Source organism: Variovorax sp. GW823-FHT04F07 (assembly GCF_058795995.1).
Window position 1 is genome coordinate 499750 of sequence record NZ_JBXAIG010000002.1, and the last position, 56080, is coordinate 555829.

Here is a 56080-nt window from a genome sequence, read left to right on the forward strand (position 1 = left end):
CGCACACGCGGGCGGCGCTTGGAGGGCTCGGCCTTGCCTTCGGCGCTGGGCAGCATCTGGGCGAGCAGCTTGTTGGCCAGCTCGGGGTCGCGGAACCACGCGTCGAAGAGTTCGCGGAACACCAGCCGGTCTTGCTCGCGACTGACCATCACGGCTTCCATGGCGGCGCCCAGATCGAGCTTGTCTTCCACGCCGACCAGCGTGGCCGCCTCGGTGGCGAGCGCGATGCGCATGGCGTCGGTGCGCACGCCGGCGCGGCGCAGTGCGCGGCCGAAGGCGGCGATGTTGCCCGCCAGCTTGCCGCTGCGGACGTCGCCGAGTTGCTGGATGCCGGCCATGTAGGTGCCTCGGCCTCGCTCAGCTCGCGAGCGGTTCCTCGGGCCTCAGCAGGTCGGAGGCCAGCTCGTGCGTCAGCGCCGCCACGTCGTCGCGCTGCTTGAACAGGATGCCGGCGGTGTCGACGACCACTTCGGGGTCGAGTTCGACGGTGTCGAGCGCAATGAGCGCCCGCGCCCACTCCACGCTTTCGGCGATGCCGGGCGCGCGTTGGAAGGCGTTGACGAACGGCGCCGAGCGCAGCCGCGCGACAAACGCCGCCACCTGCGCCGACAGCGCCTCGCCGGCCTGCGGCACCTGCGCGCGCACGATGGCGAGCTCGCGCTCGCGCTCGGGGTAGTCGAGCCAGTGGTAGAGGCAGCGCCGCTTCACGGCATCGTTCAGCTCGCGCGTGCGGTTGCTGGTGAGCAAGGTGACGGGCGGCACCACGGCGCGCACGGTGCCCAGCTCGGGAATGCTGACCTGGTACTCGCCCAGGTACTCGAGCAGGAAGGCTTCGAAGGGCTCGTCGGCGCGGTCGACCTCGTCGATCAGCAGCACCGAGCCGGGGGCCGGCGTCTGCAGCGCCTGCAGCAGCGGGCGGCGGATCAGGTAGTGCGGCTGGTAGACCTCGGCCTCCACGTCGCGTGCCGCCCCGGTGGCTTCGGCCGCGCGCATGTGCAGCAGCTGCGCGGCGTAGTTCCATTCATAGAGCGCTTCGCGCTGCTCCATGCCGTCGTAGCACTGCAGGCGCAGCAGCTCGCGGTTCAGGGCCGTCGACAGCGCCTTGGCCAGCTCGGTCTTGCCGACGCCGGGCTCGCCTTCGAGCAGCAGCGGGCGCTGCAGCTTGAGCGCGAGGAACACCGCGGTGGCCAGGCGACGGTCAGCAAAGTAGCCGGCCTGCCGCAAGCCGTCGGAAAGGGCGTCGATGGTCGGGAAGATCATGGGCAAGCGTAGCGGAAGACGCGAGGGTGTCGCGCCTTCCGGTGGGCGGCGGCGCTGGGCTGCTTCAGCCGAGTGCTTTGGTCACGGCGCGCTGGGTCAGCACGCTGATCAGGTTCGCGCGGTAGGCGGCCGAGGCATGCAGGTCGCTGTTGAGGTCGCTCGCGTCGATCTTCACGGCCGCGGCGGACGCGGCGGTGAAGCTCTTGTTGAGCGCATCCTCGAGCCCGGCATGGCGGAACACGCCGTTGCCCGCGCCGGTGACGGCCACGCGCACGCCGCTGTCGTACTGCGCCAGGAAGATGCCGACCAGCGGGAAGTTCGAGGCCTTCTGGCGCAGCTTCTCGTACACCGCGCGCTTCGGAATCGGGAAGCGGATGGCGACGATCAGTTCGTCTTCTTCAAGTGCCGTGGTGAACAGGCCCTGGAAGAAGTCGTCGGCCGCAATCTCGCGCTTCGAGGTGACGATGGTCGCGCCCGAGGCCAGCACCGCGCTCGGGTAGCACGCCGCCGGGTCGTTGTTGGCCACCGAGCCGCCGACGGTGCCCATCGCGCGCACCTGCCGGTCGCCGATGCGCGACGCGAGGTCGGCGAGCGCCGGGTACGCGGCCTTCACGTCGGCATTGTTCGCCACGTCGAGGTGGCGCGACATGGCACCGAGGGTGATCGCGCCGCCGTCCTTCTTGATGCCGGTGAGTTCCTTGATGCCGCCGAGGTCGACGAGTTGTTCAGGCGCCGACAGCCGCAGCTTCATCGAGGCCAGCAGGGTCTGTCCGCCGGCCAGTGGCTTGCCGCCCGCGGCGATGAGCCGGGCCGCGTCCGCCACGCTGGCGGGCCGTTCGAGTGTGAAGGCATACATGGGGTGATTCCTTCTCTGTTATTTCTTGTGTCGTTCAGGGCTTGGCGGCGGCCTGCATCGCTTCCCAGACGCGGCTGGACGAAGCGGGCATGTCGAAATCCTTGACGCCCAGCGGCGCCAGCGCATCGAGCACGGCATTGATGACGGCCGGCGGCGACCCGATGGCGCCCGCCTCGCCGCAGCCCTTGGTGCCCAGCGGGTTGTGGGTGCAGGGGGTGCAGACGGTGTCGAGCTTGAACTGCGGGAAGTCGCCGGCGCGCGGCATGGCGTAGTCCATGAAGCTGCCGGTGAGCAGCTGGCCGGTTTCGTTGTCGTACACGCAGTTCTCGAGCAGCGCCTGGCCGATGCCCTGCACCAGCCCGCCGTGCACCTGGCCCTCCACGATCATCGGGTTGATGATGGTGCCGAAGTCGTCCACCGCGGTGAAGCGGTCGACCTTGACCTCGCCGGTCTGCTGGTCGATCTCGACCTCGCAGATGTAGGTGCCGCCCGGGAAGGTGAAGTTGGTCGGGTCGTAGAAGGCGGTCTCGTTCAGGCCCGGCTCGAGCTTGTCGAGCGGGTAGTTGTGCGGCACGTAGGCCGTGAGCGCCACCTGGCCGAACGGGATCTTCTTGTCGGTGCCCTTGACCGTGAACTCGCCGTTGGCGAACTCGATGTCGGCGTCGCTCGCCTCCATGAGGTGCGCGGCGATCTTCTTGGCCTTGGTCTCGATCTTGTCGAGCGCCTTCATGATGGCCGCGCCGCCCACCGAGATGGAGCGCGAGCCGTAGGTGCCCATGCCGAAGGGCACGCGGCCGGTGTCGCCGTGCACCACGTCGACGTTCTCGACCGGAATGCCCAGGCGCGCGGCCACGACCTGCGCGAAGGTGGTTTCATGGCCTTGCCCGTGGCTGTGCGAGCCGGTGAACACCGTCACGCTGCCGGTCGGGTGCACGCGGATCTCGCCGCACTCGAACAGGCCCGCGCGCGCGCCGAGCGCCCCCGCGATGTTCGACGGCGCGATGCCGCAGGCCTCGATGTAGCTCGAATAGCCCATGCCGCGCAGCTTGCCCTTGGCCTCGGTCGCCGCCTTGCGCGCGGCGTAGCCGTCGACCTCGGCCAGCACCCGCGCCTTGTCCATGCAGGCATGGAAGTCGCCGGTGTCGTACTGCAGCGCCACGGGCGTCTGGTACGGGAAGCTGGTGATGAAGTTGCGCTTGCGGATCTCGTCCTGGCCCAGGTTCATTTCCCAGGCGCAGCGCGACACCAGGCGCTCCAGCAGGTAGGTGGCCTCGGGCCGCCCGGCCCCGCGGTACGCATCGACCGGCGAGGTGTTGGTGAACCAGGCATCGACCTCGACGTAGATCTGCGGCGTGGTGTACTGGCCCGCCAGCAGCGTGGCGTACAGGATGGTCGGCACCGCGGTCGAGAAGGTCGACAGGTAGGCGCCCAGGTTGGCGTCGGTGTGCACGCGCATGGCCAGGAACTTGCCGTCCTTGTCCATCGCCATTTCGGCGTGGCTCACGTGGTCGCGACCGTGCGCGTCGGACAGGAAGCACTCCGAGCGCTCCGCCGTCCACTTGATGTTGCGGTTGAGCTGCTTGGCCGCCCAGGTCAGGCACACGTCTTCGGCGTACAAAAAGATCTTGGAGCCGAAGCCGCCGCCCACGTCGGGCGCGATCACGCGCACCTTGTGCTCGGGCAGGCCCAGCACGAAGGCCGTCATCAGCAGGCGCTCGACGTGCGGGTTCTGGTTCGACACGTAGAGCGTGTAGTCGTCGGTGCCACGGGCGTAGCTGCCGATGGCCACGCGCGGCTCGATCGGGTTGGGCACGAGCCGGTTGTTGACCAGGTCGAGCTGGGTAACGTGCGCGGCGGTGGCAAACACCGCATCGACCGCCGCCTTGTCGCCCAGCGCCCACTTGTAGCACTGGTTGTCGGGCGCCTCGTCGTGCAGGGTGACGCCGCTGGCCTTCTTGGCGGCGTCGGCCACGCTCACCAGGGCGGGCAGCACGTCGTAGTCGACCACCACGGCCTCGGCCGCGTTCTTGGCCTGCTCGACCGTCTCGGCCACCACCATGGCGACGTGGTCGCCCACGTAGCGCACCTTGTTGATCGCCAGGATCGGGTGCATCGGCTCCTTCATGGGGGTGCCGTCGGGGTTGTTGATGAGCCAGCCGCAGGGCAGCCCACCCATCTTTCCTTCGATGTCCTTGCCGCTGAAGATGCCGACCACGCCGGGCATCTTCGAGGCCTCGGCGATGTCGATCGACTTGATGACGGCGTGCGCGTGCGGCGAGCGCACGAAAACGGCGTGGCTCTGGTTGGCCAGCGTGATGTCGTCGGTGTAGTTGCCCGCGCCGGTCAGGAAGCGGTAGTCTTCCTTGCGCCGCAATGCCTCGCCGATGTGCGGCAGGTTGGAGAAGTCGGAAGCGCCCATGTCGCTCTCCTCAGGCCGTGACCGTGGTTTGCTGGGTCGGCACCGGATTGCCCGATGCCATGGCCTCGCCGCCCATCTTCACGGCCTTGACGATGTTCTGGTAGCCCGTGCACCGGCACAGGTTGCCCTCGAGCAACTCGCGGATCTCCGATTCGCTCGACTTGGGGTGGTGGGTACACAGGTCGATGGCGCTCATGACCATGCCCGGGGTGCAGAAACCGCACTGCAGGCCGTGGCATTCCTTGAAGGCCGCCTGCATGGGGTGCATGGTGCCGTCGGCGGCGGCCACGCCCTCGATGGTGGTGACGTCGGCGCCGGCCGCCTGCGCGACCAGGATGTTGCACGACTTGACCGCGCGGCCGTTCAGGTGGACCGTGCAGGCGCCGCACTGGGCGGTGTCGCAGCCGACGTGGGTGCCGGTGAGGTGGAGGTGCTCGCGGATCGCGTGCACAAGGAAGGTGTTGGGTGGGGCGTCGACCGTGACCGGCCGGCCGTTGACCTTGAAAGCGACCTGCATGTGGCTGTCTCCGTGAAAGGTGATGGCTGGTTCAGCGAGGCATCTTGGATGCCGCCCTTTCGCACTATCCTAGGCAAAAACCCTTGACACTTGCACAGAGCGCGGGAAATTCTCAAAATGAAACAGCTTGCCAACCGGCCGGCCCGCAAAAGCAGCCCTCCCCGCGCGAAGAAGAACTTTCACGATGATGTCCGCTTCCGCCGTCCCCCCTCCTGCTGAGCGCTCGCTGGCCATTGCGCAGGCGCGCCGCGAGCTGATCGACGGCGACGGCCCCCGCCCGCGCGGCAGCGTGCGGGTCGACCCGGGCATCACGCGCTCCTGGCAGCGCTGCCTGGAGGCCGGCCGTCGGCCCCAGCAGCGCGTGAGCTTCGAGCCCGTGAGCCGCACCGCCAGCCGCGAGGTCACGGAATGCAACCGGGCCCTGGTCACGGCGGCGCGTCCGGTGATCGAACGGCTCTCGCGCGCCATCGCCGACACCCGCTATTTCGCCATCCTGACCGACGCCCGCGGCATCGTGGTCGACGTGGGTACCTTGCCCGACGGCACCGACCCCGCCGCCCGCTATGCGCGCGACATCGGGCGCATCGGCGTCGACCTGTCCGAAAGCGCCATCGGCACCAGCGCCATCGGCACGGCGCTGGCCGAGCAGGAATCGGTGTGGCTGCACCGGGGTGAACACTTCTTTGACGACACCAGTGTGTACAGCTGCGCCGGCGCCCCGCTCTTCGGGCCCCGGGGCGACTGCATCGGCATGCTCGACCTCACGGGCGTGCAGGTGGTCGAGCGGCCCGAGCTGCGCCACCTGGCCACGCTGTCGGCGCGCAGCATCGAGAACCTGCTGGTGCAGCGCGAGCCCTGCGAGCTGCTGCTGCGCCTGCTCTGGCCCGGCTGCCCGAGCAGCGAGACCACCGAAGGCCTGCTGTGCATCGACGCCGCCGGCCATGTCACCGGCGCCAACGCGGCGGCGCGGCAGATGCTGCACCAGCCGCTGGTCTGCCATGCCGGCGGCCTGCATTTCAACGACCTGTTCGCGCTGCCGCTGCACATGATGTTCGACGCCGCCCGGCGCGGCGACGCCATGCTCGAGGTGCCGCTGTGGTCGGGCCTGCGCGTGCAGGTGCGGGCCCAGCGCGGCGGCAGCGAGCATGGCGGCGTCCCGGGCATGCCCGGCGACGCCACCGATGGCCGCCCCCGCCTGCGCGACGTGGAAACCGCGCTGATCCGCAAGGCGGTGAGCGACGCGCGCGGCAACGTGGCCGAGGCGGCGCGCACGCTGGGCATCAGCCGCGCCACGGTCTACCGCAAGCTCTGGCGCGGTCGGCCCACGGGCGACTGACCCCCCTTTCAGGCGCCCACAGGCACCTTGTCGAGAAAACCCGTCACCGCACGCAGCTTGCCCGCGTCCAGCTGCGCGAAGTCGGTGCCCTGGATCAGGTCGTCGGCACCGCTCGGGCCCAGGGTCCACGAGAAGCGCAGGTTGTCGCCGTGCGCCTCGGCCTTGCCCAGCAGGTGGAAGCGAAAGCCCGGGTAGCGCTGGTGCACCGCGCCGACCAGCGCGCTGATCTGCTCGCGGCCGCTGGCCTGTGCCATCGGGTCGACATAGCGGGCGTCGGCGGTCCAGCCAGCGTCGATGAGCGCGGCGCGGCGCGCGGCGTCGGTCTCGTTCCAGACGGCGATGTAGCCCGTGGCGATGGCATGGGCGTCGTGGGCGGCGGTGTTCATGGCGACTGTTCCTTTCGAGGGTTCGACCCGCAACAGCGCGGGGTGAAGGAATGGTCGCGGGGCACGCGCCGCGCGTCGATGACGTGGCAGGTTATGCCGACGCGTCCATCGCCGCGTTCGCGTCGAGCGGAAACACCGGCCGGCGCACCTGGCTGAACGGGAACAGGCTGTAGTCCGAGCTCGTCACGCCCGGGCTGTCGCACTCCACCAGCGCCGCCGACAGTGGCTCGAACACCGGCCGGCAGTACATGCGCGACTTCAGCAGCAGGAAGCGCTCGGTGCGCGGGTCGAGCCCGGCGCACTCGAACACGCCGATGTCCCACGGCTCCTGCGTGCGCTCGGTGACGACGATGCGCGCCGCGCCGATGTCGAACAGCACGGTGCGCCCCATGCTGCTGCGCTGGCCGGTGTAGGTGGGGCCGGTGATCACGTACTCGCCGTCGCTGACCGTTCGCACCATGCCGGTCAGCCGCACGGGCGTTTTCTTCAGGCCGATGCCTTCCAGCGACACCTTGTTGCCCAGCGCCACCGTCACTTCGGCGCCCTCGCCCGCCGCGACCAGCGCGGCCACCGCCTCGGGGTCGCACAGCGGCCCGACGCCGATGCCGTCCAGGCCCTGCGCCAGCGCTTCCTGCAGCACGTCCATGGTGTCGCAGCTGCCACCCGACATGCAGTTGTCGCCGTGGTCGAGCAGCAGCACCGGGCGCGTGGCGCCGCCCGCGATGAGCTTCGCGCGCGCGACCGACTCGGCCAGCGGCTCGCTGCGGTAGATGAAGGCCTCGCGCTCGGCCCACATCTGCGCCGCGATGCGGTCGGCCGTGGCCTGTGCGCGCGCGGGCGATTGCGCATCGACCACGATCACGCTCATGCACGGCGCGGCGATGTCCGACAGCGAGAAGCCCGCCAGGATCGACACCGCCAGCGACTCGGATTCCTCCGCCGCGCACGCCGCCTCGATGGCCCGCTGCATCGCGCCGGTGAACGAGGCGCTGCGCAGCGTGTGCGCCATCAGCGGCAGCTGCCGCCAGCGCATGTGCGGCTGGCTGCGCCCGGCCAGCAGGTCGAACAGCAGGCGGCCGGCGTGCTCGCCGGTCTCGTACATGTCGACGTGCGGGTAGGTCTTGAAGCCGACGATCACGTCGGCGTTCTCCACCATCGCGGGCGTCACGTTGGCGTGCAGGTCCAGCGCCACGCCGATCGGCACGCCGGGCGCGGCGGCGCGCAGGCGCACCAGCAGGTCGCCTTCGCCGTCGGTGCTGTTCTGCGCCACCATCGCGCCGTGCAGGTCGAGCAGGATGGCGTCGCAACCCGGCGCCGCATCGACGATGCATTGCGTGAGCGTGGTGTAGGCCTGCGCATCGACCGGCCCGCTCGGGTTGGCCGAAGCCGACACCGGCGTGACGAGCTGCGCGCCCGCCGCTTCGGCCAGGTCGATGAAGGCCGACATCGCGGTGCGCATGCCCTTGTTGTCGGTGTAGGCCTGCGCACCAAAGGTCGGGCCGTCGGGCCCGAAGGCCGCGAGCGGGGTGGGCACGGGCGAGAAGGTGTTGGTCTCGTGGTTGAGACGTGCGATCAGGACTTTCATTGGGCAAACTTTCCGGCGCTGCCCAGCATGGTGATGTCACCGAAGCTGGAGCCGTTGCGGTTGTCGGGACGGAACGCGACCGTGAAGCCGTTCAGGTTCATGGGCGGCGAGTTCTCGATGCTGCGGCGCAGCGATTCGGTGGTGATCGGCCCCTTCACGCGCTGCAGCGATTCCGCAAAGGCCTTGGCCGTGATGTAGCCCTCCAGCCCCAGGTAGGAGCCTTCGCCTTCGCTGCCCGCGGCCTTCCGCGCGCGCTGGTATTCGTCGACGATGGGAAAGCGTGTCTTCCAGAACGGCGGCACCACTTGCGACAGCACGATGCCGCGGCTCTTGTCGCCGAGTTCCTTGTACAGAAGGAACGAGCTCGCCACCGAGTTCGTGTAGATCTGCGGATGGATCGGCGCGGCCACCAGCGAGCGGATGATGTTGATCGCCGGCGTGCCGGCCGCGATGACGTACACCGCCTGCGCCCCGCTCGCGATGACCTGCTGCGCGATGGCGGGATGGTCCTTTTCCTTCGGATCGAAGCGCAGCGACAGCAGCGCAGGCTGCTTGCTTTTCTCAAGCGCGGCCAGCGCATCCTTCTCGATCCCCTTGCCGTAGGCGTCGTCGCTGGAGACGATGGCGATGCGCGTCAGGCCCACGGTCGTCAGGTGGTTCATCACACGCGAAACCTCGTCGGCATACGATTCCCGCACGTGGTAGATCGGCACCTTCGGCCCGCGCAGCACCGCCGCGCCGGTCAGCCCGCCGAAGATGAAGCTGTCGTACTTCGCCGCCACCGGCACCATGGCCGCGCCGATGCCCGTGCCCATGGTTCCAAACAGGCAGACGACGCGGTCCGTGCCGAGCAGCTTCTCGGCATTGGCCGCGGCCTTCTCGGGGATGTAGGCGTCGTCGTAGGTGATCATCTTGACGGGCCGGCCACCGACGCCGCCCGCCTTGTTCAACTGATCGAGGAACAGCGTCTGGCCTTCCATGAACGCGAGGCTGTTCGGCGTGAACGGGCCGGTGAGCACCGCGGACTGGCCGACCAGGATCGGCTCTCCAGCCGCCAGGGCCGCCCCCGACGTCGCGACCATGCCCATCGCCATCACGCAGTGAAGGCCGATGCGGCGAAGCGCCGCCTTCACGCGGCCACTCCCGCGCTCTGCAGCATCGCCTGCAGCAGCACGTTGCAACCGGCTTCGAGGTGGTCGGGCTGCGCGTCCTCGATCTCGTTGTGGCTGATGCCGTCCAGGCAGGGCACGAAGATCATCGCCGCGGGGCACACGCGCGCGAGGTACACGGCGTCGTGGCCGGCGCCGCTGATCACGTTCATCCATGTCATGCCCTGGTCCTGCGCGGCCTCGCGCACGGCCGACACCAGCGCGGGCGTGAACGGCTGCGGCGGGAAGTACACGACCTGCTCGGCCGTCGCCTCGACCTTGCCCTTCGTGGCGATGCGCTGCACGGCTTCTTTCAGGGCCGCGTCCATGGCCGACAGCACCACGTCGTCGGCCGCGCGCAGGTCGACGCTGAGCTTCACGCGGCCCGGGATCACGTTGCGCGAGTTCGGGTAGTTGTCGATCCAGCCGACCGTGCCGCGCCCGTGCGGCGCATGCGCGAGCGCGATGCGGTTCACCTCGACCACGAGTTCGGCGGCGGCCAGCAGCGCGTCCTTGCGCAGCTCCATCGGCGTGGGGCCCGCATGGGCTTCCATGCCCTGCACCACCACGTCGTACCAGCGCTGGCCCAGCGCGCCCTCGACCACGCCGATGACGCGCTCGTTGGCTTCGAGCACCGGGCCCTGTTCGATGTGCGCCTCGAAGTACGCGCCGACCGGCGATGCCACCGCCGAGGCGGGCACGGCGCCCGCATAGCCGATGGCCGACAGGGCCTCGGCCACGCTCACGCCTTCGGTGTCGCGCTGCGCGAGCGCGTGCTCCAGCGTGAAGGCGCCGGCGAACACGCCCGAGCCCATCATCACGGGCACGAAGCGCGAGCCCTCTTCGTTGGTCCACACCGCGACCTCGACCGGCGACTCGGTGGCGATGCCGGCGTCGTTCAGGCTGCGGATCACTTCGAGCCCCGCGAGCACGCCGTAGTTGCCGTCGAACTTGCCGCCCGTGGGCTGCGTGTCGATGTGGCTGCCGGTGGTGATGGGTGGCAGCGCGTTGTTGCGGCCCGCGCGGCGCGCGAAGATGTTGCCGATGGCGTCCACGCGCACCTCGCAGCCAGCCTCGCGCGCCCAGCGCGTGAAGAGGTCGCGGCCCTGGCGATCGAGGTCGGTGAGCGCGATGCGGCACACGCCGCCCTTCTCGGTGGCGCCGAGCTGCGCGAGCTGCATCAGCGAGTCCCAGAGGCGCTGGCCGTTCACGCGCAGGGCGCGCACGTCCGTTGCAGCGGAAAGTTCGTTCGTTGTGTTCATGATTTTTGTGACGAATGAAGGGCGGTTCAGGCGAGACCGACGCCGAGGTATCTGTCTTTCACGTCGTGGTCGGCCATGAAGGCGGCGTTGCCGGCCTCGTGCACGATCACGCCCTGCTCCACGATGTAGTGGCGGTCGGCCAGCTGCACGCAGACCTCGAGGTTCTGCTCGACCAGCAGGATGGCCACGCCCGCGGCCTTGATGGTCTTGAGCTGCGCGACGATCTCTTCCACGATCACGGGCGCCAGGCCTTCCACGGGCTCGTCGAGGATCAGCAGGCGCGGGTGGTTCATGAGCGCGCGGCCGATGGCCAGCATCTGCTGCTCGCCGCCCGACAGCTGCCCGCCGCCGTTGCGCCGGCGCTCCTTCAGGCGCGGAAAGATGCGGTAGATGTCGGCCAGCTGCCAGGGCGAATCGCGCCGCAGGCCGAGCAGCAGGTTCTCTTCCACCGTGAGCAGCTTGAAGATGCCGCGGTGCTCGGGCACCAGGCACACGCCGCGCGTGGCGATGCGGTGCGGCGGCTGGCCCGCGATGTCCGCGCCCTGGAAGCGCACGCGCCCTTTCGTGGGCGTGACGGCGCCGGCAATGCTCTTGAGCGTGGTCGACTTGCCCGCGCCGTTGCGGCCCAGCAGCGTGACCAGTTCGGCCTCGCCCACCGTGAGCGACACGCCCTGCAGCACATGGCTCTTGCCGTAGTGCGCGTGCAGGCCTTCGACTTCGAGGATGTTGCTCATGCCTTGCCTCCGGTGATCATGTTGCCCAGGTACGCCGTGCGCACGCGCGCGTCGGACCGGATGTCGCCCGGCAGCCCCTCGGCCAGCACGCGGCCCAGCTGCATGACGGTCACGGTGTCGGAGATGTCCATCACGATGTTCATGTTGTGCTCGATCAGCACCACGGTGTGCGCGTCGCGCAGGCCGCGAATGAGCTGCTTCATGTCGTCGAGGTCGTCGATGCCCATGCCCGAGGTCGGCTCGTCCAGGAAGATGGCCTTGGGCTTCGCGGCCAGCGCCATGCCCACTTCGAGGCGGCGTTGCTGGCCGTGCGAGAGCACGCTGGCGGGCGTGTCGGCCAGCCGCTCGAGGCCGACGCGCGCGAGCACCTCGGCCACCGTGTCGGCGCAGGCGCGCTCGCCGATGGGTGCGCGCCAGCAGTTCATGGCCTGGCGCGGCGCAACGCCCTGCGCCGCCACGCGCAGGTTCTCGCGCACCGACAGGCTGGGGAACAGGCTCGTGACCTGGAACGAGCGCGCCATGCCGCGCTGCACGCGCTGGTGGTCTGGCTCGCGCGTCACGTCGTGGCCGTCGAACAGGATGCGCCCGCCCGTGGTGGTGCCGGTGCCCGTGAGCATGTGAAAGAGCGTGGTCTTGCCCGCGCCGTTGGGCCCGATCACCGAGTGCACGGTGTTGCGCTTGATCTTCAGGTCGACCCCGCCGAGCGCGGCGAACTTGCCGTAGTGCTTGGTGACGCCGATGGCTTCGATGAGGATGTCGCTCATGCTTTCTCTCCCTGTGCCAGCGGCGCCTCGGCGGTGGCCGACGTCTTGCGGAACACCCGGCGCCAGGCGCTTTCGCCCAGGCCCCAGAGGCCGCGTTGCATGCCGATGCTCACGCCGATCAGCAGCAGGCCCAGCAGCAGCAGCCAGCGCGGCCACAGCGTGGAGAGCCAGTCGGCCAGCAGCACGTAGAAGGCCGAGCCGAGCACCGAGGCGAACAGGTTGCCGGTGCCGCCGATCACGGTGATGACCAGGATCATCTCGCTCGTGTGGTACTCGGCGTTGGACAGCGGTGCGATGCCGGTCATCATCGCGTGCAGGCCGCCGGCCAGGCCGGTGACGGCGCCCGAGATCACGAAGGCCAGCAGCTTGAAGCGCTTCAGGTCGTAGCCCACGGCAGCGGCGCGGTCTTCGTTGTCGCGGATGGCGAGCAGCGTGCGGCCGAAGACCGAGTCGGTCACCTTGAGCAGCAGCGCGAAGGCGGCCAGGAAGATCACAGCCACGAAGGCGTAGTACTTCCACGGCGTGTCCATGAAGGCCGGGCGCGGCACGTCGAGCAGGCCGTTGTCGCCGCCCGTGAGCCCCGAGGCCGTGTAGGCGATGAAATAGAACATCTGCGCGAAGGCCAGCGTGAGCATCACGAAGTAGGTGCCGCGCTGGCGGATGGCGACCCAGCCGACCACCGCTGCGCCCAGCGCGCCCATGCCGATGGCGGCGAGCAAGGCGAGCGGCATCGGCAGTTGCAGCCGCGTGAGCAGGATCGCGATGGTGTAGCTGCCCAGCCCGAAGAAGATGCCCTGGCCGAACGAGAGCAACCCCGTGTAGCCCAGCAGCAGGTTGCAGCCCAGGGCCGCGAGCGCGTAGATGAGCACTTCGCTCGCGAGCGAGCCCGAGCGCATGAACAGCGGCAACGCGAGCGCGACGATCAGCGCCAGCAGGAAGGTGTATTTCTTTGGCATGGCGCGTTCATCCTCTGCGGCCGAGCAGGCCATGCGGGCGCAGCAGCAGCACGGCGCCCATCGCGATGTAGATCATCAGGCTCGCCCCCGGCGGCCAGATGGTGCTCATGAGGCTTTGCACGATGCCGATCAGCACGCCGCCGACCAGCGCCCCGCTGAAGCTGCCGAGCCCGCCGATCACCACGACCACGAAGGCCACGCCCAGCGCCTCGACGCCCATGAAGGGCTCGGCCCCGCGGATGGGCGCGGCCAGCACACCGGCCAGCGCCGCCGTGGCCGCGCCGAGCGCGAACACCAGGCTGAACACGCGGAACACGTTGATGCCCAGCAGCGAGACCATCTCGGTCGATTCGCTGCCCGCGCGCACCGCGCTGCCCAGGCGCGTGCCTTCGAGCACCCACCACAGCCCCACCGCGAGCACGGCGGTGAAGCCGATCACGAAGAGCCGGTACTTCGGGTAGATGAAGCTGCCCCACATCACCACGCCCTGCAGCAGGTCGGGCGTGGGCACGCTGTTGCCCAGCGGGCCCCAGAACACGATGACGATCTCCTGCACCGCGAGCGCCAGGCCCACGGTCACGAGGATGTGGAACTCGTGCGGCTTGGCGTACACGCGGCGCAGCAGCAGCTTCTCGGCCAGCCAGCCGAGCGCGCCGACGAACAGCGGCACCAGCACGAGCGCGGCCCAGAAATTGAGCCCCCACTGCATGGCCTGGAAGCACAGGTAGGCGCCCAGCAGGTAGAAAGCGCCGTGCGCGAAGTTCACGAAGCGCAGCAGGCCGAACACGATGGACAAGCCAACGGCCAGCAGGAAATACAGCATGCCGATGCCGATTCCGTTGATGGTCTGGAGCAGGTAGACGGACATAGGTGTCGTGGGGGTGGCAAACGTGCAGGCGGCACGCGCCCTGCCCGCGCCCAAAAAACGGCGCGGGCGCGGCGCGAAGCCGGGCGGCGTCAGGCCAGCTTGCAGCCGGTCTTGTCGACGGGCAGGAAGGACTTGCCGGAGCTGACGACGTCCACGTAGTCGGCCGGGTTGGCCATCTTCGACTTCGCCTTGCCCTTGAGCAGGTAGTAGTCCTTGATGACCTGGTGGTCGGCCTTGCGGATTTCTTCCACGCCCGTGAGGCCGTCGAACTTCATGCCTTCGAGCGCCGCGACCACCGCCTTCGGATCGACCGTGCCGGCCTTCACGATGCCGTCGATGAGGATCTTGGTGCAGATGTACGAGCCGGCCAGGCTGTAGTTGGGCACGATCTTGAGCTTGTCGGCGGTGCGCTTCACGAGGTCCTTGTTGAGCGGCGTGTCGACCGTGTGCCAGTACTGCGCACCGAAGTAGACGCCGTCGCACAGGTCGGCGCCCAGCTCGTCGAACTGCTCCAGGCCCGAGGCCCAGGCCATGAGGATCGTCATGTTCTTGTGCATGCCGAAGCTCACCGCCTGGCGCAGCGCGGCGGACGACTGCGCGCCGAAGTTCAGCAGCAGCAGCACGTCGGGCTTGGCGGCCATGGCGTTGGTGAGGTAGCCGCTGAACTCCTTGTCGTTGAGCGAGTGGTAGCTGTTGCCCACGTGCTCGATGCCCTTCTCCTGGAAGATGGTCTTGGCCGCGCTCAGCAGGCCGTCGCCGAACACGTACTGCGGCGTGATCGTGTACCAGCGCTTGGCCTTGGGCATCGACGCGATCAGCGGGCGAACGGTCTGCTCGATGGCACCGAAGGTGGGCACCGACCAGCGGAAGGTGGCGGGGTTGCAGTCCTTGCCCGTGATCTCGTCGGCGCCCGCGGTGGTGATGAACAGGCCGCCGGCCTTCTCGGCCTCCTTGCCCATGGCCAGCGCCTCGGACGACAGGATGCCGCCGACGAAGAACTTCGCGCCCTGCTGCTGCGAGGCCTCCTGCACCTTGCGCACGGCCGTGGCCGGCTTGCCCTCGGTGTCGAGCACCGTGTAGGCCAGCGGACGGTTCAGCACCTTGCCGTACTGCTCGATCGCCAGCTTGGTGCCCAGGTCGGCGAACTTGCCGTTGGCCGCGAAGGCACCCGACATGGGCACCGGCGCACCGAATCGGATCGCGTCGGTGGCCTGGGCGAAGACCGAGCGGCTCATCAGGAGCGAGGCCGGGGCGGCCGACAGGGCGGCCAGCTGAAGGAGTTGTCTGCGTTGCATGGGGTTCTCCGGTCGTGGTGTGTGGAAAGTGGGGAAGAAAACACAGTGCCTGCGATCGCCGGCAATTTAAGCGGATAAATAGGATTAATATGTTGGTAAAAACCCGTTAGCAAGCCCCGTGCCCAAACCCAACCCGACCCTGCCGATGACGCCGTTAAGATCGCGCGCTGTTGCGCATCCCGCGCATCTCCCGATGTGCATGGATGGAGCGTTTTGATGAGAGTGGGGCACAACCCTCCGAAGCGGCAAAAGCTCTCGGACGTCATCGTCGAAGACGTCAAGCGATGGATCGTTGCCGAGCGCAAGCAGCCCGGCGACCGGCTACCGAACGAGAAGGAACTGATCGAGCTCTTCGGCTATTCGAAGAGCACGGTGCGCGAGGCGCTGAAGGCGCTCGAGGTGCGCGGGCTGATCTCGATCCGCACCGGCCCGGGCGGCGGCGCGTACCTGCAGCAGGTGTCGGTCGACCATGCGTCGGAGCCGCTGCGCAACTTCCTGCACTTTCACCACCTGGACGGCCACCACATCTACCAGCTGCGCAAGGCGCTGGAGCCCGAACTGGCCGTGAGCGTGGTCGGGCGGCTCACGCCCGAGCAGTTCGCGCGGCTCGAAGACAACGTGCGCCTGTGCACCGTCGAGCCCACCAACGAGGACGAACTGCGCACGCAGCGCGAGGCCGAGCTGGCCTTTCACACGATGCTGGCCGAAGCCTGCCCCAACCCGGTGCTGTCCTTCATGTGCCGCTTTCTCAACGACCTGCTGCGCGACCTCGTCGTCTACAAAAAGGCGCTGGACCACCACCACTTCGGCGAGACCAACGTGGACTACCACACGCAGCTGCTGGCGGCCTACCGCAAGGAAGATGCGGACGAGGTGCGGCGGTTGATGGTGGAGCACATGGTGGATGCGGAGCACCATATGCATGAGATGGAAGCGCACATCGGGGCGAAGCATCTGCTGTTGCCGAGTGGGCAGCGCTGACTAGCCCCTCCCTGGGAGCACACGCTCAACTCACTGCACGCCCTTGCACAGCACGGAGTGAAGCGCTGCGGCACTATCGCCTCTCAAGGGTGTATCAGGCTTGAACCCGTGATAGGAAAAGTTGGGATCGCTCTGGCCTTCAAGCACGTTTTTTCGCGAGACTTCGTTTTTTACGAACACAGTGCAGGCTTCTGCCCTCGTCTCCTTTGTAGCCAGTCGCGCGAGCACCACCGCAAGCTTCACGGTCTCTTCTGACCATTCGTCTCCATCCAATTGCCTGGACCACGCATTCGCTCGTGCCACGAGCGGCAGAGGCACACCCGCAACCTTGCCATCGGCAGGACCAACTGCATGCACATCAACACCGGTCGCCACTGCACGTTCAAGCACCTCTGCAGATTCGACGGTCCTGAGCACCACCTGGAATTGCTCTGATGTGAGTGCAAATCCGCCATCCAGCCACGCTGCAATGCCTCGGTCTTTCCATGTTGAAAAAATTGTTGAGGCCATCGCAGTGGCGTTACCCCACGAGCACCCATATTCATATCGACTGAAGCGCCATCTGGCATCGGCCTGCTCTGTCGTATCGCCATGTGCAGCCCGACGCCACAGCGCAAACCAATCGTTCAGGAATTGGATGTTCTGCGAATCTCGTCGACCCAACGACGTCAACGTGACATACATCAGCGCCTGTCTTTCGTCCGGCGAGAGGTCAGTTTCGAGGGCGACCTCGGCAAACATCAACACTTCGACCGCGTTCAAAGCGAGAGGGATTTTCGGCCATCCCTCGTCGCGCTCGGACTTGAGGTCATTCAACGCACACGCCAGAATCGCGCTCGACCGTGCCTCCGGAGCGGTCAGCGTCTTGCGCAGCGACTCGCGATTCCCTGCCGCCACCAGCCCTGCAATGGCCCTGACCTCCCTCCTTTCCTTCTCCCAGACTTGGCGCTGATTTGATCGCCCCAACTCGTACAAGGACACATAAACAAGAGCAGAAAGTGGCAGTCCCATCAACAAGCCGATCAGGCTGACGGCCAGCGTCTTCGTGCCTATCCCCACTGCCACCGCCACGACGAAGCCCAGCGCGAGCCCACATAGCGCAATAACAACTAATCCCGCCGGCGCTGCATTGGCCGCGCCTCCAGATGCATTTCCAGAGGCCAGAAACAAGGCCAGTCCTGGAAGGTAGATCAGCCAAGCGAAAAAGGCGATGAGCGAAGTCCTGTAGACAGCGCCGAAACTAGCCTTCGGCTCCGGAGATTTGAGGGAGTCTTGAGTTGGGGACATAAGGAAAGGAAATGTGAGGTGCCCCAGGGAGGAGCCGACACCACTGTTGGCGTTGTTCTCGGGGAAAAATCAGCGATAAAAAATCAGGAGAAGGGGAAGAACGAGGAGAAATTCAGCCCCTTCCCGTATCGCGTGCAGCGCGAGCGAGCACGAAATTGATGCGGCGGTTGCGTGCGAATTTGACCGGGCCGTCTGCAATGACTTTGATGTCGGAAGAGCAGCATCACTCCCACATCACTCTCCCCGCATGCGAATTCCGGCTCTGAGCCGGATACTGCCGACCTGCAAGATCGCGCTCCCACAGCATATAAAGAGCCGGCTCGATGCCGTCGCGCCGCTATTCCGGGTCGGATGAGTCTTGGAGCGCAGAAGCCTCACGCTCGCTGGTTCTGAAGATGAGCGCGATCACCGCTCCGACTGCAAGCCCGACTCCACCACCTGCCGCCATGAATATCAGGGTCACAAAGCCGCCCACTGCCGCGCCGATGCCGACACCCCCAAAGCCGCCGCCCATGGAATGGCCGAAAAAGATTCCAATTGCGATGCAGGCAAGTACCAGAAGTGTTTTCATGAGATTTGGATCCGTTGCGATTTGACGATCCAAAAATTCTGGTGTGCACCAAGAGGTGGGACTGCGAACAATGGTCACCCCACCGCGCCCCCAAGAAACGAACTCGACCGAGCGTGGGAAATTCACGCGAAAGGGCAAATCGATAGAGCCGACCTACTGGTGCGCCTTTTCCAGGCACGCCTGAAACGCCAACACCGCCCGTGAAGGCTTCGGCGACCGCCGCAGCAGGCTCACGAACCGGCACGCATAGTTGAAGCGCGCCGGCAGCACCGCCTTCATCAGCCCGCGCTGCTCGAACACCTGCGCGTAGTGGTCGGGCAAAAAGCCCAGGAAGCGCCCCGAGAGAATCAGCGTCGCAATCGCCTCCTGGTCGAACCCCGTCGCCTTGCGCGACAACCTCGCCCGGTGGCTCAGCTCCATGTTCGGCGAGTGATACCCCAGCCCCGCGAAATGGTGCTCGCCCAGCTTCGACCACGTGAGCTTGCCGTGCGGGCTGTCGAACAGCGGATGCCCCTGGCCGCAGTACAGCAGCATGGTTTCGTCGAACAGGTCGGCATAGACGAGGCTCTTCGAGCTGCGGTGCGCCGGGATGATGCCGATCTGGAAGTTGCCCTCCAGCACGCCCTGCTCGATGGCGTTGATGGAGCCCACGTGCACCGCCAGGTTCACCTCGGGCGCGATCTCGGTGAAGCGCGCAATGGCCTCGCCGATGCGGGCCTTCGGGTTGGTCGCGGTCTTGTCGAACAGCGCCACGTCGAGCTGCCCGCCCATGCGGTTGTGGATGTCGTCGATGCTGCCGCGAAAGGCGTCGACCGAGGCCAGCAGGCGCAGCGTCTCGTCGTACACGCGCTGGCCCTCGGCCGTGAGCGCAAAACCCGCCCGCCCGCGCCGGCACAGCACGAGGCCCAGGCGCGTTTCCAGGTCTTTCACGTGGCGGCTCACGGTGGAGGTGCCGATGTTCAGCTCCAGCTCGGCCGCCGCCATGCCGCCGCAGTCGACCACGCTCTTGAACACCTTGAGCAGGCGCAGGTCCATGTCGCTGAGCTGCCCCAGCACGGCGCGGTTGCGGGTGCCCTGGGCAGCGGTTTCGTCGGCGGGCGAGGCCTTGGCCTTTACTTGCATGGATCGTCAAGTGAACATTGATATTGCGCCATTCTCCACACTGAAGGCGTTGCGAACAATCGGCGCATCCCTTCACCCCCGGAGCCCGCCCTGCGCGGGATGCGCCATGACCCTCGCCACACCCGCCATCGAACCCACGCCCACCGCGCGCACCGACGCCGCCTGGCTCGAGGCGCACTGGATGCCCTACACCGGCAACCGCAACTTCAAGGCCGATCCGCGGATCATCGTGGAGGCCAAGGGCGCCTACTTCACCGACAACGACGGCCGCAAGATCTTCGACGGCCTGTCGGGCCTGTGGTGCTCGGGCCTGGGCCACGGCCGCCCCGAGATCACCGAGGCGGTGAGCCGCCAGATCGCCAAGCTCGACTACTCGCCCGCCTTCCAGTTCGGCCACCCGCTCTCGTTCGAGCTGGCCAACAAGATCAAGGAACTGACGCCCGCCGGCCTGGACTACGTGTTCTTCACCGGCTCGGGCTCCGAAGCCGCCGACACCTCGCTGAAGATGGCGCGCGCCTACTGGCGCACCAAGGGCCAGGCCGGCAAGACGCGCCTGATCGGCCGCGAGAAGGGCTACCACGGCGTGAACTACGGCGGCATCTCGGTGGGCGGCATCGCGGCCAACCGCAAGCTGTTCGGCCAGGGCGTCGAGGCCGACCACCTGCCGCACACGCAGCTGGCCAGCAATGCCTTCTCGCGCGGCATGCCCGAAAGCGGCGCCGAGCTGGCCGACCGCCTGCTCGACCTCATTGCGCTGCACGACGCCTCGACCATCGCGGCCGTGATCGTGGAGCCCTTCGCCGGTTCGGCCGGCGTGGTGATTCCGCCCAAGGGCTACCTGAAGCGCCTGCGCGACATCTGCACGGCGAACAACATCCTGCTGATCTTCGACGAAGTGATCACCGGGTTCGGCCGCTGCGGCGCGCTCACGGGCGCCGATGCCTTCGGCGTCACGCCCGACATCATGAACATCGCCAAGCAGGTCACCAACGGCGCGCAGCCGCTGGGCGCCGTGGTGGCCAGCAAGGACATCTACGACACCTTCATGGCCGCCGGCGGTCCCGAGTACATGCTCGAGTTCCCGCACGGCTACACCTACGGCGCGCACCCCGTGGCCTGCGCCGCCGGCATCGCCGCGCTCGACGTGCTGCAGAAGGAAGACATGATCGGCCGCGTGCAGACGCTGGCCCCGCACTTCGAGAACGCCGTGCACAGCCTGAAGGGCAGCAAGCACGTCGCCGACATCCGCAACTACGGCCTGGCCGCCGGCATCACCATCGCCGCGCTGCCGGGCGAGCCCGCACGCCGCCCCTACGAGATCGCGATGAACTGCTGGAAGAAGGGCTTCTACGTGCGCTACGGCGGCGACACGATCCAGCTCGCACCGCCCTTCATCGCCGAGAAGGCCGAGATCGACCGCATGGTCAACGCCCTCGCCGACGCCCTGGCCGAAACCAACTGATCCCCTTTCGAGACCTGAAGACATGCAACACGACAAGAACGTCACCGCCACCATCGGCCACTTCATCGACGGCAAGCACGTCGGCGGCGGCAGCCGCGTGCAGCCGGTGTTCGACCCCGCCACCGGCCTGTCGGCCAAGAGCGTCGCGCTCGCCGACAAGCTCACGGTCGAGCAGGCCATCGCCTCTGCGCAGGCCGCCTTCCCGGCCTGGCGCAACACGCCGCCGCTCAAGCGCGCCCGCGTGATGAGCCGCCTGAAGACGCTGCTCGAAGAAAACGCCGACACCATCGCCGCGCTCATCACCGCCGAGCACGGCAAGGTGCTGGCCGACGCGCACGGCGAGCTGCAGCGCGGCATCGAGAACGTCGAGTACGCCAGCTACGTGCCCGAGCTGCTCAAGGGCGAGCACAGCAAGAACGTCGGCCCGTCGATCGACTCGTGGAGCGAGTTCCAGGCGATGGGTGTCGCGGCCGGCATCACGCCGTTCAACTTCCCCGTCATGGTGCCGCTGTGGATGTGGCCGATGGCCGTGGCCTGCGGCAACACCTTCGTGCTGAAGCCCTCGGAGCGCACGCCCTCCTCCACGCTGTTCATGGCCGAACTCGCGCTGCAGGCCGGCCTGCCGCCGGGCGTGCTCAACGTGGTCAACGGCGACAAGGAAGCGGTCGACACGCTGCTGACTGACCGCCGCGTGAAGGCCGTGAGCTTCGTGGGCTCCACGCCCATCGCCGAGTACATCTACACCACGGGCACGGCCCACGGCAAGCGCGTGCAGGCGCTGGGCGGCGCCAAGAACCACGCGGTGGTGATGCCCGACGCCGACATCGGCAACGCCGTGAGCGCGCTCATGGGCGCGGCCTACGGCTCGTGCGGCGAGCGCTGCATGGCGATCCCGCTGGTGGTGGCCGTGGGCGACGCCACGGCCGACGCGGTGGTCGAGGGCCTGAAGGTCGAGATCGCCAAGATGAAGGTCGGCCCCGGCACCGACAACGGCAACGACATGGGCCCGCTGGTGACCCAGCCGCACTTCGAGAAGGTCAAGGCCTTCGTCGACGCGGGCGTGGCCGCCGGCGCCAAGCTGGTGGTCGATGGCCGCGGCATCCAGGTCGAAGGCCACGAAGGCGGCTACTACCTGGGCGCCTGCCTGTTCGACCACGTGAAGCCCGGCATGACGATCTACCAGGAAGAAATCTTCGGCCCGGTGCTCGGCGTGGTGCGCGTGAAGACGCTGCAGGAGGCGATGGACCTGATCGACGCGCACGAGTACGGCAACGGCACCTGCATCTTCACGCGCGACGGCGAGGCCGCGCGCTGGTTCAGCGACAACATCCAGGTCGGCATGGTCGGCATCAACGTGCCGCTGCCGGTGCCCGTGGCGTACCACTCGTTCGGCGGCTGGAAGCGTTCGCTGTTCGGCGACCTGCACGCCTACGGCCCCGACGCCGTGCGCTTCTACACCAAGCGCAAGACCGTCACGCAGCGCTGGCCCTCGGCCGGCGTGCGTGAAGGGACGATGTTCTCGTTCCCGTCGAACCGCTGATATCGCAGCACCCGCAGGTCAGGCTTTGTCGGCCTTGCCTGCGGCGTTGGCGAGCTTGCTGAGCATGCGGTCCACCAGCCACGGCTGGCGGTCCTCATCCTCAGCGCGTTCCTTGCGGCGGATCGCGTTGCGCACGACGATCGAGCCCACATAGCGCATCGGCTCCGGCGGAAAGTAGCCCAGCGGCCCGCCCGTGATCGGGCTGCGCGTCCATGCGTTGTCCTGGTCGAGCACCAGCGACGACAGGATCTGCCCGCCCATGTAGGTCGGCCCCACCCCGTTGCCCGAGTAGCCGAAGCCGTAGTAGATGTGCGGCGCGCCATCGAGCTTGCCGAAGAACGGGAAGCCCGTCACCGAGCGGTCGGACGGCCCGTTCCAGCTCGCGGTGATCGGCGTGTTACTCAACGCGGGAAAGAAGGAGTGCAGGGCCTGCGTGAGCTCGCCCTCGTACGGCGAGCGCTCGTCGAACACCTTGGCCATGCGTCCGCCCCAGGCGAAGGTGTTGCCGCCCTTGCCCAGCATGATGCGGCCGTCGACCGTGCTGCGGTAGTAGTACACGAAGGTGCGCGAGTCGAGCACCGACACGCCGTCGGTCAGCCCGATCTGCTGCAGCAGATCGGGGCAGCGCTCGGTGATGATCATGTCGCTCGAGACGATGGCGATGGTCCGCTCGAACTGCGGGAAGCGGCTGGCCATCCACGCGTTCATCGCGAGCACCAGTTTCTTCGCACGCACGCGCCCGGTGGACGTGTGCACCACCACGGGCTGGTCGGTGCTGAAGTCGAGCATCGGCGTGCGCTCGTGGATGCGGATGCCCATGGCCAGCGCCACGCGCCGCAGCCCGCGCACCAGCTTGCCCGGGTGCACGGTGGCGGCAATCGGCGAGTACACGCCGGCCAGGTTGCGCGCCGAGCCCGAGCGCCGCGCCACCTCGTCGGGCGGCAGCGCGTGGTACGAGTGGATGCCGCGCGCCTCCAGCGCCTGCATCATCGGATCGAGCGTGCCGATCTGCGCCTGCGAGGTCGCGGTGTAGAGCGTGCCGTCGCGCCGCAGCTCGGCGTCGATGCCGTGCGCCGCGCAGAAGTCGGCGATGTGCCCCACCGCCGCTTCCGACGCCTTCACGAGGCGCACCGCTTCGTCTTCGCCGAACAGCCGCCGCAGGGTCAGGAACTTGGCCGACCAGGTGAGCAGGCAACCGCCGTTGCGTCCGCTCGCGCCGGCGCCGCACAGGTCGCTTTCGAGAATGACGATGTCGAGCGCAGGCGCCTGCAGCTTGGCCTGGATGGCCGTCCACAGGCCGGTGAAGCCGCCGCCGACGATGCAGACGTCGGCGCTGGTTTCACCTTGCAGCGCCGGTGCCAGATCGCCATCGTTGAAGAGCGCTTGTTCGATCCAGAAGGGGCGCATCCGTGTGCCTTAAGCGGTGGTGAGGGCTTGCCGGTGTTCGGCGGAACTGATCTCGAGGTGGCGCACGAAGTGCGCGAGGCCGGGCATGTCGGCATCGGCCAGCTTGGCCGTATCGTCCCACTGCCGCAGGCGCACTGCGTCCATCGCATACGGCAGCGTCTGGAAAGCCTTGGCCTGCGCCTCGTCGAAGACACCGCCCTGCAGTTGCAGGCTGCGCTTCGAGTCGGGCGACAGCGCCTCCAGGTAACCCGGCACGCGCGCGCACAGGAAGCGCTTGGCGTCCACATGCAGCCGGATCGGTTCCAGCGTGGCCGGGCCGAACAGCGCGCGCAGGAACGGCAGGCAGCGGTACTGGTGCAGGTCGTCCAGGCCTTGCTGCGTCGGCGTGCCGCCGAAGTCGTGCAGCAGGTGGCCCAGGTCGTGCAGCAGGGCGGCGGCGATCAGCGCGCTGTCCGCCCCCTCCTGCTCGGCCAGGTGCGCGGACTGCAGCGCATGTTCGAGCTGCGTGACCGGCTCGCCGTCGTACTGCGCATGGCCCTTGGTTTCGAAGAGGCCGACGATGTCGGGGATGCTGAGGCTCATGGTTACCAGGGCAACGAGTAGGTCTTGGTGTTGGTGAAGCTCTTCATCGCCTCGAGCACGCCTTCCTTGTAGCCCAGGCCCGAGTCCTTGATGCCGCCGAAGGGCGTGAGCTCCAGCCGGTAGCCCGGCACTTCGCGCACATTCACGCTGCCCACGTTCAGCTCGCGGATGAAGCGCGTGATGTAGTCCAGGCGGTTGGTGCAGATCGACGACGACAGGCCGTAGGCCGTGCCGTTGGAGATGCGGATCGCCTCGTCGATGTTCTTGAAGCGGATCACCGGCGACACGGGGCCGAAGGTCTCGTGCTTGGCGACGGTCATCTCGGGATCGACGTGGTCGAGCACGGTGGGCGAGTACAGCGCGCCGCGGCGCTCGTTGCCGTAGAGCAGTTTGGCGCCGGCTGCGATCGCTTCGTTGACCACGGCTTCGAACTGCTTCGCAGCCGCCTCATCGATCACGGTGCCCATGTCGGTGTCGAGGTCCATCGGGTCGCCGTATTTCAGCGCGCGCGTCTTCTCGACCAGCAGCTCGACGAAGCGATCCGCTACGGCTTCGTGCACCAGCATGCGTTTCACGGCCGTGCAGCGCTGCCCCGAGTTCTTGTAAGAACCATTGGCAGCCAGCGTCGCAGCCTCCTCGATGTCCGCGTCTTCCATCACGATGATCGGATCATTGCCGCCCAGCTCCAGGATCTGGCGCTTGTAGGTGGCCTTGCCCGCGATGTACTTGCCGATGGGCACGCCACCCGTGAAGGTGACCAGGTCGACGTCGGCATTGGTCAGCAGCTCGTCGGCAATTTCCTTCGGGTCGCCCGTGAGCACCGACAGCATCTGCGGCGGCAGTCCCGCTTCGTACAGGATGTCGGCCAGCAGGAAGGCCGTGAGCGGCGTCTTCTCGCTGGGCTTGAGCACGATGCGGTTGTTGGTCGCGATGGCCGGCGCCACCTTGTGGATCACCTGGTTCAGCGGGTGGTTGAACGGCGTGATGGCGGTGATGGCGCCCAAGAGCGGCTCGCGCATCGTGTAGACCTTGCGGCTCTTGCCGTGGTGCGTGAGGTCGCAGGAGAACACCTGGCCGTCGTCCACCAGCGCCTGGTTGGCGGCGAACAGCAGCACGTCGGAGGCGCGGCCCACTTCGTACAGCGAGTCCTTGCGCGACAGGCCCGACTCGAGCGTGATGGTGCGCGACATTTCATCGAGGCGCGAAGCGATGATCTCGCCGGCACGCATGAGGATCTTGTAGCGCTCGTAGCGCGTGAGCGTGGGCTTGTAGTCGCGGGCGATGCGCAGGGCGTTGCGCACGTCGTCCAGCGTGGCCTTGGGCACGGTGGCGATCACCTCGCCGGTGTACGGGTAGGTGACCTCGATGGTGCGGTCGCGGTGGACTTTCTCGCCGGCGATGCGCAGGGCTTCGCGGTGGACGGTGCCTGGCTTCAGGATGGCTTGGCTCATGGGTGCTTGCTCCGTGCGGTGTCAGCGTGCGTGGTTCAGGGCGAGGTCGAGCGCATCGAAGTTGCGCAGCCGGCGGCCGGGGGCGATGCCTTCGACCGGGCGGTTGCAGATCAGCGGCACCTTCTGCTCCGAGACACCGCCGTGCGAGCGCAACGGCACTTCGAGCGCCGACAGGTCGTGGCGGCTGGCGGCGGTGCCGATGACGGTGCTCTGCTCGCTCACCACCACGATGTCGCCGATGCGGTCCGGCGGCAGCTCGAAGCGCTTGGCGGCTTCGGCGCGCGAGAGCACGAGCTCCATGCCCGGAATGCCCTTGATGCGTTCGATCCAGCCCGGCACGCTGGCTTCATCGGGCGCGTACACGGTGGCGAAGGAACCGAGCGCGCCGTGGTGCACCACGTACGGGTCGGTGATCGGCAGGATCACGCGGGCCTTTTCAGCGCCGTACCAGCCGTCGAGCACGTCCTGCAGGTAGATGACGTTGGGCGAGCCGTCGGCGCCATGCTTGTCGTTCATGCCGTGGTCGGCCGTGAGCACGATGGTGGCGCCCAGTGCATCCAGCTGTGCCAGGTAGCCGTCCATCATTTGATAGAAGGCGTTCGCCGCGGGGCTGCCCGGTGCGGCCTTGTGCTGCACGTAGTCGGTGGTCGACAGGTACATCAGGTCGGGGCGGCGCGATTCCATCAGCTTCACGCCGGCCGCAAACACGAACTCCGAGAGTTCGGCGCTGTACACCGAAGGCACGGGCATGCCGACCATGTCGAGCACGTTGTCGATGCCGTTCTCTTCCATCGTCACCTGGTCCGACTTCTCGGACGAGAAGCAGATGCCCTTCATCTTGTGGCCCAGCAGCTTGCGCAGCTTGTCCTTGGCCGTGACCACCGCGAGCTTGGCGCCCGCATCGGCAAACGCGGCCAGCACGGTGCCGGCGCGCAGGTACTTGGGGTCGTTCATCATCACTTCCTGGCCCAGCTCGCGGTCGAAGAAGTAGTTGCCGCAGATGCCGTGCACGGCGGGCGGTGCGCCGGTCACGATCGACAGGTTGTTGGGGTTGGTGAACGAGGGCACGACGCAATCGGCGAGCAGATCGGCACCGTCCTTGCGCATGCGGGCGATGTAGGGCGCCACGCCGGCTTCGATGGCCGCGTCGAGGTACGCCGGCTCGCAGCCGTCCACGCACACGACCACGATCGGACGCGCCATCCAGCGATAGCTCCTGGCATTGACTTCAAGTGTCTCCGGTGTCATTTCAGACTTCCTTTTGGGGTGGGTGGTTCGGGGTAGCGGTGGTGTTGCTGGAGGTGGCCGCATCGGCGTCGATGCGGCCGAAGGCCTTGTGCATGCGTGCGCGGCTGCCGGCCACGTGTTCGCGCAGCGCGCGCCCTGCCGTGTCGGGGTTGCCGCTGGCGATGGCGTCGACGATGTGGCTGTGCTCGTCGGCCGAGACCCGCAGGCCGCCGCCGCTGTCGAGCGCGCGCATTCTGAAAAGGTGCAGCTCCTTGACGAGCCGCTTGTAGGTTTCGGTGAGCTTCTTGCTGCCGGCCGTGTCGAGCAGGATCTCGTGGAACTGCAGGTTGAGCTGCGCGTACTGCTCCACGTCCTGCGCCTGGGCCGCCGAGCGCATGGCGTCGACCATGGCGCGCAGGCGCTCCACGGCGTCGGGCTGGATCGCCAGCGCCACGCGCCGGCCAATGATTTCTTCCAGCGCCTCGCGCAGTTCGTAGATCTCGTCGGCTTCCTCGAACGCGATCTCGCGCACGAAGACGCCGCGGTTCTTCTCGTTGCGCACGAGGCCCGCTTCTTCCAGGGCACGCAACGCCTCGCGGATCGGGCCGCGGCTGGTGTTGAAGCGCTGCGAGAGCTCGCTCTCGTTGATGCGGCTGCCCACGGGGAGCTCGCCCGTCATGATCAAACGCTCGATTTCTTCCTGCATCAGCATCGGCAGCGAGCTGGACTGGAGGAACGCGAGGGCGGCGGAGTGATTGCTGGTGACCATGGGGCGTATTTTCCCGAAGGATCGTCAACTGTCAACAATTTTTTATTGACAGTCATCAATCAGCAACCTACATTGCAAACACCGGATGGCGTTGCCCACCCTCGCACCGGCGCCAGCCCTCACCCTTCTTCAGTGACAGCCAGCCTTTCAGGAGAAACAGATGACGATGAAACAAAGCACGCGCCGTCTCACGGCCGCCCTGTGTGTTGCGGCCCTCGGCCTCATGTCCGGCAGTGCGTGGGCGCAAAAGACGCCGCTCCTGGTCTACACGGCGCTCGAGACCGACGCCATGAAGCTCTACAAGGACGCGTTCGAGAAGGCCAACCCCGACATCGAGGTGAAGTGGGTGCGCGACTCCACCGGCATCGTCACCGCCAAGCTGCTGGCCGAAAAAGCCAATCCGCAGGCCGACGTGGTGGCCGGCCTGGCCGCCAGCAGCCTGGCGCTGCTGCAGCAGGAAGGCATGCTGCTTCCTTATGAGCCCAAGGGCTTCAAGGAGCTGAACCCCGCGTACTCCGACGCCGCGCGCCCGCCCGCCTGGGTCGGCATGGACGTGTGGGCCGCCACCATCTGCTTCAACACGGTCGAGGCCAAGAAGCTCGGCCTGCCCAAGCCCGAGAGCTGGAAGGACCTGACCAAGCCCGTCTACAAGGGCACGATCTCGATGCCGCACCCCGCCTCCAGCGGCACCGGCTACCTTGACGTGTCGTACTGGCTGCAGAACATGGGCGACGCCGAAGGCTGGAAGTACATGGACGCGCTGCACCAGAACATCGCGCAGTACGTGCACTCGGGCTCCAAGCCCTGCAAGCAGGCGGGCGCGGGCGAGTTCCCGATCGGCATCTCGTTCGAGTTCCGCGCGCACCAGGTGAAGAAGTCGGGCGCGCCGGTCGACCTGATCTTCCCCAAGGAAGGCCTGGGTTGGGACATCGAGGCCACCAGCCTCATGAAGACCAGCACGAAGCTGGCCCAAGGCAAGCGCTTTGCCGACTGGATGGCGAGCAAGGAAGCCAACCAGATCAGCGCACGCTGGTGGGCCGTGGTGGCCTACCCGGGTGTGGTCTCCAAGCTCGAAGGCATTCCAGAGAACTACGAGAAGCTGCTGGCCAAGAACGACCTGAACTGGGCCGCCAAGAACCGCGAACGCATCCTCGCGGAGTGGAGCAAGCGCTACGAAGGCAAGGCCGAACCCAAGTAAGCCCGACGGCATCCCCGGTTTTCAATTCAAGGGTGCCGCCGCAGCTGGTGACGCCCTCCAACGACGAGTGCGAAAAATGGACATGACCGACACCCGCTTCATCGCCAGCCAGTTGACTCCCACTTCGGCCCCGCCCGCGGCCCTCGAGATCGTCGGCGTTTGCAAGGACTTCGAGACCTTCAGCGCGCTGCGCGACGTGCACCTGCGCGTGAACCCGGGCGAGATGCTGTGCTTTCTCGGCCCCTCGGGCTGTGGCAAGACCACGCTGCTGCGCATCATCGCGGGCCTCGAAACGCAGACCGCCGGGCAGATCCTGCAGAACGGCAAGGACGTCTCGTGGCTCTCGCCGGACAAGCGCGACTACGGCATCGTGTTCCAGTCGTACGCGCTCTTTCCCAACCTGTCGATCGCCGAGAACGTGGGCTACGGCCTCGTCAACAGCCGCGCGAAGCGGGGCGAGATCAAGGCACGCGTCGACGAGCTGCTGAAGCTGGTCGGCCTGCCGACCTCGGGCGCCAAGTACCCGAGCCAGCTCTCGGGTGGCCAGCAACAGCGCGTGGCCCTGGCCCGCGCGCTGGCCACGCGGCCCGGCCTGCTGCTGCTGGACGAGCCGCTGTCGGCGCTCGACGCGCTCGAACGCATCCGCCTGCGCGGCGAGATCCGCCGGCTGCAGAAGCAGGTCGGCATCACGACCATCATGGTCACGCACGACCAGGAAGAAGCACTCTCGATGGCCGACCGCATCGTGGTGATGAACCACGGCGTGATCGAGCAGGTCGGCACGCCGATGGAAATCTACGAGCAGCCGGCCACGCCCTTCGTGGCCGACTTCGTGGGCAAGGTCAACGTGCTGCGCGCGATGGCGCTGGGCAACCAGCGCTTCCAGGTCGGCGACATGGAACTGCAGTGCGACGCCTGCGACGGCGCCTTCGAGCCCGGCGACGCCGTCAACCTGTACCTGCGGCCCGAAGACCGCGCGGTGGAACACCTGCGCGAGGACACGCCCAACCGCCTGCAGGCCAAGGTCACGAAGGTCGAGTTCCTGGGCGGTCTGTGCATTGCCGAAGTGACGGCCGATGCGCTGCACGGTCAGACACTGGGCCTACACTTCTCGCTGAACCAACTGCACGACCTGGACATCCGCGAAGGCAACACGATCGACATCGCCCTGCGCGCCAACCGCATCCGCGCCTTTGCCGCGCGCACCGCCAAGCCATGAACACGCTGGCACACCCCCGGCCTGTGCTCGCTGCGCGCCCCGCCCTGCGCTGGAGCCGCGACGAGACCATCGCGCGCGCCATCCTGTTCGTGGTGATGGCGATGCTGTTCGTGTTCCTCATCGCGCCGCTCCTGACCATTCTGGCCCACGCGGTGCAGGACAAGAACGGCCGTTTCGTCGGCCTGGCCCACTTCATCACCTACTTCCAGACGCCGAGCCTGCTGCGCGCGGCCTGGAACTCGGTGTGGGTGTCGGCCGCGGTGGTGATGATCTCGGTGCCCACGGCCTTCGTGTTCGCCTACGCGCTCACGCGCAGCCGCATGCCGGCGCCGCTGAAGGCGGTGTTCCGCCTCATCGCGCTCATTCCGCTGCTCGCGCCCTCGCTGCTGTCGGCCATCTCGTTCGTGCAGTGGTTCGGCAACCAGGGCGCGCTCAAGTTCCTGCTGGGCGGCGCCTCGATCTACGGCGCGCCCGGGATCATCCTGGCCGAGGTCTACAACACCTTCCCGCACGCGCTGATGATCCTGGTCACCGCGCTGTCGCTGGCCGACGGCCGGCTGTACGAAGCGGCCACGGCCCTGCGCACGCGGCCCCTGCGCCAGTTCATGACGATCACCCTGCCCTCGTGCAAGTACGGCCTGATCAGCGCGGCCACCGTGGTCTTCACCTACGTGGTGAGCGACTTCGGTGCGCCCAAGGTGATCGGCGGCAACTTCAACGTGCTGTCGGTCGACGTGTTCAAGCAGGTGGTGGGGCAGCACAACTTCTCCATCGGCGCGGTGGTGGGCATGCTGCTGCTCATTCCATCGATCATCTCGTTCGTGATCGACTACGTGGTGCGGCGCAAGCTGAAGGCGCAGCTCACGGCGCGCTCGGTGCCCTACACGCCCAAGCCCCGCAAGGTGGCCGATGCGCTGCTCACGCTGTTCTGCACCGTGGTCTGCAGCCTGCTGCTGGCCACCATCGGCATGGCGATCTACACCTCGGCGATCTCGCTGTGGCCCTACGACCTGTCGTTCACGCTCAAGCACTACCACTTCGTGCTGGTGGAAAGCGACATGGCCGCAGCCTACGGCAACAGCCTGCTGGTGGCCATGGTCACCGCGGTGGCCGGCTCGCTCATCGTGTTCGTGGGCGCCTACCTGATCGAGAAGACGCGCAACCTGGGCCTCATGCGCAAGGGCATGCACCTGATGGCGGTGCTGTCGATGGCGGTGCCGGGCCTGGTGCTGGGCCTGGGCTACGTGATGTTCTTCAACCATCCGGCCAACCCGCTGAACTTTTTGTACCAGACGATGGCGATCCTGGTCATCTCGATGGTGGTGCACTACTACACCTCGAGCCACCTCACGGCGGTGACGGCGCTCAAGCAGATCGACAACGAGTTCGAAGCCGTGTCGGCCTCGCTCAAGGTGCCGTTCTTCAAGACCTTCCTGCGCGTGACGGTGCCGGTGTGCCTGCCGGCCATCCTGGACATCGGGCGCTACTTCTTCGTGGTGTCGATGGCCAGCCTCTCGTGCGCCATCTTCCTGTACACGCCGGAAACCATCCTCGCGTCGGTCGCGATCATGCACCTGGACGACGCCGGCGACATCGGCCCGGCCGCCGCGCTGGCCAGCCTGATCGTCGTCACCTCGACGCTGGTGTGCATCGCCTACGCACTGCTCACGCGCGTGCTGCTCGCACGCACGCAGGCCTGGCGCAACCTCGCCCGCGGCTGAACGAACACCCCACCTCTCGCCCCTCATTCCCTTTCCCTGCCTGGAGACACTATGAGTCAAGCCGCCCACCCCATCCTGCTCACGCCCGGCCCCCTGACCACCTCGGACCGCACCCGCCAAGCGATGCTGCGCGACTGGGGTTCATGGGACGCCGACTTCAACCAGATCACGGCGCGCATCCGCAAGGAGGTGCTGAACATCGTGCACGGCACGGGCACGCACGAATGCGTGCCCCTGCAAGGCAGCGGCACCTTCTCGGTCGAAGCCGCCATCGGCACGATCGTGCCGCGCAACGGCCATGTGCTGGTGCCGAGCAACGGCGCCTACTGCCAGCGCCTGGCCAAGATCTGCAAGGTGCTGGGCCGCAAGCTCACCACCATCGACTACACCGAAGAGAAACAAGTCTCGCCCGCCGATGTCGACCGCGCGCTCGCGGCCGACCCGTCCATCACGCACGTCGCGGTGGTGCACTGCGAAACCGGCGCCGGCGTGCTCAACCCGCTGCACGAGATTGCGTTGGTCGTCGCCAAGCACGGGCGCGGCCTGATCATCGACGCGATGAGCTCCTTCGGCGCGCTGGAGATCGACGCGCGCAAGACGCCGTTCGACGCCGTGGTCGCCGCCTCCGGCAAGTGCCTCGAAGGCGTGCCGGGCATGGGCTTCGTCGTCATCAAGCGCAGCACGCTTGAAAAATGCGAAGGCAACTGCCACTCGCTGAGCATGGACCTGTACGACCAGTGGGTCTACATGGAGAAGACCACGCAGTGGCGCTTCACGCCGCCCACGCACGTGGTGGCCGCGCTCGACACCGCCATCGCGCAGTACATCGAGGAAGGCGGCCTGCCCGCGCGCGGCGGGCGCTACACGCGCAACTGCAAGGCGCTGGTCGACGGCCTCGCCACGCTGGGTTTCCGGCCTTTCCTCGACCCGGCCATCCAGGCGCCGATCATCGTCACCTTCCATGCGCCGGACGATGCCAACTACGACTTCAAGACCTTCTACCAGGAGGTGAAGAAGCGCGGCTACATCCTCTACCCCGGCAAGCTGACGCAGGTCGAGACCTTCCGCGTGGGCTGCATGGGGCACTTCGGCGACGCGGGCATTCCGGGCGCGGTGGCGGCCATTGCCGACACGCTGAAAGCCATGGGCATCCGGCAGGTGACGGCGGCCGTCGCGGCCTGAAGCACCTGTGAGCGGACCGGCGCATTGCAGCGCCGGTCCTACAACGCGGGGGTGATGCGCTTCGCATAATGCCCCGCATGACGGTTCTGCGCAGCGACATCCCTGCCCGCCTGGACCGCCTGCCGTGGTCGCGCTGGCACTGGCGCGTGGTGATCGCGCTGGGCGTGGCCTGGATCCTCGACGGCCTCGAGGTCACGCTGGTGGGCTCCATCGGCGCGGTGCTGGAGCGGCCCGACACGCTCGGACTCACTGCCGCGGAGATCGGCTGGTCGGGCTCGATCTACATCGCAGGCGCGGTGATCGGCGCGCTGGTGTTCGGCCGGCTCACCGACCGGCTCGGGCGCAAGAAGCTCTTCCTGCTCACGCTCGTGGTCTACACGCTCGGCACGCTGGCCACGGCCTTCTCGCCCAACTTTGCCTTCTTTGCGCTGTGCCGCTTCGTCACCGGGCTGGGCATCGGCGGCGAGTACGCGGCCATCAACTCGGCCATCGACGAGCTCATTCCGGCGCGCGTGCGCGGGCGCGTCAACCTCGCGATCAACGGCAGCTTCTGGATCGGTGCGGCGCTCGGCGCCGCGCTGAGCCTGGTGCTGCTCGATGCGCGCGTGATCGGCCCCGTGTGGGGCTGGCGCGCGGGCTTCGCGCTGGGTGCGGTGCTGGCGGTGGCGATCCTGCTGGTGCGCCGCCATGTGCCCGAGAGCCCGCGCTGGCTCATCGCGCACGGGCGCGCGGATGAAGCCGAGCGCATCGTCGCGGACATCGAGCGCGAAGTCGAAGTGCAGCACGGCCCGCTGCCCGCCGCGCAAGGCCACGTCATGTACACCGCCGCGCGCCAGAACAGCCCGCCGATGCGCGAGGTGGCGCGCGTGCTGCTGCGGCGCTACCCGGCGCGCAGCGTGGTGGCGACAGCGCTCATGGTGTCGCAGGCGTTTTTCTACAACGCGATCTTCTTCACCTACGCGCTGGTGCTCACGCGCTTCTACGGCGTGGCCGAAGGCCGCGTGGCGCTGTACATCTTTCCATTCGCGCTGGGCAACGTGCTCGGGCCGCTGCTGCTGGGTCCGCTGTTCGACAGCGTGGGCCGACGCAGGATGATCGCGCTGACCTATGTACTGGCCGGCGTGGGCCTGGCGCTCACGGGCTGGGCCTTCATGCAGGGCTGGCTCGACGCGCGCAGCCAGGCGCTGTGCTGGTCGGCGGTGTTCTTTCTTGCATCGGCGGCGGCCAGCTCGGCCTACCTGACGGTGAGCGAGGTGTTCCCGCTCGAGATGCGCGCCATGGCCATCGCGATCTTCTACGCCATCGGCATGGGCGCCGGCGGCTTCGCGGCGCCGGTGCTGTTCGGGATGCTGATCGAGACCGGCAGCCGCGGCGCGGTGATGGTGGGCTACCTGATCGGCGCAGTGCTGGTCGTCGTCGCGGGGCTGCTGGCGTTGCGCTACGCGGCCGATGCGGAACGCAAGCCGCTGGAGGAAGTGGCGCCGCCGCTGTCGTCGGAGGCCGGCGGCGAGCGGCCCTGAAGGCGGCTACAGCGCGCAGGTACGGAAGCCGAAGAAGCCGTCGTCGGCATCGGGAAGCGCAAAGCCACGGCGGCGCGGCGAGCGCAGGCGCGCACGCGTCGCGAACGAGGCGCCGCGCAGCACGCGCGCGCGGCCGAAGGCGGCCACCGGATCGAACTCGCCGCCGGCGCTCCACGGATCGGCCCGGAAGCCCGGCCAGGGCTGCAACGTGCCTGCCGTCCACTCGTGCACGTCGGCCCAGCGAAAGCCGCGCCGCGCGGCCGTGTGGGCGGCGATTTCCCATTCGACCTCGGTCGCGATGCGCCGGCCGGCCCAGCGCGCCCAGGCGTCGGCCTCCCACCAGCTCAGGTGCACGGCGCTGTGGTGCCCGGCCGCGCGCACGGTGACGCCGAAGCGCTGCTGCAGCACCGAGCCACCCGTGCCGTTGCGCGACACGCCGATCTGCTCCACATGGCGCGGCCCGCGCCGGCCTTCGGTCTGCGCGGCGAGCCAGCGCCAGCCGTCGCTGTGCCACAGTTCCTCGCGGTCGTAGCCGCCGTCGTCGACGAACTCGATGTACTGGTCCCAGGTGACGGGCTGGGCGTCGATCTCGAACTCGGGCACGTCGACGCGGTGCGCCGCGCCCTCTTGCGCAAACAGGAAGCCGCTGTGCTCGGGCAGGCCGAGCTCCCAGCGTGTGGCCGGCAGCAGCAGCGGCTCGCGCGTGACGGCGGTGGGCGGCTGCTCGATGTTCAGCGGCAGGCCCAGCGTCTGCGCCAGCACCACGAGCTGTTCGCCGCGCAGGTCTTCATGGAACAGCGCCAGCCGGTAGAAGTACAGGCCGGCATCGGTCTCGGCGGCGTTCTCGAGCAGCTCGAGGGTGCTTTCGAGGGTTTCGAGCAGGTAGGCCTTGGTCTGGCCCAGGCCCGGCAGGTCGGGCGACCAGCAGCGATCGGCCGCGCCCTGGGCCGGGTTCCACCAGTCGTCGGCGTCGGGGTCGATGGCGGCCAGTCGCGTGGGGCGCACGGGGCAGTCGATGCCAAAGGCGCGCTGGGTGTTGCGCCCGATCCACCATTCGGCGAACCAGCCGATGTGGCCCGCCAGCCAGACCGGCGGCACCACGCCCGGCTGCGGCGGCACGCGCATGGCTTCGCCCAACGCTTGTTCGAACAGGGACAGCAGGTGCAGCGTGTGGTTGCGCGCGTCGATGAGGGCCAGCGAGAGCAGGTCGCGGCCGGCGCGGCGCATGTCGGGGGAGTCGATCGACAGGGGCGGGCTCGCCGCACCGAAGGGCGTCGAAGGCGGCGGGCTCGAAGACATGGGCCATTATGGCGACCGCCCGACAGGCCCTCTGGCGACGCGGATTCCGGGTAAACCCGAGTTTGTGTCAAGGCAATACTAAGGTTCACCGAGATACCATTGCGGGCTTTGCGCGCAGCCCCCACCAGGGGCCGGCGCTTCACCTTGGGCTTCGCGGGAGACACCCCTTGTCTGTATTCCTCAAATTCGCGGCCGTCATGGACTGGGTCAGCGAAAAACTCGGCAAATTTGCCGGCTATGCGGTCCTGGCCGCATCGCTCATCTCGGCCGCCAATGCCTTCGTCCGGTACGGCTTCGACTTCAGCAACAACGCCTTCCTCGAGATCCAGTGGTATCTGTTCGCTGCCACCGTGATGCTCGGTGCGCCGGTGGTGCTGCGCTTCAACGAGCATGTGCGCGTGGACATCATCTACGGCAAGCTCAAGGGCCACGGGCCGGTGTATGTCGACCTGTTCGGCCTGACCTTCTTCCTGCTGCCGGTGATGGGCCTGCTGACCTACCTCACCTGGCCGTTCTTCTGGAACACCTGGGTGTCGGGCGAGATGTCGGGCAACATCGGCGGGCTGATCCGCTGGCCCGCCGCGCTGCTGATGCCCGTGGGTTTCTGCACGATGTTCCTGCAAGGTGTCGCCGAGATCATCAAGCGCATCGCCTACCTGCGCGGACTGATCGAGATGAACACGCACTACGAGAAGCCGGTGCAGTGATGGCGTTCGTCGCGCTTCGCCAGACCGCCCCGACACCGCCCGCACCGCAGGACAAGTAGACATCATGCACATGGAAAATTTCGCCCCGATCATGTTCGCGGGGCTCGTGGTGATCATGCTGATCGGGTTTCCGGTCGCGTTTTCGCTCTCGGCCCTCGGCCTGATCTGCGGCTTCTTCGCCATCGAGATGGGCTGGTTCCCGGCCGGCTTCATGGCCAACCTGCCGCTCAACGTGTTCGGCATCCTGTCGAACGAGACGCTGCTGGCCATTCCGTTCTTCACGCTCATGGGAGCGGTGTTAGAGAAGTGCGGGCTCGCCGAGGACATGCTCGACTCGATGGGCCAGCTCTTCGGCCCGATCCGCGGCGGCCTGGGCTACTCGGTGATCATCGTGGGCTTCATCCTCGGCGCCATCACCGGCACGGTGGCCGGCCAGGTGATCGCGATGGCGATGATCTCGCTGCCAGTCATGATGCGCTACGGCTACAACATGCGCTACTCGACCGGCGTGCTCGCCGCCTCGGGAACCATCACGCAGCTGGTGCCGCCCTCGCTGGTGCTGATCGTCATGGCCGACCAGCTCGGCACCGACGTCGGCCAGATGTACAAGGGCGCCTGGGGCCCGTCGATCCTGCAGGTGGTGATCTTCGCGATCTACACCTTCCTGGTCTCGCGCATCCGCCCGCACTACGTGCCCGGCCTGCCCGCCACGGCGCGCACGCTGCACGGCTGGGCGCTGTGGGGCAAGTGCCTGCGCGGCATCATCCCCTCGGCCATCCTGATCTTCGCGGTGCTCGGCTCGATGGGCGGCCTGCCCTTCATGGACAAGGCCATCGCCACGCCGACCGAGGCCGGCGCCATGGGCGCGGTGGGCGCGCTGGTGCTGGCGCTCATTCACCGGCGCCTGAACTGGGCGCTGATGAAGGACGCGATGGAAGGCACCATGCGCCTCACGGCGATGGTGGTGTTCATCCTGATCGGCTCGCGCGTGTTCTCGCTGGTGTTCCAGGGCGTGGACGGCGCCAAGTGGATCGAGCACATGCTCTCGGGCCTGCCGGGCGGCCAGATCGGCTTCCTGATCGCGGTCAACATCTTCGTGTTCTTCCTGGCGTTCTTCCTCGACTTCTTCGAGATCGCCTTCATCATCCTGCCGCTGCTGGGCCCCGTGGCCCACAAGCTGGGCATCGACATGGTCTGGTTCGGCGTGCTGCTGTGCGTGAACATGCAGACCTCGTTCATGCACCCGCCGTTCGGCTTCGCGCTGTTCTATTTACGGGGCATCGCCGACACCCTGTTCAAGAACGGGGCGCTGCCCAAGAAGGTGGAGTCGCGCGACATCTACCTGGGCGCCGTGCCCTGGGTCGTGATGCAGCTGCTGCTGGTAGCCATCGTGATCTTCTTCCCGCAGACGGTGACCGTGTTCCTCGAGAAGGAAAAGGTCGTCGACATCGAGAAGGTCAACCTCGACATGCCGGTGGACCCGAACGCGCCGCCCGCCACCGACAACGGCGTGAACATGGAAGACCCGTTCGGCAACCAGAAGACGCCCGAGGAAACGCCGGCGGCCCCGGCGGCGGGCGAAGCTTCCAAACCGTGAGCGACGCCCGCCCCGGCGACGCCCCGAACGACCACCCCGCAACGCAAGAAGGCGGCCCGCTCGAAAGCGCCGCCTTCCCGCCGCTGCTGCGCACGCTGGCGGTGGTGCTGGTGGTCGATCTCTTCGCCTTCGCGCTGTGGAGCCTGCCGTCGCTGCGCACCACCAGCTGGTCGGCCACCAGCCTGTTCGTCTTCGGCGTGGCGGGCCTGTGCGTGATCTGGGTCGGCTACTGGATCGTCTACAGCCGCACCCGCCTCGAAGGCGACGTGCTGACGCAGACCTGGCTGTGGAACAAGCGCGTGAGCGCGCAGGACGTGGCGCAGCTCAAGCTGGTGCACATCCGCATGCTCGAGCGCGTGATCGCACCGCGCCTGCTGGTGCGCCGGCGCTTCGGCGGCATCACCTGGTTCCATGCCTACGACCCGCAGGTGCTGATCGCGTTCGGCGAGCAGGTGGCGATGCGCACGCTGCCCTCCGCGCCACCGCCCTCCCCCGAACCCGAACCCGCGTCCAAATGAAAAAGCCCCGCCGAAACCAGCGGGGCTTTTTTCTTGAGAGGTGCGAAGCGCCGGGTTGCAGCGCCGCGTGCCTTACAGCTTCTGCTGTTGCATGAAGCGGTCGAAGGTGCCTTCGGTGTAGCGGAACCAGGCGTTCTGGTCGGCCAGGAACTTGGACCAGTCGCTGTAGATCTTCTTCCACTCGGGGTTGCTGTTGTTCAGGTCCGAGTAGATCTGCTGGGCCGACTTGAAGGCGGCGTTCATCACGTCCTGCGAGAACGGACGCAGCTTGGTGCCCGAGCCCACGAGCTGCTTGAGCGCGATCGGGTTCTTGGCGTCGTACTTGGCCGTCATCGTGATGTTGGCGTGCGCGGCAGCCGCTTCGACCACCGCCTTGAAATCGGCCGACAGGCTTTCCCATGCCTTGGTGTTGATGTAGAAGTCGAGCTCGGGGCCGCCTTCCCACCAGCCGGGGTAGTAGTAGAACGGGGCGATCTTGTTGAAGCCCAGCTTCTGGTCGTCGTACGGGCCGACCCATTCGAGACCGTCGAGCGTGCCCTTTTCGAGCGCGGGGTACAGGTCGGCGCCGGGGATCGATTGCGGGATCACGCCGAAGGGTTCGAGCACCTTGCCGGCGAACGGGTTGGTGCGGAACTTCAGGCCCTTCAGGTCGGCGACCGACTTGATTTCCTTGCGGAACCAGCCGCCCATCTGCGCGCCCGTGTTGCCGCCCGGCAGGTTGATGATGTTGTACTTGGCGTAGAAGGCGCGCATCAGCTTCAGGCCGTTGCCTTCGTACATCCAGGCGTTCTGCTGGCGGGTGTTCATGCCGAAGGGCACGGCGCAACCCAGGCAGAAGGTCGGGTCCTTGCCGTAGAAGTAGTAAGGCGCCGTGTGCGCCATTTCGACCGCGCCGCTCTGGATGCCGTCGACCACGCCGAAGGCGGGCATCAGCTCGCCGCCCGCGTGCACGGAGATCTGGAACTTGCCGCCCGTCATGTCGCTCACGCTCTTCGAGAACACCTCGGCGGTGCCGAAGATGGTGTCCAGCGACTTGGGAAAGCTCGATGCGAGACGCCAGCGAACGGTGGCTTGCGCGTGAACCGCGGGCGCGATGCCGGCAGCCAGAACGCCCGCGATGCCGGCGTTTTTGATGAGGGAACGACGATCCATTGAATTCACTCCGAGTGCTTTGGAAAAAACAAAACGCGGCTTGTGACCGCGTCAGGGACTTTTGTGAGTCCTTTTGATTGTAAAAACGCGCTTACAGGTGGCCGGCGGGGGTTTACCCTGCGACCTCTTGTCAAACGAAGCGTTTCTTGATCGCGGCGGCAATGCCGTCGGCATCGAGACCGATCGATGCGAGCAGCTTGGCCGGATCGCCGTGCTCGATGAAGCGGTCGGGCAGGCCCAGTTGCAGCACCGGCTTCTGCACGCCGGCGGCCTGCAGGGCCTCGACCACCGCACTGCCCGCACCGCCCATGATGGCGCCCTCTTCGAGCGTGACGAGCGCGTCGTGCGTGCCCGCCACCTGCAGCAGCAACTCGACGTCGAGCGGCTTGGCCCAGCGCATGTTGACCACGGTGGCATCGAGCGACTCGGCCGCCGTGAGCGCCGGGTACAGCAAGGTGCCGAACGCGAGGATGGCGATGCGCTGGCCCTCGCGCCGGACCTCGCCCTTGCCGAAGGGCAGCGCGTCGAGCGTGAGGTGCGGCGTGGTGCCGGCGCCCGCGCCGCGCGGGTAGCGCACGGCCACCGGGTGGTTCTGCTCGTAGGCGCTCGTCAGCAGCTGGCGGCACTCGCGCTCGTCGGCCGGGCAGGCGATGCTCATGTTGGGAATGCAGCGCAGGAACGGGATGTCGTACGCGCCCGCGTGCGTGGCGCCGTCGGCGCCGACGAGGCCCGCGCGGTCGAGCGCGAACACCACGGGCAGGTTCTGGATCGCCACGTCGTGGATCAGCTGGTCGTAGGCGCGCTGCAGGAAGGTCGAGTAGATCGCGACCACGGGCTTGAGGCCCTCGCAGGCCAGGCCGGCCGCGAACGTGACCGCGTGCTGCTCGGCGATGCCGACGTCGTAGTAGCGATCAGGAAAGCGCTTCTCGAACTCCACGAGCCCCGAGCCTTCGCGCATCGCGGGCGTGATGCCCACGAGGCGGCCGTCGTGCGCGGCCGTGTCGCACAGCCACTGGCCGAAGACCTGCGTGAAGGTCTGCTTGGCCGCCGTGGTCGACTTGACCAGGCCCACCTGCGGATCGAACTTGCCCGGGCCGTGATAGGCCACCGGGTCGGCCTCGGCGAGCTTGTAGCCCTGCCCCTTCTTCGTGACGACGTGCAGGAACTGCGGGCCGTCCAGGTGCTTGAGGTTCTCGAGCGTGGGCACCAGCGAGTCGATGTCGTGGCCGTCGATGGGGCCGACATAGTTGAAGCCGAACTGCTCGAACAGCGTGGCCGGCACGACCATGCCCTTGGCATGCTGCTCCAGGCGCTTGGCCAGCTCGAACAGCGGCGGCGCATTGCGCAGCACGCTCTTGCCGACGCTCTTGGCGGCGGCGTAGAAATTACCGCTCATGAGCTGCGCGAGGTAGCGGTTGAGCGCGCCCACCGGCGGGCTGATCGACATGTCGTTGTCGTTCAGGATGACCAGCAGCTTGCAGTCGCACACGCCCGCGTTGTTGAGCGCCTCGAAGGCCATGCCGGCCGTGAGCGCGCCGTCGCCGATGATGGCCACGGCATGGCGCTTCTCGCCCTTCTGCTTGGCGGCCATGGCCATGCCGAGCGCGGCCGAGATGCTGGTCGACGAGTGGGCGGTGCCGAAGGTGTCGTACTCGCTCTCGGTGCGCTGCGGAAAGCCCGAGATGCCGCCGAGCTGGCGCAGCGTGGGCATGCGCTCGCGCCGGCCCGTGAGGATCTTGTGCGGGTAGGTCTGGTGGCCCACGTCCCACACCAGCCGATCGTGCGGCGTGTTGAACACATGGTGCAGCGCCACCGTCAGCTCGACCGTGCCGAGGTTGGAGCTCAGGTGGCCGCCGGTGCGCGAGACGTTGTCGAGCACGCAGGCGCGCACCTCGTCGGACAGCTGCTTGAGCTGGGCCCGGTCGTACTGGCGGATCGGCGAAGGGTCGTGGAGAGTGGGAAGCAGCGGAGCCATGGAGGTGGGTTCTTTTTTCTTCTCAGCGGTCGCGGTCGACCACCATGTGGGCCAGGGCGCGCAGTGCCGAGGTGTCGGCCAGGCCGCTCTTGTTCAGTGCGGCGATGGCGTCGGCAAGAAGCTGGCTCGCCTGCGCGCGCGCGCCGTCCAGGCCGAGCAGCGACACGTAGGTGGGCTTGTCGGCCGCGGCGTCCTTGCCGGCGGTCTTGCCCAGGGTTTGCGAGTCGGCGGTGACGTCGAGGATGTCGTCGACCACCTGGAACGCCAGGCCGATGGCGGCGCCGTAGTCGCGCAGCGCCGCCAGCGCGGCCGGCGACACGGTGCCGCAGGCGGCGCCCATCTCGACGCTGCCCTGCAGCAGCGCGCCGGTCTTCAGGCGGTGCATTTCGCGCAGCTGGGTTTCGTTCAGTGCGATGCCGACGCTGGCCAGGTCGATGGCCTGGCCGCCGGCCATGCCCTGGCTGCCGGCGGCGCGCGCCAGCAGGCGGCACAGCAGGGCCTGCATGGCCGCGGGCACCTCGTCGCCCTCGGGCGCGAGCAGCTCGAACGCCAGTGCCTGCAGCGCGTCGCCCGCGAGCAGCGCGTCGGCTTCGCCGAACTTCACGTGCACGGTGGGCTTGCCGCGGCGCAGCACATCGTTGTCCATGCACGGCAGGTCGTCGTGCACCAGCGAATAGGCGTGGATGAGTTCGGTGGCGCAGGCCGCACGCAGCGCGGCGTGGGCGTTGCCGCCGACCGCTTCATTGGCCGCGAGCACCAGCAGCGGCCGCAGCCGCTTGCCGCCGTCGAGCACGGCATAGCGCATGGCATCGCCCAGCAGCACCGGCGCATCGACGCCGACCCAGCGCGACAGCGCCGCTTCGACCGTGGCCAGATGGGGCTCGGCCCAGTTGGCCAGCGTCTTCGCGTCCCAGGGGGTGGCGGTGGTGGGGGCAGCGGAGGTCATCGGAACGGCGCTCATTCGGCCGTCCAGGGCTTGAGGCTGCCGGCGTCGAGCACCTTGATCTGGTCCTCGACCGCCTGCAGCTTGTCGCGGCAGAAGCCGAGCAGCGCGGCGCCGCGCTGGTAGCTGCCCAGCAGCTGGTCCAGCGGGAGCTGGCCCGATTCGAGTTCTGCAACCAGTTGTTCCAGTTCCTGGAGCCCGGCTTCGTAGCTGGCGGGCAGCGGCCCGGTGTCGGGCGTGGCCGCCGGGCTGGTCGTGGAAGGAGAAGGCACCTTGGGCATGCAACGAATCGTGGATGAAACGGAACATTTTAGGGCGGGGGCGCAACGAACCGCCGGGCAGCCCGCGCACGCGCGCGCGACCCTTTGCAACACCCTGTATGGCGCCCGGCCATGCGAGGCAAAAACCCGGCGGGCGCAAAAATGCCCCCCGGGTACAATCCCCGCTTCCCCCGCCGGTCGCACCGGCACACCTCTTCGGGCCGTCACCCTTGCAGACGGCGCCTTCCGTTTTTTTCTTTTTTTCTCCCTGTGGGGAGCTTGGTCAGGTCCTCCATGTCTGATTTAAGTCTTCAACTGCAGCAGGCCGCGAGCCAACTTCCAGTTACCGCGTATTTCGACGAGGCCCTGTACGCCCGCGAAATGCAGAACCTTTTCGCGCGAGGGCCCCGCTACGTCGGGCACCGACTGGCCGTGCCCGAGCCGGGTGATTTCCACACCCTGCCGCAAGAACACCAGGGCCGCGCGCTGGTCCACACACCCAAGGGCGTGGAGCTCATCTCGAACGTCTGCCGCCACCGCCAGGCCCTGATCCTGCAGGGCCGGGGCCAGCTCGACGCCCAGACCGGCGGCAACATCGTCTGCCCGCTGCACCGCTGGACCTACGCCGCGAAAGATGCGCGCACCACCGGCACGCTGATCGGCGCCCCGCATTTCGACCAGGACCCGTGCCTGAACCTGCACAACTACCCGCTCACCGAATGGAACGGTCTTCTGTTCGAGAAGAACGCCGACGGCAGCGGCCGCGACGTGGCGGCCGACATGGCAGGCCTGGGCCCGCAGGCCGACCTCGACTTCTCGGGCTACGCGCTCGACCGCGTCGAGCTGCACGAGTGCAACTACAACTGGAAGACCTTCATCGAGGTCTACCTCGAGGACTACCACGTCGGCCCGTTCCATCCCGGCCTGGGCAGCTTCGTCACCTGCGACGACCTGCGCTGGGAGTTCAAGCCCGAGTTCTCGGTGCAGACGGTGGGCGTGGCCAACCGCCTGGGCCGCGCGGGCAGCCCCGTGTACCAGAAGTGGCAGGAGCAGCTGCTCAAGTACCGCGACGGCAAGCCGCCCAAGTACGGCGCGATCTGGCTCACCTACTACCCGCACGTGATGATCGAGTGGTACCCGCACGTGCTCACCGTGTCGACGCTGCACCCGGTGAGCCCGACCAGGACGCTCAACATGGTCGAGTTCTTCTACCCCGAGGAAATCGTCGCCTTCGAGCGCGAGTTCGTCGAGGCCCAGCAGGCCGCCTACATGGAAACCTGCGTGGAGGACGACGAGATCGCCGAGCGCATGGACGCCGGGCGCCGCGCGCTCATGCTGCGCGGCGACAATGAGACCGGCCCCTACCAGAGCCCCATGGAAGACGGCATGCAGCAGTTCCACGAGTGGTACCGCAACGCGATGCAACAACCACGCGCCTGAACGCCGCCCCGCCCCGCACCCGCCGGGGCTTTCTTTTTTCTGATCTGGATGTCAATCGATGCAAGCGCTGTGGATGGTGCTCGGGGCCTTTCTGTTCGCCACCATGAGCGTGGTCGTGAAGGTGGCCTCCGAATGGTTCAACAGCGGTGAGATGGTCCTGGGGCGCGGCCTCATCGGCATCGTGTTCCTCTGGCTGCTGGCGCGCAACCGCGGCACCTCCCTTGCCACCAAATACCCCGGCATGCATGCCTGGCGCAGCACCATCGGCGTGGTGTCGCTGGGCGCGTGGTTCTACGCCATCGCCCACATGCCGCTGGCCACGGCCGTCACGCTCAACTACATGAGCAGCGTGTGGGTCGCGGCCTTCCTGGTCGGCGGCGCGCTGCTGGCCTGGGTGCCGGTGCCCGGGCGCGACGGCCGCATCGAGCGCCCGCCGCTGCAGGGCCCGCTGGTGATGACGGTGCTCGCGGGCTTTGCCGGCGTGGTGCTCATGCTCAAGCCCACGGTGGGCGGCGGCGACGGCTTCGCCGGCATGCTGGGCCTGCTGTCGGGCGTCACGGCCGCCTTCGCCTACATGCAGGTGGTGGCGCTGTCGCGCATCGGCGAGCCCGAGCTGCGCACGGTCTTCTATTTCGCGGTCGGCTCGGCCGTGGCCGGCGCCTTCGCCACGGCCGCGACCGGGTTTTCGGGCGGCAGTTCGTGGACGTGGCAGCATGCGCTGTGGCTGCTGCCGATCGGCCTCTTGGCCGCCCTCGGACAGCTGTGCATGACCCGCGCCTACGCCACCGCCAAGACCCAGGCCGGCACACTGGTGGTCGCGAACCTGCAATATTCGGGCATCGTGTTCGCGGCCTTCTACAGCGTGGTGCTGTTCGACGACCGCATCGACGCCGCCGGCTGGGCCGGCATGGCGCTGATCATCGCCAGCGGCATCGCGGCCACCGTGCTGCGCCAGCGGGCCGTGCCGAAGGCGCCGGCCGAGGAACACTGAACGCAGCAGCCACGGCACCCATCGCCGAACCATTTTTCGAAGGAGCTTCCGCCATGTACACCACCCTCATCTCCGTCGAACAACTCAGGCAGCTGCGCGAGGGCGACTCGCCCCTCATGGTGTTCGACTGCAGCTTCGACCTCATGAAGCCCGAGGCCGGCGCGCAGCTGTATGCCGCCGCGCACATCCCGGGCGCGCAGTACGCCAACCTGGACACCGACCTCAGTGCCAAGCATGGCCTGCCTGGTGCGCGCGGCGACGTGGTGGTGGCGCAGGACGACGGCGTGCCCGCCTCGGGCGGGCGCCATCCGCTGCCCAGCCGCGAGAAGTTCGCGGCCTGGCTGTCGTCGGTGGGTTTCTCGAACACGATGCAGGCCGTGGTGTACGACCGCAACGGCGCCAACTACTGCGGGCGCCTGTGGTGGATGCTCAAGTGGATGGGCCACGACGCCGTGGCCGTGCTCGACGGCGGCCTGCAGGCCTGGCAGGCCGCGGGTGGCGAGGTGACCGACCGCGAAGAGCCCGCGCGCTTCCAGTCGAATTTCGTACAGGGCGAGCCCTTGGCCAAGCTCGTGACCACCGACACCGTGGTGCGCCGGCTCGGTCAACCTGACCAGCAGCTGATCGACGCGCGTGCCGGTGCACGTTACCGCGGCGAGGTGGAACCTCTGGACCCGATCGCGGGTCACATCCCCGGGGCCCTGAACCGGCCCTTCGCCGACAACATCGGCTCCGACGGCAAGTTCAAGCCCGCCGCGCAACTGCGCGCCGAGTTCGAAGCGCTGCTCGCGGGGCGCGATGCGGCGACCGTCGTCCACCAGTGCGGCAGCGGCGTGAGCGCCGTGCCCAACCTGCTCGCGATGCAGATCGCGGGGTTCGGGACGACCGCGCTCTATGCCGGCAGCTGGAGCGAATGGAGCAACACGCCGGGGCTGCCGACCCGGCAAGGCGCAGAACCATGATGCACACCCTGCACACCCGACTTCGACGCACGTCCTCCGGCTTCGCACTGACCGCCGCCGCGCTGTTCGCGGCAGCCGCCCTTCCCGCACAGGCCCAGCAACAGCACGCGCATGTGCACGGCCAGCTCAAGCTCGACGTGGCCATCGACGGGCCCACCATCGTGATCGCCATGGAATCGCCGCTGGACAACATCGTCGGCTTCGAGCGCGCGCCCAAGACCGACGCCGAGAAGAAGACCGTCGAAGCCGCCATCGCCCAGTTGCGCGCGGCCGACAAGCTCTTCACCATCGACCCCGCCGCCAACTGCAAGCTCGGCCCCGTCGACCTGCGCTCCGGCGCGCTCGGCCTGGGCAACCCCGACCCCGCCGAATCGAGCGGGCACGCGGACCTCGACGCCTCTTTCTCCTTCAACTGCACCCAGGCCGCCGCCGCGAAGTTCATCGACCTGAACCTGTTCTCGGCCTTCAAGGGCGCGCGCCAGATCGACGTGCAGATCGCCTCCGCGCAAGGCCAGTTCAAGCGCCAGCTGAAGCGCCCGAGCGGCGCGCAGGCGGCGCAGCCTTCCCGCCTGACGCTGGGCAAGTGACAGCGTGAGCACCCTCCCGCAGGCCGAGACCACGCACTTGCGCGTCGTGCTCGCCGCCGAAGCCCTGCGCTTCACCTGGCCCGGCGTGAAGACACCCTGCATCGACATCGAGGCCCTGCGCATCACGGCGGGTGAGTCCGTGTTCCTGCACGGCCCGAGCGGCTGCGGCAAGAGCACGCTGCTGTCGCTGCTGGCCGGCGTGCTGGTGGCCGACGAAGGCCGCGTCACGCTGCTGGGCCACGACTGGGCCAAGCTCTCGGGCACGCAGCGCGACCGCGCCCGCGTGGCGCACGTGGGCTACATCTTCCAGCAGTTCAACCTGCTGCCTTACCTGAGCGTGCTCGACAACGTGCTGCTGCCCTGCCGCTTCTCGGCGCGGCGCGAGGCGCAGGCCGCGCGCAACGGCAGCTCGCGCGACGAGGCCGAGCACCTGCTCGACCAGATGGGCTTGGACCGCGCGCTGTGGAAGCGCCAGGCGCTGCAGCTGTCCGTCGGCCAGCAGCAGCGCGTGGCCGCGGCGCGCGCGCTCATCGGCCAGCCCGAGGTCGTCATTGCCGACGAGCCCACCTCCGCGCTCGACGAAGACCGGCGCGAAGCCTTCCTCGACGTGCTGCTCACGGCCTGCGCCGTGAACCACAGCGCGCTCGTGTTCGTGAGCCACGACCAGCGCATCGCGCCACGCTTTGCGCGGCACGTGCTGCTGCCGGAGATCAACCGTGCGGCATCGAGCGCGATGGCGGTGGACGCATGAGAGCCTTGTTTTCCATCGCATGGCGCAGCGCCTGGAACCGCCGCTTCACGCTCGCGCTCACCGTGTTCTCGATCGCGCTGTCGACCTTCCTGCTGCTCGGCGTCGAGCGCATCCGCACCGAGCTGCGCGAGAACTTCGCCTCGTCGGTCTCGGGCACCGACCTCATCGTGGGCGCGCGCACCGGCTCCACGCAGCTCTTGCTGTACTCGGTGTTCCGCATCGGCGCGGCCACCAACAACATCTCGTGGAAGAGCGTGCAGGCGCTGCAGGCTCACCCCGGCGTCGACTGGGTGGTGCCGCTGTCGCTGGGCGATTCGCACCGCGGTTTCTCGGTGCTCGCGACCACGCCCGAGTACTTCACGCACTTCCGCTACGGCGACCGCCAGACCTTGAAGCTGCGCGAAGGCAAGCCCTTCGATGCGCTGTTCGATGCCGTGGTCGGCGCCGAGGTGGCCGACAAGCTCGGCTACCACGTGGGCCAGAAAATCACGCTGGCGCACGGCAGCGGCGAGCTCAACGTGGCCGAGCATGCCGACAAGCCCTTCACCGTGGTGGGCGTGCTCGCGCGCACCGGCACGCCGGTCGACCGCACGGTGCACATCGGCCTGGCGGCCATGGAAGCCATCCACCTCGAATGGGTGGGCGGCGCGCCGATGCCGGGCGTGAAGATTCCGGCCGAGCAGGTGCGCAAGTTCGACCTCACGCCCAAGAACGTGACAGCCGCGCTCGTGGGCCTGAAGAACCGCGCCGCCGTGTTCGGCGTGCAGCGCTGGATCTCCACCTACACCGGCGAGCCGCTGATGGCCATCCTGCCCGGCGTGGCGCTCGACGAGCTGTGGAGCGTGATCGGCATCGGCGAGAACGCGCTGCTGCTGATGTCGGCCCTGGTCGCGCTCGTGAGTCTTGCGGGGCTGGTGTCGGTGGTGATGGCGGGACTGAACGAACGCCGCCGCGAGCTCGCCGTGCTGCGCGCCGTGGGCGCGGGCCTGCGCCACGTGCTGGCGCTGCTGGCGCTCGAAGGCGCGCTGGTCACCGTGCTGGGCGTGCTGCTGGGCGTGACGATGGCGGTGCTCGGCATCGCCCTGCTCTCGCCATGGCTGCAGGCGCAGTTCGGCCTGACGCTGAGCCTGTCCGAACCTACACTGAACGAATGGCTGCTGACGGCGAGCCTGCTGGTCGCCGGCTGGCTCGCGAGCCTGCTGCCCGGCATCCGGGCCTACCGCCTGTCGCTGGCCGACGGCCTTTCTCCGAGAATCTGACCATGACGAAGACCTCCACATCCCGCGTGCTCACCACCCTGTCGATGCTGCTGGCCGGCGCCGGCCTCGCAGCCGCCGCCTGGGCCGCCGAGCCCGCACCGAAGGACACGACCGCGACCAACCCGCTGGGTGGCAAACCGGCCGCAGCCGCGCCTCAGGCCGCGGCGGGCCAGCCGCGCCAGATCAGTTGGGAAGAACTCGTGCCCAAGGACTGGGACCCGGCCAAGGCCTTCAAGGGCATCGACCTGAGCACGCTCGACGACGGTGACCCGCGCGCCAACGAGCTGCTGATGAAGATGCAAGAGGTGTCGAACAACGCGCCCACCAACCCCGCGCTCAACGGCGTGGAAGTGAAGATCCCCGGCTTCATCGTGCCGCTCGAAGAGGCCAAGGGCGAGGTCACCGAGTTCCTGCTCGTGCCCTACTTCGGCGCCTGCATCCACACGCCGCCGCCGTCGGCCAACCAGATCCTGCACGTCATTCCGCAAAAGGGCGCCAAGTTCCGCGCCATGGACACCGTGTGGGTCACCGGCAAGCTGCAGACGCTGCGCAACGACTCGATGATGGGCGTGAGCGGATACCACGTGAAGGCCAGCAGCGTCACCAAGTATTCGGGCGGCGCCAAGTAACGACAGAGGTTCTTCCCCGGGCGATCGCCACGTCGCCCGGTGGTCTCGTGGTCCTGCGCCGACAGCACAGGCGGCGCACCGCCGACACAGACCGTTGCATCCAAGGCGCAGGCTGTGTCATCGCCTGCTCTGGCCCGCCGTTGAAGGAGTTCCGGGCACCCTGCCGGCGTCTTCAGGACATGCCAGATGACACCCTCTCCCCACCTCCCCCGCCTTCAGCGGCGCCTCATGGCTTCGCTGTGCGTCGCAGCGTTGTTCGTTGCAGGCTGCGACAAGCCCGCACCACCACCTCCCGCCGCTGAAGCACCGGCCACCCAGGCCCCCGCGCCCGTCGCCGCGCCGGTGCCGGCCGCCTACACGCCGCCCTCGGCCGAACAGCTCTACCAACTGGTCGCGCCGATTGCGTTGTACCCCGACAAGCTCGTCGCGCAGATTCTGGCCGGTGCCACCTACCCCGATCAGATCACCGCGGCCCACGGCTGGCTGCAGCAGAACCCCACGCTCAAGGCCGGCCCGCTCGCCGATGCAGCCAACCAGCAGCCGTGGGACCCGAGCGTGAAGTCGCTCACCGCGTTCCGGCCCGTGATGGACCAGATGGCCGGCAACATCGCGTGGACCACCTCACTGGGCAAGGCCTACTACAACGACCCGGCCGACGTGATGAACGCGATCCAGGTGATGCGCCAGCGCGCCTCGAAGGCCGGTCGCCTCAAGAACAACGACAAGCTGCGCGTGGCGCGCGCCGCAACGCCGCCCAACTACACGCCCGCGCCCGACATGCAGCCGATGTACGCGGGCCCCCTGGTGATCGAACCGCCCGAGGAGCTCATCACCATCGAGCCCGTGCAGCCCGACGTGGTGTACGTGCCGCGCTACGACCCGCAGATGGTGTACGACATGCCCGTGGCCGTCTACCCCGGCTATGCCTATGCACCGCCGCCGGTGGTGGTCGAGCCTGGCTACAGCCGTGGCCAGGTGGCCGCGGTGGGCGCGCTGGCCTTCGGCAGCGGCGTGATCGTCGGCTCGGCACTGGAGCGCCACGGTTGGGGCTGGAACGCCTGGAACATGAACTGGGGTGCACCGCGCTGGCGCGACCGTGCGGCACCGCCGCCGCCGGCCTACCGGCCTGCGGTGGTCTACAACAACAGCACGTATGTGTCGCGCTCGACCACGGTCGTCAACAACGTGCGCAACGTCTACAACAACAACTACGCAGGCGATCGCAGCGGCCCGCCGACCGGTGCGGCGGCATGGCAGGCGGCGCAGCAGCAAGAGCAGCTGCAACAACAGGCGCGTGCCCAGCAGCAGCAACAGCAACAGGCGCTGATGCAGCAGCAGGCGGCCCAGAACCAGTTGCGCGAGCAACAGCAGGCCCAACAGGAACAGGCGCGGCGCCAGCAACAGGTGCAGCAGGAACAGGGCTTGCGCCAGCGCCAGGACCAGCAGGAGCAGGCCCGCCGGCAGCAGATGCAGCAGCAACAAGCGGCGCAGAACCAGCAGCGTCAGCAGCAAGCGCAGCAGGAACAGGCGCGCCGCCAGCAGCAGATGCAACAGGACCAGGCCCTGCGCCAACGCCAGGATCAGCAGGAACAAGCCCGTCGCCAGCAGATGCAGCAACAGCAGGCCACGCAGGACCCGCAGCGTCAGCAACAAGCCCAGCAGGAGCAGGCACGACGTCAACAGCAAGCGCAACAGGAACAAGCACTGCGTCAGCGGCAAGACCCGCAACGTCAACAACAGGCGCAGCAGGAGCAGGCCCTGCGTCAACGCCAGGACCCGCAGGACCAAGCCCGTCGCCAGCAGATGCAGCAGCAACAGCAGGCCGCGCAAGACCAGCAGCGCCAACAACAGGCCCAGCAAGAGCAGGCGCGTCGCCAGCAGCAGGCGCAGCAACAGGAACAGGCATTGCGCCAACAACGCCAGGACCAGCAGGAGCAGGGCCGCCGCCAACAGATGCAGCAGCAACAGGCGCAACAGGAGCAGCTACGTCGCCAGCAGGAACAGCAGCAGGCCCAGGCCGCCCAGCAACAGCAACGGCAGGCGCAGCAGGAACAGGCCCGGCGCGCGCAGCAGATGCAGCAGCAGGCTCAACAGGAACAGGCCCAGCGAGCGCAGCAGATGCAGCAACAGGCTCAACAGGCTCAACAGGAGCAGGCCCGTCGCCAGCAGCAGTTGCAACAGCAACAACAGGCGCAAGCCCAGGCCGCGCAACAGCAACGCCAGGCCCAGATGGAACAGGCGCGCCAGATGCAGATGCAACAGCAGCAAGCCGCCCAGGCCCAGCAACGCCAGCAACAGGAGCAGATGCAGCGCCAGCAGATGCAGCAGCAACAACAGCAGGCGGCGCAGAACCAGGCACGCCAGCAGCAGCACCAGCAGGAACAGATGCAACGCCAGCAGGCGCAACAGCAGCAAGCCCAGGCTCAGGCCGCAGCGGCGGCGGCTGCCGCCCATCGCCGCCGCCCGGGCGATCCCAACGCACCGCAGTGAACCCGCGGCCCCTGCCGCGGGCGCACTGCGCGCTACAAACTCAGTTCTTGCCGATCTCGGTCAGCAGCCGCGTCACGAGGTACAGGCGCGGCACGATCGAGTCGACCTCGATGTACTCGTCGCGCGCGTGGTAGCCGAAGCCCGCGAGGCCGAAGCTCTCGACCACCGTGGCCTTGCCCGAGCGGCCCGCGAAGCCCGCGTCGGTGCCGCCGCCGGTCATCGGCGTCAGCGCCAGTTCGCGGTCGAGCTCCTTGTAGATCGCCTGCGCCTTCTCCGCCAGCGCGCGGCCCTTGGCGCCCGCGACGAAGGCCGGGCGGCCCACCTCGACCTTCACCGTGGTCTCGGTGTCGGGAATCAGCTTGCCGCTGGCGATCTTGGCCTGCAGCGCCTCGTTGAGTTTCTTCTCGGCGCCGGGCTGCGTGATGCGGATGTCGCCCAGCGCCTGCGCCTTCTCGGTGATCTGGTTGATCGGGCCGGTGGCGCGCGCCACGGTCCAGTTCAGCGTCACGCCGGGGATGTCCTTGGCGAGGTCCTTGGTCTGCAGCATCTGGTACGACAGTTCGTACAGCGCATTGCGGCCCAGCTCGGGCGCTGCGCCGGCGTGCGCCGCGCGGCCCTTCACCTCGAGCGTGGCCTGCGCGATGCCGGCCGCGCCGAGCAGCAGCGACTCGCCCTTGGCCACCGCCTTGGCGGCCGTCGGCTCGAAGGACAGCACGGTGTCGTGCAGGTCGGCCGTGGTCGCGATGAGTTCGCCCGAGCCCACCGAGCCCACCTCTTCGTCGGGGTTCACGAGCACGGTGAGCGTGTCGTAGTCGCGCCAGCCCGCATCGGCCAGGATCTTCAGCGACGCCATCATCACCGCGAGGCCGCCCTTGTCGTCGGCGATGCCGGGGCCGTAGATGCGGTTGCCGTCCACCTTGTAGGGCTGGCTGTTCAGGATGCCCGGCGCGTACACCGTGTCCATGTGGCCCTGCAGCATGATCTTTCGCTTGCCCGTGCCCTTGATCGTGCCGATGACGATGTCGGCACCCGCGCCGGCCGAGGCCTTGCGGCGCTCGGTCTTGAAGCCGGCCGCCTTCAGGCGCCCTTCGATCACGTCGGCCATCTTCATCAGGCCCTCGACGTTCAGGCTGCCCGACTCGATGGACACCATCTCCTTCAGGTTGTCGATGACGGCGGGCTGTGCCTTCTCGGCAGCAGCGAGCAGCTTCGCATCGGGCGCCGCCTGCGCGGTGGCCACGGCGCCGATCGCCAGGCCGCAGGCCAGGGCGACGGAACGCAGGGAGAAGAAAGACGAGGTACGCATGGTCATGAGAGTCTCTTTTCCTGGAGTGATTGGCGGGCGCCAGCATAGCGACATGGCGGGCGAAGCGGCGCAAATCGGCGACAGCGCCCCGGCGGCGGTTTACAGTGCGCCGCACCCTTCCACACGCCGCCGATCCAAGACCATGAGCCTCGCGAACGACGCCAGATTCTGGGACCGCACATCTCGCCGCTACGCGAAGAGCGCCATCGCGGACGAGGCCGGCTACACGCGCACGCTCGAGCGGACCCGCGCCCAGTTCGAGCCCGACGCGCGCGTGCTCGAGCTGGGCTGCGGCACCGGCACGACGGCCCTGCGCCTCGCGGCCCACGTTCGCGCGTACCTGGCGACGGACATCGCCGAAGGCATGATCGCCATCGCCGAAGAGAAGCACGCCGCCGCCCCGGTCCCCGGCCTGGCGTTCCGCGTGGCGACCGCCGAGACGCTGGCACCGGGCGAAGGCCCCTTCGACGCCGTGCTGGGCTTCAACTACCTCCACCTGGTGCGCGACCTGCCCGGCACGCTGCGCCGCATCCACGCCCTGCTCGCGCCGCAGGGCCTGTTCGTTTCCAAGACGCCCTGCCTCGGCGACATGACCCCGCTGCTTCGGCTGGCCTTGCTGCCCGCGATGCGCGCGATCGGTCTGGCGCCGCATGCCGGTGTGTTCCGGGCGGCGGAACTCGGGGCGCATCTGCAGGCGGCCGGCTTCGAGGTGCTTGCCAGCGAGAACCACGCGACGAAGGGTGGCGAGAACCGCCCCTTCATCGTGGCGCGCAAGCGGTGACCTGCACTTCGGCGCAGGGCGCCGCCCTGCCCCGATCCGCTACCATCCGAGCCGCGGTGCAAGCCGCGCCCGGGCCCGCGGGAAGGGTTGAACCCACTTGCCTTCTTCATGACGATCCACAGCCTTTTGTGCAGCCGGATTTGCGGGTCATCGGCGCCTGATGCACGGAGGTTTCCATGAAGCGTATTCCCGCCCGGCCCGACATCGGCCACCTGAAGAAGCAAGCCAAGGAACTGCTGGCGCTCTACCGCAGCAACGACCCCACGGCCTTTCACCGATTTCGCAGCGCGCTGCCGGCCGCATCGGGCAAGACCGCCGGCGCCCTCGCAGCCCAAGGCTTGCGCCTGCACGATGCGCAGTCGTGCGTGGCGCGCGAGTACGGCTTCGCTTCGTGGGGCGACCTGCAGGGATTTGTCCTGGCCCGCAGGGCGCAGGCCGATGACCCGGCCCAAGCAGTGCTCCATTGGATGCGCCTCGTGTACGCGGGCGACATCGCCGGCGGCACGAACCGCGCACGGCCTGCGGTGGCCTTGCGTCTGCTTGAAGAGAACCCCACCCTGCTGGCGGGCGGCGACCCGTACCTGGCCTGCGCCATCGGCGATGAAGCCGCGCTGCGCCACGCCACCGCGCAAGACCCGGCATGGGTCCATCGCGCGGGCGGTCCGCTGCACCTGCCGCCGCTCGTGGCCGTCACGCATTCCGGCCTGATGCGACTGCCGGGCCATCGCGAACGCCTGCACGCGTGCGCGAAGTTCCTGCTCGACGCCGGTGCCTCTCCCGATCAATCGGCCGGCAACCGCTGGCCTCCCGCATCGCTCGAAACGCCCGCCGACACCGAGCGGCTTTCCGCGCTGTATGGCGCGGCCGGCCAGAACCACGACCCCGAACTGACGAAGCTGCTGCTCGACGCCGGGGCCGACCCGAACGACGGCGAATCGCTGTACCACTCGCTCGACCAGCCCGCCTGCACGAAGCTGCTGCTGGAAGCCGGCGCACGCGTGACGGGTTCCAACGCGCTGTACCGGGTGCTCGACCTGGACGACGTCCAGACGCTGCGCCTCCTGCTCGCACACGGCGGCGACGCGAACGAGCGGCCGCAGGGCCCGCCGATCTCGGACTGGGGTTCGCCGCTGCTCTGGGCCCTTCGCCGCCGCCGTTCACCGACGCACATCGAGGCCTTGCTGGCCGCCGGCGCGCACCCCAACGTGTTCACGCAAGACGGCACACCCGCGCACACCGTCGCCCTGCGCTTTGGGCTGACAGAGGTCGCACAGCTGCTGCAGGCCGCGAGCGGCGACCCGGCGGCGCTCCCCACCAGCGAAGCCTTCATCGCCGCATGCGCGCGCGGCGACGAAGCCACGGCGCGAGCGCTTCAGGCGCGGCACCCTGGCCTCATCGGCTCGCTCGAGCCCACGCAGCTTCGCCTGCTGCCCGAGCTCGCAGCGCAGGGCTGCAGCGACGCGGTGAAGGCGATGGTCACGCTCGGCTGGCCGCTCGAAGTCCGCGGCGGCGACTGGGACGCCTCGGCGCTCAACCACGCCGTGTTCTGCGGCGATGCGGCGCTTGTCCGGTTCCTGCTCGACCATGGTGCCGACTGGCAGGCGCCGCACGGCTTCGGCGACAACGCCTGCGGCACCTTGTCGTGGGCCTCGCTCAACGAGCCGGTCGAAGGCGGCGATTGGGTCGGCTGCGCCCAGGCCCTGGTGGCGCACGGCATGCCTGCTGCACGGCCCGACCCGCAGGACGCGGACGGCGTGCTCCTCGGTGCGCGGCGCAGCGTGTTCTCGGACGAGGTCACGGACTTCCTG

Annotated in this window: 50 protein-coding genes (2 of these 50 running past the window's edge); 22 read left to right on the plus strand and 28 right to left on the minus strand. The window is 67.9% G+C overall.

Going from position 1 to position 56080, the window contains the following annotated elements:
* The 5 genes from AC1RAA_RS11490 to AC1RAA_RS11510 all read right to left on the minus strand — a co-directional run.
* Nucleotides 1-338, minus strand: partial view of a vWA domain-containing protein gene (locus AC1RAA_RS11490; protein ID WP_492729272.1) — the 5' end (the start) only. The gene continues 877 nt to the left of window position 1, outside the view; 338 of the gene's 1215 nt are visible here — the first part of the coding sequence; it begins with the start codon at nucleotides 336-338; its stop codon lies off the left edge, out of view.
* A 19-nt stretch (nucleotides 339-357) separates the two neighbouring features.
* Nucleotides 358-1260 carry an AAA family ATPase gene (locus AC1RAA_RS11495; RefSeq protein ID WP_095744327.1) on the minus strand — a complete coding sequence of 301 codons (903 nt, stop codon included), beginning with the start codon at nucleotides 1258-1260 and terminating at the stop codon, nucleotides 358-360.
* A 64-nt stretch (nucleotides 1261-1324) separates the two neighbouring features.
* Complete coding sequence (locus AC1RAA_RS11500; RefSeq protein ID WP_095744326.1) at nucleotides 1325-2116, minus strand: FAD binding domain-containing protein; 792 nt, start codon at nucleotides 2114-2116, stop codon at nucleotides 1325-1327.
* Between the two features lie 34 nt (nucleotides 2117-2150).
* Nucleotides 2151-4535 (minus strand): xanthine dehydrogenase family protein molybdopterin-binding subunit, encoded by a 2385-nt coding sequence (locus AC1RAA_RS11505; protein ID WP_492729270.1) that lies wholly within the window; start codon nucleotides 4533-4535, stop codon nucleotides 2151-2153.
* A gap of 10 nt (nucleotides 4536-4545) precedes the next feature.
* Nucleotides 4546-5052, minus strand: a complete 507-nt coding sequence (locus AC1RAA_RS11510; protein ID WP_062468730.1) for a (2Fe-2S)-binding protein — start codon at nucleotides 5050-5052, stop codon at nucleotides 4546-4548.
* 187 nt (nucleotides 5053-5239) lie between these two features.
* On the opposite strand from AC1RAA_RS11510, the gene AC1RAA_RS11515 reads away from it, so the two are divergent.
* The gene (locus AC1RAA_RS11515; RefSeq protein ID WP_492729834.1) at nucleotides 5240-6388 is read left to right on the plus strand and encodes a helix-turn-helix domain-containing protein; all 1149 of its coding nucleotides are present in this window, start codon (nucleotides 5240-5242) and stop codon (nucleotides 6386-6388) included.
* Between the two features lie 8 nt (nucleotides 6389-6396).
* On the opposite strand, the gene AC1RAA_RS11520 is transcribed toward AC1RAA_RS11515, so the two are convergent.
* The 9 genes from AC1RAA_RS11520 to AC1RAA_RS11560 form a co-directional block, all read right to left on the minus strand.
* Nucleotides 6397-6774, minus strand: a complete 378-nt coding sequence (locus tag AC1RAA_RS11520; protein WP_492729268.1) for a nuclear transport factor 2 family protein — start codon at nucleotides 6772-6774, stop codon at nucleotides 6397-6399.
* Nucleotides 6775-6865: 91 nt separating this feature from the next.
* Nucleotides 6866-8359, minus strand: coding sequence for a M81 family metallopeptidase (locus tag AC1RAA_RS11525; RefSeq protein ID WP_492729267.1), 1494 nt, complete (start codon nucleotides 8357-8359; stop codon nucleotides 6866-6868).
* A complete protein-coding gene (locus tag AC1RAA_RS11530) occupies nucleotides 8356-9492 on the minus strand; it encodes an ABC transporter substrate-binding protein (protein ID WP_492729265.1) in 1137 nt (378 codons plus the stop codon). Before AC1RAA_RS11530 ends, AC1RAA_RS11525 begins: the two co-directional genes overlap by 4 nt.
* A complete protein-coding gene (locus AC1RAA_RS11535) occupies nucleotides 9489-10769 on the minus strand; it encodes a Zn-dependent hydrolase (protein ID WP_492729263.1) in 1281 nt (426 codons plus the stop codon). The genes AC1RAA_RS11530 and AC1RAA_RS11535 overlap by 4 nt, the downstream gene beginning before the upstream one ends.
* A 26-nt stretch (nucleotides 10770-10795) precedes the next feature.
* A complete protein-coding gene (locus tag AC1RAA_RS11540; protein ID WP_070063982.1) occupies nucleotides 10796-11503 on the minus strand; it encodes an ABC transporter ATP-binding protein in 708 nt (235 codons plus the stop codon).
* Nucleotides 11500-12267: an ABC transporter ATP-binding protein gene (locus tag AC1RAA_RS11545; RefSeq protein WP_095946861.1), complete on the minus strand. Its 768-nt coding sequence runs from the start codon at nucleotides 12265-12267 to the stop codon at nucleotides 11500-11502. Before AC1RAA_RS11545 ends, AC1RAA_RS11540 begins: the two co-directional genes overlap by 4 nt.
* Nucleotides 12264-13223: a branched-chain amino acid ABC transporter permease gene (locus AC1RAA_RS11550; protein WP_492729262.1), complete on the minus strand. Its 960-nt coding sequence runs from the start codon at nucleotides 13221-13223 to the stop codon at nucleotides 12264-12266. The genes AC1RAA_RS11545 and AC1RAA_RS11550 overlap by 4 nt, the downstream gene beginning before the upstream one ends.
* Before the next feature lie 7 nt (nucleotides 13224-13230).
* On the minus strand, nucleotides 13231-14091 hold the full coding sequence (locus tag AC1RAA_RS11555) for a branched-chain amino acid ABC transporter permease (RefSeq protein ID WP_062468750.1): 861 nt from the start codon (nucleotides 14089-14091) through the stop codon (nucleotides 13231-13233).
* A gap of 89 nt (nucleotides 14092-14180) precedes the next feature.
* Entirely contained in the window at nucleotides 14181-15386 is a 1206-nt protein-coding gene (locus tag AC1RAA_RS11560; protein WP_070063979.1) for an ABC transporter substrate-binding protein, read from the minus strand.
* Nucleotides 15387-15602: 216 nt separating this feature from the next.
* Here AC1RAA_RS11560 and AC1RAA_RS11565 point away from each other — a divergent pair, with 216 nt between their 5' ends.
* On the plus strand, nucleotides 15603-16367 hold the full coding sequence (locus AC1RAA_RS11565; protein WP_062468755.1) for a FadR/GntR family transcriptional regulator: 765 nt from the start codon (nucleotides 15603-15605) through the stop codon (nucleotides 16365-16367).
* Nucleotides 16368-16397: 30 nt separating this feature from the next.
* Here AC1RAA_RS11565 and AC1RAA_RS11570 read toward each other — a convergent pair whose 3' ends face one another.
* From AC1RAA_RS11570 to AC1RAA_RS11580, 3 genes are all read right to left on the minus strand, one after another.
* Nucleotides 16398-17654 (minus strand): hypothetical protein, encoded by a 1257-nt coding sequence (locus AC1RAA_RS11570; protein ID WP_492729260.1) that lies wholly within the window; start codon nucleotides 17652-17654, stop codon nucleotides 16398-16400.
* A gap of 337 nt (nucleotides 17655-17991) precedes the next feature.
* Nucleotides 17992-18225 carry a hypothetical protein gene (locus AC1RAA_RS11575; RefSeq protein ID WP_492729259.1) on the minus strand — a complete coding sequence of 78 codons (234 nt, stop codon included), beginning with the start codon at nucleotides 18223-18225 and terminating at the stop codon, nucleotides 17992-17994.
* Nucleotides 18226-18378: 153 nt separating this feature from the next.
* Nucleotides 18379-19347 (minus strand): LysR family transcriptional regulator, encoded by a 969-nt coding sequence (locus AC1RAA_RS11580; protein ID WP_492729257.1) that lies wholly within the window; start codon nucleotides 19345-19347, stop codon nucleotides 18379-18381.
* Between the two features lie 106 nt (nucleotides 19348-19453).
* Between AC1RAA_RS11580 and aptA the strand changes: the two genes are divergently transcribed.
* On the plus strand, nucleotides 19454-20809 hold the full coding sequence (aptA, locus tag AC1RAA_RS11585) for an omega-aminotransferase AptA (RefSeq protein ID WP_095744314.1): 1356 nt from the start codon (nucleotides 19454-19456) through the stop codon (nucleotides 20807-20809).
* A 22-nt stretch (nucleotides 20810-20831) separates the two neighbouring features.
* Nucleotides 20832-22349, plus strand: coding sequence for a CoA-acylating methylmalonate-semialdehyde dehydrogenase (locus tag AC1RAA_RS11590; RefSeq protein ID WP_095744313.1), 1518 nt, complete (start codon nucleotides 20832-20834; stop codon nucleotides 22347-22349).
* An 18-nt stretch (nucleotides 22350-22367) separates the two neighbouring features.
* Here the strand turns inward: AC1RAA_RS11590 and AC1RAA_RS11595 are convergent, their stop codons facing one another.
* From AC1RAA_RS11595 to AC1RAA_RS11615, 5 genes are read right to left on the minus strand one after another with little or no spacing between them, the layout of a single operon-like run.
* Nucleotides 22368-23756, minus strand: coding sequence for an FAD-dependent oxidoreductase (locus AC1RAA_RS11595; RefSeq protein WP_492729256.1), 1389 nt, complete (start codon nucleotides 23754-23756; stop codon nucleotides 22368-22370).
* A 9-nt stretch (nucleotides 23757-23765) separates the two neighbouring features.
* The gene (locus tag AC1RAA_RS11600; RefSeq protein WP_492729254.1) at nucleotides 23766-24338 is read right to left on the minus strand and encodes a phosphonate degradation HD-domain oxygenase; all 573 of its coding nucleotides are present in this window, start codon (nucleotides 24336-24338) and stop codon (nucleotides 23766-23768) included.
* A gap of 2 nt (nucleotides 24339-24340) precedes the next feature.
* Nucleotides 24341-25789 carry a phosphonoacetaldehyde dehydrogenase gene (phnY, locus tag AC1RAA_RS11605; RefSeq protein ID WP_492729252.1) on the minus strand — a complete coding sequence of 483 codons (1449 nt, stop codon included), beginning with the start codon at nucleotides 25787-25789 and terminating at the stop codon, nucleotides 24341-24343.
* Nucleotides 25790-25810: 21 nt separating this feature from the next.
* Nucleotides 25811-27037, minus strand: a complete 1227-nt coding sequence (phnA, locus tag AC1RAA_RS11610) for a phosphonoacetate hydrolase (RefSeq protein ID WP_095946856.1) — start codon at nucleotides 27035-27037, stop codon at nucleotides 25811-25813.
* 1 nt (nucleotide 27038) lies between these two features.
* Nucleotides 27039-27785 (minus strand): phosphonate utilization associated transcriptional regulator, encoded by a 747-nt coding sequence (locus AC1RAA_RS11615; RefSeq protein WP_070061830.1) that lies wholly within the window; start codon nucleotides 27783-27785, stop codon nucleotides 27039-27041.
* Nucleotides 27786-27945: 160 nt separating this feature from the next.
* Here AC1RAA_RS11615 and AC1RAA_RS11620 point away from each other — a divergent pair, with 160 nt between their 5' ends.
* The 5 genes from AC1RAA_RS11620 to AC1RAA_RS11640 all read left to right on the plus strand — a co-directional run bounded on the left by AC1RAA_RS11620 (nucleotide 27946) and on the right by AC1RAA_RS11640 (nucleotide 34625).
* A complete protein-coding gene (locus AC1RAA_RS11620) occupies nucleotides 27946-28983 on the plus strand; it encodes a putative 2-aminoethylphosphonate ABC transporter substrate-binding protein (RefSeq protein WP_390345571.1) in 1038 nt (345 codons plus the stop codon).
* Between the two features lie 76 nt (nucleotides 28984-29059).
* Nucleotides 29060-30202, plus strand: coding sequence for a putative 2-aminoethylphosphonate ABC transporter ATP-binding protein (locus AC1RAA_RS11625; protein WP_492729249.1), 1143 nt, complete (start codon nucleotides 29060-29062; stop codon nucleotides 30200-30202).
* The gene (locus AC1RAA_RS11630; protein WP_369644200.1) at nucleotides 30199-31923 is read left to right on the plus strand and encodes a putative 2-aminoethylphosphonate ABC transporter permease subunit; all 1725 of its coding nucleotides are present in this window, start codon (nucleotides 30199-30201) and stop codon (nucleotides 31921-31923) included. The genes AC1RAA_RS11625 and AC1RAA_RS11630 overlap by 4 nt, the downstream gene beginning before the upstream one ends.
* 51 nt (nucleotides 31924-31974) lie before the next feature.
* Nucleotides 31975-33105: a 2-aminoethylphosphonate--pyruvate transaminase gene (locus AC1RAA_RS11635; protein ID WP_070061826.1), complete on the plus strand. Its 1131-nt coding sequence runs from the start codon at nucleotides 31975-31977 to the stop codon at nucleotides 33103-33105.
* 77 nt (nucleotides 33106-33182) lie between these two features.
* Entirely contained in the window at nucleotides 33183-34625 is a 1443-nt protein-coding gene (locus tag AC1RAA_RS11640; protein ID WP_492729246.1) for an MFS transporter, read from the plus strand.
* Nucleotides 34626-34631: 6 nt separating this feature from the next.
* Here the strand turns inward: AC1RAA_RS11640 and AC1RAA_RS11645 are convergent, their stop codons facing one another.
* Nucleotides 34632-35924 (minus strand): SUMF1/EgtB/PvdO family nonheme iron enzyme, encoded by a 1293-nt coding sequence (locus tag AC1RAA_RS11645; protein WP_307694435.1) that lies wholly within the window; start codon nucleotides 35922-35924, stop codon nucleotides 34632-34634.
* A gap of 167 nt (nucleotides 35925-36091) precedes the next feature.
* Here AC1RAA_RS11645 and AC1RAA_RS11650 point away from each other — a divergent pair, with 167 nt between their 5' ends.
* From AC1RAA_RS11650 to AC1RAA_RS11660, 3 genes are all read left to right on the plus strand, one after another.
* The gene (locus AC1RAA_RS11650) at nucleotides 36092-36631 is read left to right on the plus strand and encodes a TRAP transporter small permease subunit (protein ID WP_070061823.1); all 540 of its coding nucleotides are present in this window, start codon (nucleotides 36092-36094) and stop codon (nucleotides 36629-36631) included.
* 64 nt (nucleotides 36632-36695) lie between these two features.
* A complete protein-coding gene (locus AC1RAA_RS11655; protein WP_492729244.1) occupies nucleotides 36696-38228 on the plus strand; it encodes a TRAP transporter large permease in 1533 nt (510 codons plus the stop codon).
* Nucleotides 38225-38746 (plus strand): hypothetical protein, encoded by a 522-nt coding sequence (locus tag AC1RAA_RS11660; protein WP_492729242.1) that lies wholly within the window; start codon nucleotides 38225-38227, stop codon nucleotides 38744-38746. The genes AC1RAA_RS11655 and AC1RAA_RS11660 overlap by 4 nt, the downstream gene beginning before the upstream one ends.
* 72 nt (nucleotides 38747-38818) lie before the next feature.
* Here the strand turns inward: AC1RAA_RS11660 and AC1RAA_RS11665 are convergent, their stop codons facing one another.
* The 4 genes from AC1RAA_RS11665 to xseB form a co-directional block, all read right to left on the minus strand.
* Entirely contained in the window at nucleotides 38819-39898 is a 1080-nt protein-coding gene (locus tag AC1RAA_RS11665; RefSeq protein WP_062468808.1) for a TRAP transporter substrate-binding protein, read from the minus strand.
* 130 nt (nucleotides 39899-40028) lie between these two features.
* On the minus strand, nucleotides 40029-41873 hold the full coding sequence (gene dxs, locus AC1RAA_RS11670) for a 1-deoxy-D-xylulose-5-phosphate synthase (RefSeq protein WP_159277877.1): 1845 nt from the start codon (nucleotides 41871-41873) through the stop codon (nucleotides 40029-40031).
* Nucleotides 41874-41895: 22 nt separating this feature from the next.
* A complete protein-coding gene (locus tag AC1RAA_RS11675; RefSeq protein ID WP_492729240.1) occupies nucleotides 41896-42834 on the minus strand; it encodes a polyprenyl synthetase family protein in 939 nt (312 codons plus the stop codon).
* On the minus strand, nucleotides 42831-43097 hold the full coding sequence (gene xseB / locus AC1RAA_RS11680; RefSeq protein WP_062468817.1) for an exodeoxyribonuclease VII small subunit: 267 nt from the start codon (nucleotides 43095-43097) through the stop codon (nucleotides 42831-42833). Before xseB ends, AC1RAA_RS11675 begins: the two co-directional genes overlap by 4 nt.
* A 273-nt stretch (nucleotides 43098-43370) precedes the next feature.
* On the opposite strand from xseB, the gene AC1RAA_RS11685 reads away from it, so the two are divergent.
* From AC1RAA_RS11685 to AC1RAA_RS11720, 8 genes are all read left to right on the plus strand, one after another.
* Nucleotides 43371-44516, plus strand: a complete 1146-nt coding sequence (locus AC1RAA_RS11685) for an aromatic ring-hydroxylating oxygenase subunit alpha (protein ID WP_070061819.1) — start codon at nucleotides 43371-43373, stop codon at nucleotides 44514-44516.
* A gap of 58 nt (nucleotides 44517-44574) precedes the next feature.
* Nucleotides 44575-45507 carry a DMT family transporter gene (locus AC1RAA_RS11690; RefSeq protein WP_062468822.1) on the plus strand — a complete coding sequence of 311 codons (933 nt, stop codon included), beginning with the start codon at nucleotides 44575-44577 and terminating at the stop codon, nucleotides 45505-45507.
* A gap of 53 nt (nucleotides 45508-45560) precedes the next feature.
* Nucleotides 45561-46469 (plus strand): sulfurtransferase, encoded by a 909-nt coding sequence (locus AC1RAA_RS11695; protein WP_492729238.1) that lies wholly within the window; start codon nucleotides 45561-45563, stop codon nucleotides 46467-46469.
* Nucleotides 46466-47056, plus strand: a complete 591-nt coding sequence (locus tag AC1RAA_RS11700; RefSeq protein WP_240531357.1) for a DUF2796 domain-containing protein — start codon at nucleotides 46466-46468, stop codon at nucleotides 47054-47056. The genes AC1RAA_RS11695 and AC1RAA_RS11700 overlap by 4 nt, the downstream gene beginning before the upstream one ends.
* A gap of 4 nt (nucleotides 47057-47060) precedes the next feature.
* On the plus strand, nucleotides 47061-47807 hold the full coding sequence (locus AC1RAA_RS11705) for an ABC transporter ATP-binding protein (RefSeq protein ID WP_095946849.1): 747 nt from the start codon (nucleotides 47061-47063) through the stop codon (nucleotides 47805-47807).
* Nucleotides 47804-49066, plus strand: a complete 1263-nt coding sequence (locus AC1RAA_RS11710) for an ABC transporter permease (protein ID WP_070061815.1) — start codon at nucleotides 47804-47806, stop codon at nucleotides 49064-49066. Before AC1RAA_RS11705 ends, AC1RAA_RS11710 begins: the two co-directional genes overlap by 4 nt.
* A 2-nt stretch (nucleotides 49067-49068) precedes the next feature.
* On the plus strand, nucleotides 49069-49695 hold the full coding sequence (locus AC1RAA_RS11715) for a DUF3299 domain-containing protein (protein ID WP_492729235.1): 627 nt from the start codon (nucleotides 49069-49071) through the stop codon (nucleotides 49693-49695).
* A gap of 228 nt (nucleotides 49696-49923) precedes the next feature.
* Nucleotides 49924-52185 (plus strand): DUF3300 domain-containing protein, encoded by a 2262-nt coding sequence (locus AC1RAA_RS11720; protein WP_492729233.1) that lies wholly within the window; start codon nucleotides 49924-49926, stop codon nucleotides 52183-52185.
* A 40-nt stretch (nucleotides 52186-52225) separates the two neighbouring features.
* On the opposite strand, the gene AC1RAA_RS11725 is transcribed toward AC1RAA_RS11720, so the two are convergent.
* Nucleotides 52226-53497, minus strand: a complete 1272-nt coding sequence (locus AC1RAA_RS11725; protein WP_492729231.1) for a M20/M25/M40 family metallo-hydrolase — start codon at nucleotides 53495-53497, stop codon at nucleotides 52226-52228.
* 136 nt (nucleotides 53498-53633) lie between these two features.
* On the opposite strand from AC1RAA_RS11725, the gene AC1RAA_RS11730 reads away from it, so the two are divergent.
* The gene (locus tag AC1RAA_RS11730) at nucleotides 53634-54272 is read left to right on the plus strand and encodes a class I SAM-dependent methyltransferase (protein WP_492729229.1); all 639 of its coding nucleotides are present in this window, start codon (nucleotides 53634-53636) and stop codon (nucleotides 54270-54272) included.
* Nucleotides 54273-54448: 176 nt separating this feature from the next.
* A protein-coding gene (locus AC1RAA_RS11735; RefSeq protein WP_492729227.1) for an ankyrin repeat domain-containing protein crosses the window boundary here: on the plus strand, nucleotides 54449-56080 show its 5' portion. The gene runs 21 nt beyond the window's last position; the window shows 1632 of its 1653 coding nt (coding positions 1-1632); the start codon lies at nucleotides 54449-54451; the stop codon falls past the right edge of the window.

Excerpts from the sequence above, each read along its gene's own strand:
- AC1RAA_RS11495 (WP_095744327.1), bottom strand. The coding sequence starts at position 1,260 with ATGATCTTCCCGACCATCGACGCCCTTTCCGACGGCTTGCGGCAGGCC.
- AC1RAA_RS11500 (WP_095744326.1), bottom strand. The coding sequence starts at position 2,116 with ATGTATGCCTTCACACTCGAACGGCCCGCCAGCGTGGCGGACGCGGCC.
- AC1RAA_RS11505 (WP_492729270.1), bottom strand. The coding sequence starts at position 4,535 with ATGGGCGCTTCCGACTTCTCCAACCTGCCGCACATCGGCGAGGCATTG.
- AC1RAA_RS11510 (WP_062468730.1), bottom strand. The coding sequence starts at position 5,052 with ATGCAGGTCGCTTTCAAGGTCAACGGCCGGCCGGTCACGGTCGACGCC.
- AC1RAA_RS11515 (WP_492729834.1), top strand. The coding sequence starts at position 5,240 with ATGTCCGCTTCCGCCGTCCCCCCTCCTGCTGAGCGCTCGCTGGCCATT.
- AC1RAA_RS11520 (WP_492729268.1), bottom strand. The coding sequence starts at position 6,774 with ATGAACACCGCCGCCCACGACGCCCATGCCATCGCCACGGGCTACATC.
- AC1RAA_RS11525 (WP_492729267.1), bottom strand. The coding sequence starts at position 8,359 with ATGAAAGTCCTGATCGCACGTCTCAACCACGAGACCAACACCTTCTCG.
- AC1RAA_RS11535 (WP_492729263.1), bottom strand. The coding sequence starts at position 10,769 with ATGAACACAACGAACGAACTTTCCGCTGCAACGGACGTGCGCGCCCTG.
- AC1RAA_RS11540 (WP_070063982.1), bottom strand. The coding sequence starts at position 11,503 with ATGAGCAACATCCTCGAAGTCGAAGGCCTGCACGCGCACTACGGCAAG.
- AC1RAA_RS11545 (WP_095946861.1), bottom strand. The coding sequence starts at position 12,267 with ATGAGCGACATCCTCATCGAAGCCATCGGCGTCACCAAGCACTACGGC.
- AC1RAA_RS11550 (WP_492729262.1), bottom strand. The coding sequence starts at position 13,223 with ATGCCAAAGAAATACACCTTCCTGCTGGCGCTGATCGTCGCGCTCGCG.
- AC1RAA_RS11555 (WP_062468750.1), bottom strand. The coding sequence starts at position 14,091 with ATGTCCGTCTACCTGCTCCAGACCATCAACGGAATCGGCATCGGCATG.
- AC1RAA_RS11560 (WP_070063979.1), bottom strand. The coding sequence starts at position 15,386 with ATGCAACGCAGACAACTCCTTCAGCTGGCCGCCCTGTCGGCCGCCCCG.
- AC1RAA_RS11565 (WP_062468755.1), top strand. The coding sequence starts at position 15,603 with ATGAGAGTGGGGCACAACCCTCCGAAGCGGCAAAAGCTCTCGGACGTC.
- AC1RAA_RS11570 (WP_492729260.1), bottom strand. The coding sequence starts at position 17,654 with ATGTCCCCAACTCAAGACTCCCTCAAATCTCCGGAGCCGAAGGCTAGT.
- AC1RAA_RS11575 (WP_492729259.1), bottom strand. The coding sequence starts at position 18,225 with ATGAAAACACTTCTGGTACTTGCCTGCATCGCAATTGGAATCTTTTTC.
- AC1RAA_RS11580 (WP_492729257.1), bottom strand. The coding sequence starts at position 19,347 with ATGCAAGTAAAGGCCAAGGCCTCGCCCGCCGACGAAACCGCTGCCCAG.
- aptA (WP_095744314.1), top strand. The coding sequence starts at position 19,454 with ATGACCCTCGCCACACCCGCCATCGAACCCACGCCCACCGCGCGCACC.
- AC1RAA_RS11590 (WP_095744313.1), top strand. The coding sequence starts at position 20,832 with ATGCAACACGACAAGAACGTCACCGCCACCATCGGCCACTTCATCGAC.
- AC1RAA_RS11595 (WP_492729256.1), bottom strand. The coding sequence starts at position 23,756 with ATGCGCCCCTTCTGGATCGAACAAGCGCTCTTCAACGATGGCGATCTG.
- AC1RAA_RS11600 (WP_492729254.1), bottom strand. The coding sequence starts at position 24,338 with ATGAGCCTCAGCATCCCCGACATCGTCGGCCTCTTCGAAACCAAGGGC.
- phnY (WP_492729252.1), bottom strand. The coding sequence starts at position 25,789 with ATGAGCCAAGCCATCCTGAAGCCAGGCACCGTCCACCGCGAAGCCCTG.
- phnA (WP_095946856.1), bottom strand. The coding sequence starts at position 27,037 with ATGACACCGGAGACACTTGAAGTCAATGCCAGGAGCTATCGCTGGATG.
- AC1RAA_RS11615 (WP_070061830.1), bottom strand. The coding sequence starts at position 27,785 with ATGGTCACCAGCAATCACTCCGCCGCCCTCGCGTTCCTCCAGTCCAGC.
- AC1RAA_RS11620 (WP_390345571.1), top strand. The coding sequence starts at position 27,946 with ATGACGATGAAACAAAGCACGCGCCGTCTCACGGCCGCCCTGTGTGTT.
- AC1RAA_RS11625 (WP_492729249.1), top strand. The coding sequence starts at position 29,060 with ATGGACATGACCGACACCCGCTTCATCGCCAGCCAGTTGACTCCCACT.
- AC1RAA_RS11630 (WP_369644200.1), top strand. The coding sequence starts at position 30,199 with ATGAACACGCTGGCACACCCCCGGCCTGTGCTCGCTGCGCGCCCCGCC.
- AC1RAA_RS11635 (WP_070061826.1), top strand. The coding sequence starts at position 31,975 with ATGAGTCAAGCCGCCCACCCCATCCTGCTCACGCCCGGCCCCCTGACC.
- AC1RAA_RS11640 (WP_492729246.1), top strand. The coding sequence starts at position 33,183 with ATGACGGTTCTGCGCAGCGACATCCCTGCCCGCCTGGACCGCCTGCCG.
- AC1RAA_RS11645 (WP_307694435.1), bottom strand. The coding sequence starts at position 35,924 with ATGTCTTCGAGCCCGCCGCCTTCGACGCCCTTCGGTGCGGCGAGCCCG.
- AC1RAA_RS11655 (WP_492729244.1), top strand. The coding sequence starts at position 36,696 with ATGCACATGGAAAATTTCGCCCCGATCATGTTCGCGGGGCTCGTGGTG.
- AC1RAA_RS11665 (WP_062468808.1), bottom strand. The coding sequence starts at position 39,898 with ATGGATCGTCGTTCCCTCATCAAAAACGCCGGCATCGCGGGCGTTCTG.
- dxs (WP_159277877.1), bottom strand. The coding sequence starts at position 41,873 with ATGGCTCCGCTGCTTCCCACTCTCCACGACCCTTCGCCGATCCGCCAG.
- AC1RAA_RS11675 (WP_492729240.1), bottom strand. The coding sequence starts at position 42,834 with ATGAGCGCCGTTCCGATGACCTCCGCTGCCCCCACCACCGCCACCCCC.
- xseB (WP_062468817.1), bottom strand. The coding sequence starts at position 43,097 with ATGCCCAAGGTGCCTTCTCCTTCCACGACCAGCCCGGCGGCCACGCCC.
- AC1RAA_RS11685 (WP_070061819.1), top strand. The coding sequence starts at position 43,371 with ATGTCTGATTTAAGTCTTCAACTGCAGCAGGCCGCGAGCCAACTTCCA.
- AC1RAA_RS11690 (WP_062468822.1), top strand. The coding sequence starts at position 44,575 with ATGCAAGCGCTGTGGATGGTGCTCGGGGCCTTTCTGTTCGCCACCATG.
- AC1RAA_RS11695 (WP_492729238.1), top strand. The coding sequence starts at position 45,561 with ATGTACACCACCCTCATCTCCGTCGAACAACTCAGGCAGCTGCGCGAG.
- AC1RAA_RS11700 (WP_240531357.1), top strand. The coding sequence starts at position 46,466 with ATGATGCACACCCTGCACACCCGACTTCGACGCACGTCCTCCGGCTTC.
- AC1RAA_RS11710 (WP_070061815.1), top strand. The coding sequence starts at position 47,804 with ATGAGAGCCTTGTTTTCCATCGCATGGCGCAGCGCCTGGAACCGCCGC.
- AC1RAA_RS11715 (WP_492729235.1), top strand. The coding sequence starts at position 49,069 with ATGACGAAGACCTCCACATCCCGCGTGCTCACCACCCTGTCGATGCTG.
- AC1RAA_RS11720 (WP_492729233.1), top strand. The coding sequence starts at position 49,924 with ATGGCTTCGCTGTGCGTCGCAGCGTTGTTCGTTGCAGGCTGCGACAAG.
- AC1RAA_RS11725 (WP_492729231.1), bottom strand. The coding sequence starts at position 53,497 with ATGACCATGCGTACCTCGTCTTTCTTCTCCCTGCGTTCCGTCGCCCTG.
- AC1RAA_RS11730 (WP_492729229.1), top strand. The coding sequence starts at position 53,634 with ATGAGCCTCGCGAACGACGCCAGATTCTGGGACCGCACATCTCGCCGC.